Origin of the sequence: Streptomyces sp. NPDC057702 (assembly GCF_042799315.1) — a bacterium.
In the GTDB taxonomy this organism is placed as follows: Bacteria; Actinomycetota; Actinomycetes; order Streptomycetales; family Streptomycetaceae; genus Streptomyces.
On the sequence record NZ_JBHVJC010000029.1, the window covers coordinates 1 to 57505 of the forward strand.

46 protein-coding genes and 1 pseudogene (1 of these 47 cut by a window edge) are annotated in these 57505 nt (G+C 74.9%); 17 read left to right on the top strand and 30 right to left on the bottom strand.

Annotated features, from left to right (window positions below; all coding sequences use genetic code 11):
- Positions 1-58 precede the first annotated feature (58 nt).
- Together ACFVFR_RS22020 and ACFVFR_RS22025 are read left to right on the top strand one after the other, a co-directional pair.
- Complete coding sequence (locus ACFVFR_RS22020; protein ID WP_383704484.1) at positions 59-1546, top strand: alpha/beta hydrolase; 1488 nt, start codon at positions 59-61, stop codon at positions 1544-1546.
- A 59-nt stretch (positions 1547-1605) separates the two neighbouring features.
- Positions 1606-3216, top strand: a complete 1611-nt coding sequence (locus ACFVFR_RS22025; protein WP_383704286.1) for an alpha/beta hydrolase — start codon at positions 1606-1608, stop codon at positions 3214-3216.
- On the opposite strand, the gene ACFVFR_RS22030 is transcribed toward ACFVFR_RS22025, so the two are convergent.
- The 14 genes from ACFVFR_RS22030 to ACFVFR_RS22095 all read right to left on the bottom strand — a co-directional run bounded on the left by ACFVFR_RS22030 (position 3213) and on the right by ACFVFR_RS22095 (position 24965).
- Complete coding sequence (locus tag ACFVFR_RS22030) at positions 3213-5438, bottom strand: HelD family protein (protein WP_383704486.1); 2226 nt, start codon at positions 5436-5438, stop codon at positions 3213-3215. The genes ACFVFR_RS22025 and ACFVFR_RS22030 overlap by 4 nt on opposite strands.
- Before the next feature lie 333 nt (positions 5439-5771).
- Positions 5772-6950 carry an adenylyltransferase/sulfurtransferase MoeZ gene (moeZ, locus tag ACFVFR_RS22035; RefSeq protein WP_383704288.1) on the bottom strand — a complete coding sequence of 393 codons (1179 nt, stop codon included), beginning with the start codon at positions 6948-6950 and terminating at the stop codon, positions 5772-5774.
- 61 nt (positions 6951-7011) lie between these two features.
- On the bottom strand, positions 7012-7761 hold the full coding sequence (locus ACFVFR_RS22040) for a spherulation-specific family 4 protein (RefSeq protein ID WP_383704290.1): 750 nt from the start codon (positions 7759-7761) through the stop codon (positions 7012-7014).
- Positions 7749-8783, bottom strand: a complete 1035-nt coding sequence (locus tag ACFVFR_RS22045) for an NAD-dependent epimerase/dehydratase family protein (RefSeq protein ID WP_383704292.1) — start codon at positions 8781-8783, stop codon at positions 7749-7751. The genes ACFVFR_RS22040 and ACFVFR_RS22045 overlap by 13 nt, the downstream gene beginning before the upstream one ends.
- Positions 8783-8920, bottom strand: a complete 138-nt coding sequence (locus ACFVFR_RS22050) for a hypothetical protein (RefSeq protein ID WP_383704294.1) — start codon at positions 8918-8920, stop codon at positions 8783-8785. The genes ACFVFR_RS22045 and ACFVFR_RS22050 overlap by 1 nt, the downstream gene beginning before the upstream one ends.
- Before the next feature lie 117 nt (positions 8921-9037).
- On the bottom strand, positions 9038-10942 hold the full coding sequence (locus ACFVFR_RS22055; RefSeq protein ID WP_383704296.1) for a hypothetical protein: 1905 nt from the start codon (positions 10940-10942) through the stop codon (positions 9038-9040).
- A gap of 1373 nt (positions 10943-12315) precedes the next feature.
- The gene (locus ACFVFR_RS22060; protein WP_383704298.1) at positions 12316-14787 is read right to left on the bottom strand and encodes a DUF3492 domain-containing protein; all 2472 of its coding nucleotides are present in this window, start codon (positions 14785-14787) and stop codon (positions 12316-12318) included.
- 151 nt (positions 14788-14938) lie between these two features.
- A complete protein-coding gene (locus ACFVFR_RS22065) occupies positions 14939-16993 on the bottom strand; it encodes a dipeptide ABC transporter ATP-binding protein (RefSeq protein WP_383704300.1) in 2055 nt (684 codons plus the stop codon).
- The gene (locus ACFVFR_RS22070; RefSeq protein ID WP_383704302.1) at positions 16990-17979 is read right to left on the bottom strand and encodes an ABC transporter permease; all 990 of its coding nucleotides are present in this window, start codon (positions 17977-17979) and stop codon (positions 16990-16992) included. The genes ACFVFR_RS22065 and ACFVFR_RS22070 overlap by 4 nt, the downstream gene beginning before the upstream one ends.
- Positions 17976-19109: an ABC transporter permease gene (locus ACFVFR_RS22075; protein ID WP_383704304.1), complete on the bottom strand. Its 1134-nt coding sequence runs from the start codon at positions 19107-19109 to the stop codon at positions 17976-17978. The genes ACFVFR_RS22070 and ACFVFR_RS22075 overlap by 4 nt, the downstream gene beginning before the upstream one ends.
- A gap of 58 nt (positions 19110-19167) precedes the next feature.
- Entirely contained in the window at positions 19168-20892 is a 1725-nt protein-coding gene (locus tag ACFVFR_RS22080; RefSeq protein WP_383704306.1) for an ABC transporter substrate-binding protein, read from the bottom strand.
- Between the two features lie 204 nt (positions 20893-21096).
- Complete coding sequence (locus tag ACFVFR_RS22085) at positions 21097-21189, bottom strand: Ms4533A family Cys-rich leader peptide (protein WP_383704308.1); 93 nt, start codon at positions 21187-21189, stop codon at positions 21097-21099.
- 958 nt (positions 21190-22147) lie between these two features.
- A complete protein-coding gene (locus ACFVFR_RS22090) occupies positions 22148-23338 on the bottom strand; it encodes a DUF3152 domain-containing protein (RefSeq protein WP_383704310.1) in 1191 nt (396 codons plus the stop codon).
- 568 nt (positions 23339-23906) lie between these two features.
- Positions 23907-24965, bottom strand: coding sequence for an alpha/beta fold hydrolase (locus ACFVFR_RS22095; RefSeq protein WP_383704312.1), 1059 nt, complete (start codon positions 24963-24965; stop codon positions 23907-23909).
- 287 nt (positions 24966-25252) lie between these two features.
- Here ACFVFR_RS22095 and ACFVFR_RS22100 point away from each other — a divergent pair, with 287 nt between their 5' ends.
- From ACFVFR_RS22100 to ACFVFR_RS22115, 4 genes are all read left to right on the top strand, one after another.
- Entirely contained in the window at positions 25253-25492 is a 240-nt protein-coding gene (locus tag ACFVFR_RS22100; RefSeq protein ID WP_383704314.1) for a hypothetical protein, read from the top strand.
- 137 nt (positions 25493-25629) lie between these two features.
- Positions 25630-26283 (top strand): TetR/AcrR family transcriptional regulator, encoded by a 654-nt coding sequence (locus tag ACFVFR_RS22105; protein WP_383704488.1) that lies wholly within the window; start codon positions 25630-25632, stop codon positions 26281-26283.
- A 181-nt stretch (positions 26284-26464) separates the two neighbouring features.
- Entirely contained in the window at positions 26465-26692 is a 228-nt protein-coding gene (locus tag ACFVFR_RS22110; RefSeq protein ID WP_383704316.1) for a DUF3107 domain-containing protein, read from the top strand.
- A 161-nt stretch (positions 26693-26853) separates the two neighbouring features.
- Complete coding sequence (locus tag ACFVFR_RS22115) at positions 26854-27123, top strand: hypothetical protein (protein WP_383704318.1); 270 nt, start codon at positions 26854-26856, stop codon at positions 27121-27123.
- Between the two features lie 105 nt (positions 27124-27228).
- Here ACFVFR_RS22115 and ACFVFR_RS22120 read toward each other — a convergent pair whose 3' ends face one another.
- On the bottom strand, positions 27229-27984 hold the full coding sequence (locus tag ACFVFR_RS22120; protein WP_383704320.1) for a ferritin-like fold-containing protein: 756 nt from the start codon (positions 27982-27984) through the stop codon (positions 27229-27231).
- Positions 27985-28458: 474 nt separating this feature from the next.
- On the opposite strand from ACFVFR_RS22120, the gene ACFVFR_RS22125 reads away from it, so the two are divergent.
- Together ACFVFR_RS22125 and ACFVFR_RS22130 are read left to right on the top strand one after the other, a co-directional pair.
- Entirely contained in the window at positions 28459-30198 is a 1740-nt protein-coding gene (locus tag ACFVFR_RS22125) for a DEAD/DEAH box helicase (RefSeq protein ID WP_383704321.1), read from the top strand.
- A 970-nt stretch (positions 30199-31168) separates the two neighbouring features.
- A complete protein-coding gene (locus ACFVFR_RS22130) occupies positions 31169-32095 on the top strand; it encodes an alpha/beta fold hydrolase (protein WP_383704323.1) in 927 nt (308 codons plus the stop codon).
- A gap of 328 nt (positions 32096-32423) precedes the next feature.
- Here the strand turns inward: ACFVFR_RS22130 and ACFVFR_RS22135 are convergent, their stop codons facing one another.
- Complete coding sequence (locus ACFVFR_RS22135; RefSeq protein ID WP_383704325.1) at positions 32424-33248, bottom strand: class I SAM-dependent methyltransferase; 825 nt, start codon at positions 33246-33248, stop codon at positions 32424-32426.
- Positions 33249-33510: 262 nt separating this feature from the next.
- Here ACFVFR_RS22135 and ACFVFR_RS22140 point away from each other — a divergent pair, with 262 nt between their 5' ends.
- Entirely contained in the window at positions 33511-34548 is a 1038-nt protein-coding gene (locus tag ACFVFR_RS22140) for an alcohol dehydrogenase catalytic domain-containing protein (RefSeq protein WP_383704327.1), read from the top strand.
- 104 nt (positions 34549-34652) lie between these two features.
- On the opposite strand, the gene ACFVFR_RS22145 is transcribed toward ACFVFR_RS22140, so the two are convergent.
- Positions 34653-35579, bottom strand: coding sequence for an NYN domain-containing protein (locus ACFVFR_RS22145; protein ID WP_383704329.1), 927 nt, complete (start codon positions 35577-35579; stop codon positions 34653-34655).
- A gap of 202 nt (positions 35580-35781) precedes the next feature.
- On the opposite strand from ACFVFR_RS22145, the gene ACFVFR_RS22150 reads away from it, so the two are divergent.
- Complete coding sequence (locus ACFVFR_RS22150) at positions 35782-35934, top strand: hypothetical protein (protein WP_176163936.1); 153 nt, start codon at positions 35782-35784, stop codon at positions 35932-35934.
- A gap of 154 nt (positions 35935-36088) precedes the next feature.
- On the opposite strand, the gene ACFVFR_RS22155 is transcribed toward ACFVFR_RS22150, so the two are convergent.
- From ACFVFR_RS22155 to ACFVFR_RS22170, 4 genes are all read right to left on the bottom strand, one after another.
- Positions 36089-36694 (bottom strand): MarC family protein, encoded by a 606-nt coding sequence (locus tag ACFVFR_RS22155; protein ID WP_383704331.1) that lies wholly within the window; start codon positions 36692-36694, stop codon positions 36089-36091.
- Between the two features lie 366 nt (positions 36695-37060).
- Positions 37061-37948, bottom strand: a complete 888-nt coding sequence (locus ACFVFR_RS22160) for a PHP domain-containing protein (protein WP_383704333.1) — start codon at positions 37946-37948, stop codon at positions 37061-37063.
- Between the two features lie 296 nt (positions 37949-38244).
- The gene (locus tag ACFVFR_RS22165; RefSeq protein ID WP_383704335.1) at positions 38245-38883 is read right to left on the bottom strand and encodes a DUF6758 family protein; all 639 of its coding nucleotides are present in this window, start codon (positions 38881-38883) and stop codon (positions 38245-38247) included.
- Between the two features lie 420 nt (positions 38884-39303).
- The gene (locus ACFVFR_RS22170; protein WP_383704337.1) at positions 39304-39906 is read right to left on the bottom strand and encodes a suppressor of fused domain protein; all 603 of its coding nucleotides are present in this window, start codon (positions 39904-39906) and stop codon (positions 39304-39306) included.
- A 488-nt stretch (positions 39907-40394) separates the two neighbouring features.
- Between ACFVFR_RS22170 and ACFVFR_RS22175 the strand changes: the two genes are divergently transcribed.
- Positions 40395-41519, top strand: a complete 1125-nt coding sequence (locus ACFVFR_RS22175) for a magnesium and cobalt transport protein CorA (protein WP_383704339.1) — start codon at positions 40395-40397, stop codon at positions 41517-41519.
- A gap of 61 nt (positions 41520-41580) precedes the next feature.
- Here the strand turns inward: ACFVFR_RS22175 and ACFVFR_RS22180 are convergent, their stop codons facing one another.
- Positions 41581-42540 (bottom strand): DMT family transporter, encoded by a 960-nt coding sequence (locus ACFVFR_RS22180; protein ID WP_383704341.1) that lies wholly within the window; start codon positions 42538-42540, stop codon positions 41581-41583.
- 285 nt (positions 42541-42825) lie between these two features.
- Here ACFVFR_RS22180 and ACFVFR_RS22185 point away from each other — a divergent pair, with 285 nt between their 5' ends.
- Positions 42826-43446, top strand: a complete 621-nt coding sequence (locus ACFVFR_RS22185) for a hypothetical protein (RefSeq protein ID WP_383704343.1) — start codon at positions 42826-42828, stop codon at positions 43444-43446.
- Between the two features lie 112 nt (positions 43447-43558).
- Here ACFVFR_RS22185 and ACFVFR_RS22190 read toward each other — a convergent pair whose 3' ends face one another.
- Both ACFVFR_RS22190 and ACFVFR_RS22195 read right to left on the bottom strand, forming a co-directional pair.
- Positions 43559-44395: an SDR family NAD(P)-dependent oxidoreductase gene (locus ACFVFR_RS22190; protein WP_383704345.1), complete on the bottom strand. Its 837-nt coding sequence runs from the start codon at positions 44393-44395 to the stop codon at positions 43559-43561.
- A gap of 217 nt (positions 44396-44612) precedes the next feature.
- A complete protein-coding gene (locus ACFVFR_RS22195) occupies positions 44613-45395 on the bottom strand; it encodes a hypothetical protein (RefSeq protein ID WP_383704347.1) in 783 nt (260 codons plus the stop codon).
- Positions 45396-45855: 460 nt separating this feature from the next.
- On the opposite strand from ACFVFR_RS22195, the gene ACFVFR_RS22200 reads away from it, so the two are divergent.
- The 3 genes and pseudogenes from ACFVFR_RS22200 (at position 45856) to ACFVFR_RS22210 (ending at position 49271) form a co-directional block, all read left to right on the top strand.
- A complete protein-coding gene (locus ACFVFR_RS22200; protein ID WP_383704349.1) occupies positions 45856-47169 on the top strand; it encodes a magnesium transporter MgtE N-terminal domain-containing protein in 1314 nt (437 codons plus the stop codon).
- Positions 47159-47638: pseudogene (locus tag ACFVFR_RS22205) on the top strand (DUF1003 domain-containing protein); the annotation flags it as partial. The gene ACFVFR_RS22200 and the pseudogene ACFVFR_RS22205, both read left to right, overlap by 11 nt.
- Before the next feature lie 469 nt (positions 47639-48107).
- A complete protein-coding gene (locus ACFVFR_RS22210) occupies positions 48108-49271 on the top strand; it encodes an Mrp/NBP35 family ATP-binding protein (protein ID WP_383704351.1) in 1164 nt (387 codons plus the stop codon).
- Between the two features lie 142 nt (positions 49272-49413).
- Here ACFVFR_RS22210 and ACFVFR_RS22215 read toward each other — a convergent pair whose 3' ends face one another.
- The 5 genes from ACFVFR_RS22215 to sigE form a co-directional block, all read right to left on the bottom strand.
- Positions 49414-50112 (bottom strand): hypothetical protein, encoded by a 699-nt coding sequence (locus tag ACFVFR_RS22215; RefSeq protein WP_383704353.1) that lies wholly within the window; start codon positions 50110-50112, stop codon positions 49414-49416.
- Positions 50113-50217: 105 nt separating this feature from the next.
- Positions 50218-50667 (bottom strand): sec-independent translocase, encoded by a 450-nt coding sequence (locus tag ACFVFR_RS22220; protein WP_383704355.1) that lies wholly within the window; start codon positions 50665-50667, stop codon positions 50218-50220.
- Between the two features lie 439 nt (positions 50668-51106).
- Complete coding sequence (locus ACFVFR_RS22225; protein WP_383704357.1) at positions 51107-53251, bottom strand: S1C family serine protease; 2145 nt, start codon at positions 53249-53251, stop codon at positions 51107-51109.
- Positions 53252-53451: 200 nt separating this feature from the next.
- Positions 53452-54381, bottom strand: a complete 930-nt coding sequence (locus ACFVFR_RS22230) for an anti-sigma factor family protein (RefSeq protein ID WP_383704359.1) — start codon at positions 54379-54381, stop codon at positions 53452-53454.
- On the bottom strand, positions 54378-55154 hold the full coding sequence (gene sigE, locus ACFVFR_RS22235; protein WP_383704490.1) for an RNA polymerase sigma factor SigE: 777 nt from the start codon (positions 55152-55154) through the stop codon (positions 54378-54380). The genes ACFVFR_RS22230 and sigE overlap by 4 nt, the downstream gene beginning before the upstream one ends.
- A gap of 141 nt (positions 55155-55295) precedes the next feature.
- Between sigE and ACFVFR_RS22240 the strand changes: the two genes are divergently transcribed.
- Positions 55296-55970 (top strand): O-methyltransferase, encoded by a 675-nt coding sequence (locus tag ACFVFR_RS22240; RefSeq protein WP_383704361.1) that lies wholly within the window; start codon positions 55296-55298, stop codon positions 55968-55970.
- 751 nt (positions 55971-56721) lie between these two features.
- On the opposite strand, the gene ACFVFR_RS22245 is transcribed toward ACFVFR_RS22240, so the two are convergent.
- Positions 56722-56889, bottom strand: a complete 168-nt coding sequence (locus ACFVFR_RS22245) for a DUF3117 domain-containing protein (protein WP_003966491.1) — start codon at positions 56887-56889, stop codon at positions 56722-56724.
- 492 nt (positions 56890-57381) lie between these two features.
- On the opposite strand from ACFVFR_RS22245, the gene ACFVFR_RS22250 reads away from it, so the two are divergent.
- A protein-coding gene (locus ACFVFR_RS22250; protein WP_383704363.1) for an enoyl-CoA hydratase-related protein crosses the window boundary here: on the top strand, positions 57382-57505 show its beginning. The gene runs 677 nt beyond the window's last position; only the first 124 of its 801 coding nucleotides appear in the window; its start codon is at positions 57382-57384; the stop codon falls past the right edge of the window.

Here is a 57505-nt window from a genome sequence, read left to right on the forward strand (position 1 = left end):
GCCCCGGGGCGCGCGCGGGAGCCGGCCCGCGCGCGGCGGGCGGGCCCGGCTCGGCGCGCTGGTGGCGGTGCTGCTGCTGGTCGGCGTGGCCGGCGCGGGGTGCGGGGACGGCGCGGGCCGGGCGCGGTCGGACGCCCTGGCGCGGCAGCGCCTCCACTGGTCGCGCTGCCCGGCGCCGGGCGAGGGCGAGGAGGGCGCGGGCACGCCGGCGCCGGGCCCGCCCTGGGAGTGCGCGACGCTGCGCGCGCCGCTAGACCACGCCGACCCGGGGGGCGGGACGATCGACCTCGCGCTCATCCGCGCCCGGGCCACCGACCGGACGCGCCGGATCGGCTCGCTGGTCTTCAACTTCGGTGGCCCCGGCGGCTCGGGCGTCGCCGCCCTGCCGGCGTTGGCCACCGACTTCCCACAGCTGCGCACCCGCTACGACCTGGTCAGCCTCGACCCGCGCGGCGTCGGTCGCAGCGGTGGCGTGCGCTGCCTGGACGACCGCGACCTGGACGCCTACCACGCCGCCGACGCCACCCCCGACGACGCGGCCGAGACCCGCGCGCTGGAGGCCCGCGAGCGCGCGTACGCGGCGGGCTGCGCGCGCCGCTCCGGGGCCGTCCTGGCGCACGTCGGCACCCGGGACGCCGCGCGCGACCTGGACCTGGTGCGCCGCGTGCTCGGCGACCGCGCGCTGCACTACTTCGGCGTCTCCTACGGCACCGAACTCGGCGCCACCTACGCCCACCTGTACCCGCGCCGGGTGGGCCGGACGGTGTTCGACGCCGTCGTGGACCCGGGCCAGGACCCGGTGGGCGCCGCCCTGGGCCAGGCGCGCGGCTTCCAACGGGCGCTGGAGAACTACCTGCGCGCCTGCCCCGCCGAGGCGGCCGACTGTCTGACCGAGCGGGAGATCGTCGCGCTCCTGCGCCGGCTGGACCGCCGCGCGCTGCCCGGCTCCGACGGCCGGTCCCTGACCCAGTCGCTGGCCAGCGACGGCATCGCGCAGGCGCTGTACGCGAAGGACTTCTGGGAGTACCTGACGCAGGGGCTGCGTGCCGCCGCCGACGGCGACGGCACGGTGCTGCTCGCGCTGTCCGACCTGATGAACGGCCGTGGCCAGCGCGGCGGCTACAGCACCCTCCAGTCCGCCCTGACCGCCGTCACCTGCGCCGACCACCGGCAGCGCTACACGGCGGCGGACGTGCGGGCCAGGCTGCCCGCGTTCCGCGCGGCCTCCCCGGTCTTCGGCGCGTACCTGGCCTGGGGCCTGCTCCAGTGCCGGCACTGGCCGACGGCGGGCGCCCGGGACACCCCGGAGGTGAGCGCGCCCGGCGCCGCCCCGATCCTGGTCGTGGGCACCACCGGCGACCCGGCGACGCCGTACGAGGGGACGCGGGGCATGGTCCGCGCGCTGGGCGAGGGCGTCGGCGTGGAGTTGACGTACCGGGGCGAGGGGCACGGCGCGTACCACGGTGGCAGCGCGTGTGTGCGGCGGACGGTGGACGCGTACCTGCTGACCGGGGCGGTGCCGCGCGGCGGGACGGTGTGCCGGTGAGCGCGTCGGGCCGGGGCGCCGGGGCCGGTGCGCGGGGTCGAGGCTTAGGATCGCTTGCCATGGCACGCCCTATACGCACCCCGGCCCTGGTCACGGCGGCACTGATGGTCGTGGTCGGCGCCACGGCGGCCGGCTGCGGCGGTGGTGGTGGTGGCCGGGACACCAGCGACGGTTCGCGCGAGAGCCACGCGAGCAGGCCGACGTCCCGCGTCCCGGTCGACCCCCGGCTGCCCACGGCGCTCACCGGCCAGCAGGTGCGCTGGAAGGCGTGCGCGGCGCCGACCGCGCTCCAGGGCGGGGGCGAGGAGCCCGGCGACGCCTGGCGCTGCGGCACCCTGAAGGTCCCGTTGGACTGGGCGAAGCCCGGGGGCGAGAGCATCGACCTCGCGCTCATCCGCAAGGAGGCCACCGGATCCGGGGACCGGATCGGCTCGCTGGTCTTCAACTTCGGCGGCCCCGGCGGCTCCGGCGTGGCCACCCTGCCCGGCTTCGCCAAGGACTACGCGAAGCTCGGCGAGCGCTACGACCTGGTGAGCTTCGACCCGCGCGGGGTCGGCGAGAGCGCCGGCATCACCTGTCAGACCGACGCGCAGCGCGACGCGACGGCCGAGGTGGACGGCACCCCCGACGACGCGGCCGAACTGGCGGCCGGGCTGGCCGACTCCCGTGCGTACGCGGCGGCCTGTCAGCGCACCTCGGGCCGGATGCTGGCGCACGTGGACACCGCCAGCGCCGCCCGCGACCTGGACCTGATGCGCCAGGTGCTCGGCGACCGCAAGCTGCACTACTTCGGCATCTCCTACGGCACCGAACTGGGCGGCACCTACGCCCACCTGTTCCCGAAGAACGTCGGCCGGGCCGTGCTCGACGCGGTGGTGGACCCGACCAGCGACGCGCGGGCGGGCGCGCTCAACCACGCGCGGGGCTTCCAGCGCGCGCTGGACAACTACCTCAGGGACTGTGCCGGCAAGGGCGCCGAGTGCCCGGTGGGCGACGACCCGGACCAGGGTCGCGAGCGGATCATGGAGCTCGTGGCCGCGTTGGACGCCACCCCGTTGCCCACCAGGGACGGCGACCGCAAGCTCACCGACAGCCAGGCGCTGCTCGGCATCGGCACGGCCCTGTACTCCAAGGACACCTGGAAGTACCTCACCCTCGGCCTCCAGGAGGCCATCGAGCTCGACCAGGGCACGATGTTGCTGATGCTCGCCGACTCCATGGCCGGCCGCGACGAGAAGGGCCGCTACGACAACTCGCAGCCCGCCAACTCCGCCATCTCCTGCCGGGACACGCGTCAGCGCGTCACCCCCGAGCAGGTCAAGGCCGAGCTGCCGACCTTCCGTGAGACCTCCCCGGTCTTCGGCGAGATGATGGCCTGGGGCATGCTCGGCTGCACCGACTGGCCGGTGCCCGGACTGCGCGACCACCCCGAGGTCAGCGCCCCCGGCGCGGCCCCGATCCTGGTCATCGGCACCACCGGCGACCCGGCGACGCCGTACGAGGGCGCCCGCACCATGGCCCGCCAGCTCGGCGAGGGCGTCGGCGTCGAGCTGACCTACCGGGGCGAGGGACACGGCGCGTACAACAGCGGCGACGACTGCACGGTGCGCAACGTGGACGACTACCTCCTGGACGGCACCGTGCCGCCCACCGGCACCACCTGCGGCTAGCTCTCCCCCGCCGCCGCCAGCCCGCCCAGCGCCGCCGGCAGCTCGCCGGTATGCAGCACCCCAAGGCGCTGGGTGGCCCGGGTCAACGCCACGTACAGGTCGCTGACCTGGTACGCGGCCGGTTCGGTGACCAGCACGGTGTCGAACTCCAACCCCTTGGCCTGCCGCGCGTCCAGGAGCACCACCTCCCGGGTGAGGTCGGGCGTCGGCCCGTGGCCCGCCTCCGGCAGCGCGGCCAGCAGCGCGGCGTGCAGCGTGGCCGGGGCGATGACCGCGACCCGCCCCCCGCCCCGGGCCGCCTCGGCCTCGCGCGCCACGGCCGGGGCGAGGTCGTCCGGGGCGACGCGCCGCGCCCAGGGGCGCACGCCGGTGGAGCGCACCGAGCCGGGCGGGTCGAAGGACGGGTCGTGCGCGCGCAGGAACGCGGCGGCCACGTCCATGATCTCGGCGGGCGTGCGGTAGTTGACGCCCAACCGCACGTGCTCCCAGCGCTCGCCGACGTACGGGGCCAGGACGCGCTCCCAGGAGCCGAGGCCCGTCTCGCGCGCGGTCTGCGCCGGGTCGCCGACCAGGGTCATGGAGCGGGTGGGGACGCGGCGCATCAGCAGCCGCCAGGCCATGGCCGACAGCTCCTGCGCCTCGTCCACCACGATGTGACCGAACGCCCAGGTCCGGTCGGCCGCCGCGCGCTCGGCCGCGGTGCGGTGGTCGGCCTCCTCGTGCCGGTCGGCCATCCGCTCGGCGTCGATGACGTCGTGCGCGGCCAGCACCTCGGACTCCTCGTCCTCGAACTCGTACGTCTCCGAACCCGCCGACAGCTCCAACACGCCCCGCGCGTAGGCGATCCGCTCCTGTCGCTCGGCCTCGGCGGCGGCCCGGGACGCGCTGTCGTCCTCGCCGAGCAGCTCGGCCGCCTCGTCCAGGAGCGGCACGTCCGCCTCGGTCCACGCGCCGCCCGACCGTCGGATCAGCGCGGCCGACGCCGCGTCCAGGTGGGTCGGCTCGGCCAGGAAGTCGGCGACGAACCGCTGCGGGGTGAGCTGGGGCCACAGCGCGTCGATGGCCGCGTGCACCGGGCCGCTGGTGGCGATCTCCTTGCCGAGCTGGGCGATGTCGTCGGGCCCCAGCAGGTTGGATCCACCGAGCGGGTCGGCGCCGATCCGCTCGGCCAGCCGCGCGGTCAGCGCGTCGATGAGGTGGAAGGCGAAGACGGGGCGGGCCAGGTTGTGCGGCAGGCCGCTCGCGCGGGCGTGCCAGCGCGCGTCCTCGGCCATCGCCCGGTCCAGGCTGAGCGTGCCGTACCCCTCGTGGTCGATCTCGGTGGCCCACTCGGGCACGGTCTGCCGGTCCCGCAGCGCCTTCGCCAGCGCCTCGGCCATCGCGGCGCGGCCCTTGACCTCGGCGACGGCCGGGCGGTCGGTGCCGGTGGCGCGCACGCCCGGGAAGAGCTCGCCGAGCGTGGCCAGCAGCACGCCGGTCTCCCCCAGCGCGGGCAGCACGTCGCCGATGTAGCTCAGGAAGGCCGGGTTGGGGCCGACGATCAGCACCGCGCGACGGGCCAGCAGCTCCCGGTGCGCGTAGAGCAGGTAGGCCGCCCGGTGCAGCGCGACGACGGTCTTGCCGGTCCCCGGGCCGCCCTCGACGACCAGGACGCCCTGGTGCGGCGCGCGGATGACGCGGTCCTGCTCGGCCTGGATGGTGCGCACGATGTCGTGCATGCGCCCGGTGCGGGCCGCGTCCAGCGACGCCAGCAGGACCTCGTCGGCGTCGGTGCCCTCGTGCCCGGTGCGGACGGGGTCCGCGAGGTCCATCAGCTCGTCGTGGAGGGCGGTGACGGTGCGCCCCTCGGTGCTGATGTGTCGCCGGCGTCGCAGGCCCATCGGAACGTGGCCGGTGGCCAGGTAGAAGGGGCGTGCCACATCGGCCCGCCAGTCGATGACCAGGGGCGTACGGGACGCGTCGTCCCGGCGCATTCCGATGCGCCCGATGTGGTGGGTGCGACCGTCCCGGAAATCGAGTCGACCGAAACAGAGTCCGCTTTCTCCCGCGTGGATCGCGCGGAGGAGTCCAGCCTGTTCCTCCACCCGCACATCGCGCTCAAGCCTGGCCTGAAAACCGTTCCCGACCTGCACCAGCGCCGCTCGCATGGCTTCCTCGGCCGTCGCCTTGAGCCGGTCGAGCCGGGCGTAGAGATCGGTGATGAATTGTTGTTCCTGCCGCATTTCCTCGGTTGACAATTCCACTCCCGACGCGTTATGCTTCCCGCAGATGCTTTTCCTTCACGTCTTTTTTCGCGAAGACATGAAGAATTAAATATACGCAGCAGCGAGCCCCGGATGTCAATTCATCCGGGGCTTTCTTTGTGCGCGTGGACGCGCACGCGGCAGGGCGCGGGCGACGTCGGTCCGGGGCGGCGGCGCGGATGTGCGGGCCAGGGGCGCGCGGGTGGCGGGCACGCGCGGGGGCCGGGCCCCACCTCGGTGGTGGACCCGGCCCCGCGCGTGCGCTCCCGTTTGGCGCGCCCCCGCCGCACAGGGCGGGCGCGCCGACCGAGGCTAGTAGACCGGCTTCTCCGGCTCGATCTGGTTCACCCAGCCGATGACGCCGCCGCCCACGTGCACGGCGTCCGCGAAGCCCGCGGACTTGAGCACGGCGAGCACCTCGGCCGACCGGACACCCGTCTTGCAGTGCAAGACGATCTTCTTGTCCTGCGGAAGTCCCTCCAGGGCGTTGCCCATCAAGAACTCGTTCTTCGGGACCAGTCGGGCACCGGGGATGGAGACGATGTCGAACTCGTTGGGCTCGCGGACGTCGATGATCTCGATGCCCTCGCCGTCGTCGATCCACTGCTTGAGCTGCTTGGGGGTGATGGTCGACCCCTGCACGGCCTCCTGGGCCTCGTCCGAGACCACACCGCAGAACGCCTCGTAGTCGATCAGCTCGGTGACCGTGGCGTTGGGGCCGCAGACCGCGCAGTCGGGGTCCTTGCGGACCTTGACCTGGCGGTAGGTCATCTCCAGGGCGTCGTAGATCATCAGCCGGCCGACCAGCGGCTCGCCGATGCCGGCCAGCAGCTTGATGGCCTCGTTGACCTGGATGGACCCGATGGAGGCGCACAGCACACCCAGGACGCCGCCCTCGGCGCAGGAGGGGACCATGCCCGGCGGCGGCGGCTCGGGGTACAGGCAGCGGTAGCACGGGCCGTGCTCGCTCCAGAACACGGACGCCTGACCGTCGAAGCGGTAGATCGAACCCCAGATGTACGGCTTGTTCAACAGCACACAGGCGTCGTTGACCAGGTAACGCGTGGCGAAGTTGTCCGTGCCGTCCACGATCAGGTCGTACTCGGAGAAGATCCCCATCACGTTGTCCGCCTCAAGGCGTTCCTCGTGGAGTACGACGTTCACGTACGGGTTGATGCCCAGCACGGAGTCGCGCGCGGACTCCGCCTTGGACCGGCCGATGTCGGCCTGGCTGTGGATGATCTGGCGCTGCAGGTTCGACTCGTCGACCTCGTCGAACTCCACGATGCCGAGCGTGCCGACACCGGCGGCGGCCAGATACATCAGGGTGGGCGAGCCGAGCCCGCCCGCGCCCACACAGAGCACCTTGGCGTTCTTCAGCCGCTTCTGCCCGGCCATTCCCACGTCGGGAATGATCAGGTGACGCGAGTACCTGCGGACCTCGTCCACGGTGAGCTCGGCAGCCGGCTCGACCAGGGGTGGCAGCGACACGGGGAACTCCGTAGTTGATGGGAGCAGTGTTGTTCTTCCAGTAACACTGCCACGCGGTGTCTCATTCCGTGACACCTGGTCCGATGCGCGAGACGATTTCGTCCCAGTAGCCGGGCAGCGTCTCCCACGCGTCGGCCTGGCCGTGACCCTGCCGGTCGGTGAAGTAGATCGTCCCCGCGCCCTGCCAGCGGGCGATGCGCAGCGCCTCGTCCAGGTGCGTGCGCGGCACGCCGTGCACCAGGTGGCAGAACCGCTCCGGCGGGTAGTCGGCCGTCCACTGCGCCGCCTGCGACCAGCGGTAGTGGGCCCACTGCCCGGAGAAGGTCACCAACTGGTCGGCGCTCTCCACATAGCTCGGATGCGGGTGCGTGCCGTGCGCGAACACCAGGTAGGCGTGCGCGCGCAGGGCGCGCAGGGTGGTGGCCACCCGGCGCACCTCGGCCAGGCCCGGCCGCTCGGTGGGGCAGCGGTCCAGGTAGAACCCGTCCACCTGGTACCACTCCAGGAAACGGTGCGCGTCCGAGAGGAGTTCACCGAAGGGGCGGGTGCCGAACCGCACGTCGAGGTGGCCGAGCACCCGGGCCCGCGCCTCGTGCAGCCGGGCCGCCGCCCCCAGGCAGTGCGGATCGGGGCGGCTGCCGGGCCCGCGCGCCACGTTGAGCACCGCCCAGTGCAAGGGGGTGCACGGGCGGGCCAGTTCGGCCCACTCGGCCGGCGCCACCAGCGGATGCGCACAGCCGGGCACCCCGAAGCCGAGCCGGCCGGCCACCGCGCCCGTGCGCCGCGGACCGGTGAAGGTCACATACGACATGCCGCCTCCATCCAGATGTCGGCCAGGGACTCCTCCAGTCCGATCCGCGTCCGCCAGCCCAGCCGGTCGCGCGCGGTGCGCACGTCCGCCTGCTGCCAACTGCCGCAGCCGTCCGGATAGACGTACCCGACGGGCCCCGCCGGATGGTCGGCCCCGTGCTCGCCCCGGCCGTGCCCGCCGCCGGGGCCGTGGCCCGCCGCGTGGCCGCCGGCGTGCGCCGCGCCCGGCGGCTGGCTCGGGTGCGGCACGGTGCGCAGCGGGTGCGGCCCGCCCTCCATGTCGTGCAGCGCGCCGCCGAAGCCGGCGACCCTGGCCAGCACGGCGGCGGCGTCGCGCATCCGCACGGCGCGGCCGGTGCCGATGTTCACCACGCCCTGAGCGGCGGACAACGATGCCGCGTGGACGGCCCGCGCCACGTCGCGTACGTCGACGAAGTCGCGCTGGGCGCCCAGGCCGGGGAACCTGAGCTCGTTGTCGCCCGCCTGCATCGCCCGCCGCATGGTGTCGGCCAGGCGGCCCAGCGGCGAACCGGGCGGGGTGCCGGGGCCGACCGGCGAGAAGACGCGCAACACGATGGCGTCGAGGCCGGAGCCGAGCACCAGTTCCGTGGCGGCCAGCTTGCTCACGCCGTACGGGCCGCCCGGGCGCGGGATGGCGTCCTCGGCGGTGGACGAACCCGGCTGCGAGGGCCCGTACTCGGAGGAGCAGCCGACCTGCACCAGGCGCGCCCCGCAGCCGCTGCGCCGCAGCGACTCGCAGACGGTGGCGACGGCCACCGTGTTGTGGCGGGTCAGCTCCCGGGCGCCACCCCGCGTGGTGCCCGCGCAGTTGATCACCACACCGGGGTGCACGGCGTCCAGGAACCGGGTCAGCGCCCCGGGGCTGCCGGTGGACAGGTCGAACCGGACGTCGGCGGCGTCGCCCCGCCCGAGCTCGGTGAGTTGCACGGCGGGGTCGGCGAGCAGGTGGTCGGCGACGTAGCGCCCGATGTAGCCGCTGGAGCCGAGCAGGAGAACGCGCATCAGTGACGCCCCCGTTCCACGGTGCGGGGGGCGGACGCGGGGCCGGCGGTGCGGCGGGGGGCCGCCCCGACGAACCGGGCTGCCCCGGACGCCTCGGCCGGCTGGCCGAGGGGGTGGCCGACGGGGTGGTGGGTCATCTGGCTCGCTCCTTGTGAAGGTTGCGCCGCCTGGGCCGGGGGGCCGGTGTCGCGGCGGCAGAGGTCGTGGGTCGTGCGCCGGCGGGTGTGGCGCTCGGGGTGGGGGCGGCGTACGTCCTACGGGGAGACGGCCGGGCCGCGGGATCGCCGCGCCCGGCCCTCGCACGGCGCGGGACCGCCCGCGCCGGGCCCCCGTGGCGTCGTCGGTGGCCGGCGGGTCCCGTCGGCCGGGGGACGGGGGGACACGGCGCCTGGCACCGGGGTGCGGTGGGCGCCGACGTCGGGGGTGGCGGTGTGCGGGGCGGCGGGGTGCTCGCCGCCCGTGGTCGGTCCGGGGTCACCGGTGTCGTGGTCGCGCGGGTACGCGCTGGAGGGGGCCGGGGCGCCGGCGGCGTGCGCCCAGGCGCGGGAGAGCGCGCCCAGCCCGTACACGCCGAGCACCAGCGCGCCGGTGGCGCAGGCGAACGCGGGCACGGCCGCCACTCCGGTGGCCGCCACGAGGCGCTGCACCGGGCGGGCCAGGCCCGCGCAGCGGGGCAGTTCGGCGGCCAGCACGGCGCCCACCGCCGCCGCTTCGATCGCACAGGCCAGGGCGAGCCCACGGCGGGCGGCGCGGCGCAGGCCGTGCGCGGTCAGCAGTCGGGCGACGAAGAGCAGCATGCCGAGCGCGCCGGCGGCCAGCGCCGTGCCGAGCCCGAACCCGTGTCCCGGCAGCACGCGGCAGGCCACCGCGAGCAGCACGGCCAGGGCGCACCCGAACAACGCCAGCGCACACCCGTACGCCACCCGCGCGCCAGCCGCGAACGCGGACAGCTCCCGGCTGGCCACCAATCCGCGCCGGGCGCGCGCCGTGAACCACCGCGCGCACCAGAGCGCGGGCGGCACCGCGCCGGCCAGGGCCGCGCCGGCGATCGCGCCGGGCACCAGCGGCCGCCACCGGGCCGCGCCCGGGCCCGGCCACTGGCGGGGGTCCCACCAGCCGTCGAGCCAGGACACCGGTGGCCAGGGCGACGGCCCGGCGAGCCACCCGGCCCCGGGCCCGCCGGCCAGCGCCTCGGTGAGCAGCCACCCGCCGACCAGCGAGTACGCCAGCAGCCAGCACCACCACACCGGCCCCAGTACCCACCGCCACCCGCCCGCGCGCGCCCGGCCCCCCGCGCCCGCCCGCCCACGCGCGCCGCGCGGGCGCGAGGCACCGAGGTGCGGGGAGTTGGTGTACGGCGCGCTCGCGCGTGAGGTGCCCGCGCGCGACGTGCCGCCGCACGGGGAGTTGGCGTGCGGGGAGCAGGCGGGGAAGGGGAGGCCGAAGCGGTGCGGCGCGCCCGGGTACGCGGGGCTCCCGGGTGCCGGGACGCCACCGTGGAGATGCGCGTCGGTGTACGCGCCGGCGGGCACGCCCGCGCCCGCGTACGACCGGGCGGCTCGCGGGGCGCCGTACGGGTCGCCGTGGCCGAGGGTGAACGCGGTGCCGTGGCCGGCGGTGTACGGGGCGTACGGGGCGCCGTGATCGGCGGCGTACGGGAGGCTCTCGCCGGGCTCGCCGCAAGGCCCGGGATGGTCGTAGCTGACGGGACGGCCGTAGCTGACGGGGTGGCCGAGCGGGCCGGGATAGCCGGCGGGGCCGACGTACGCGAGCGGGGCGGGGGCGTCGAACGGCGCGGGGTGCGCGAACGGCGTCGGGTGGCCGCACCAGGTGGTGTCGCCGAGGGCCGTGGGGCGGGCGCACGGGACCGGGTGGCCGAGCGGCGTGGGACCGCCGGGGTGCTCCCACGCGAACGGGGCGCCGGGGGCGAGCTGGGCGCCGGGGGTGGACCAGTCCTCGCCGAGGTGGGGCCCGTGGCCGGCGCGGGGGTCTCGGCCAGCAGGGTGCGCGGACCACCGCGAACGCCTCGGCCCGCGCCACGGGGCGCACCACGCGAGCACGAGCACCAGGGTCGCGCCGCCCGCGCCGATGATCCCGCGCGTGACGTCCGACGCGTGGGCCGTCCGATCGAGGACGGCGAGCACCAGCAGCCCCAGCAACCCGGGCGACAGGCACCCCCACCACGCGGCCCCGCCCCGCCACCGGGCCCGCCACCGGGCCCGCCCCTGCCCCGTGGCACGGTCGTCGAGGCCGCCCCACTCCCCCGGCGTGCCCGAGCGGGCCCTCAGGTCGGCGTCGGAGTGAGCCCACAGGCGCGCCGGCTGGCCGCGCCCGCCGACCTCACGGGTCCGTCCCCGCGCGCGGGGGGCAGCGGGCTCCGTCGCTGATCCCGGCGTCGCCGGGGGGGCCACCCCCGCGCGCGGGGTGAGCAGACCTCGTCGCAGTCGCGACAGAGCGGCCCCACGGGTCCACCCCCGCACGCGCGGGGAGCAGACCTCGTCGCAGTCGCGACAGAGCAGCCCCACGGGTCCACCCCCGCACGCGCGGGGAGCGGGCGTGGCGTGCGAGCCTGCTCGGTCAGCGCCAGGGCCCATCCCCGCGCGCGCGGGGACCGCACCAGCGCCCGTGCGAGCGTCATCGCCCGAACCGACCAGTCCCGCCGCGCCGACCGAACCGGCCGGTTCGTACGTTCCCGGCGCGCCGTCCGCGTCCACTCCCGACGCCCCGCACGCCGCGTGGTCGCCGCGCCCCGTGCGCCCGTCGTACGCGCCCGCCGCGTGAGGCTCCGCTCCGAGCGGGCCGTACGGATCGCCGGTGGCGGGCCAGACCGGCCCGCCGTCGGTGAGCGCGCCGGCGCGTGGCGTCCTGGCGTACAACTCCTCGGCCAGCGCGAACACATCGCGGTGTCGGTAGCGCGCGGCGGCCCGATCGCCGACACCCCGCGCCTCCAGCCCCGCCGCGATCTCCAGCGGGTCGACGGCCCGCGCGCACAGGTCACGATGCTGGTGCAGCAGCAGCCGTACCGGATCGACGTACCTCCCGCGCCGCGACTCCCCACCCCACTTCCGCGACCCCGTCGCCCCCACCCCACCGGCCGCGCGCACCCCACCGGCCGCGCCGGCCGCGTCCGACGCCGCGGACCCACCCGAGGTGCCGGCGGAGACCGCAGCGTCTGGCCCGCCCGAGGCGCCGGCACGGGCCGCCGCACCAGACCCACCAGACGACCCGGTTCCAGCCGAGACCGCACCGGCCTCCCGGACGCCGCGACCACCTGCCACCCTGCCGATTCCGCCCGTGTCCGCCCCACCAGTCGAGTCGGCCCCATCGGCCGCGCCGGGTGCTGGCCGTGCGGGGGACTCCCGGCCGGGGGCCTCGGGGTGGGCGTCCGTCGGTGCGCCCTTCCGGGAGCCGCCGGGCGTCTGCGGGCCGGCCGTCGTCTCGCCGGCCGGCGCGCGCGGGCAGCCGCCGGGGGCGTCGCGGTCGGTGGCGGGGCGGGCGGGAGGTAGGGCGTCGGGGGTCGTACCGGACGTGGTCATGCCTCGTCGCCCCCCTCTCGCTTTCTCATCCGGCCCCGGGGCGCCTCGACCACCTCGGCGGGTGTCGCGCTCGCGCACGCTCCCGGCTCCGGGTCCGCACCGCCCGCTCGCGCCGCCGCCCATCGGGGGGTGGCCCGCCCGGTCGCGGTACGCGCCGTCGTGCGCGCCGCGCGGCCGGACGCCGTCCAGTGGCCCGGCACCCGCGCCTCGGCGGGGTACGCGAACGGCAACGGGTCGCCCGCCGCGCCCACTTCCGCCTCGGCGCGGCGGACCGGGGCGCGCGAGAGCAACTCCAGGTAGATGCCACGGTAGGCGCCGGTGTTGCGCTGGGCGTCGAAGAGTTCCAGCGCCCGGGAGCGGGCCGCGCCGCCGAGCCGCTCGCGGCGCGCGGGGTCACGCAGCAGGGTCAGGCAGGCCGCCGCGAGCGCGCGCGGGTTGCGCGGCGGCACCAGCAGGCCCGTGCCGCCCACCACTTCGCTGACCGCTCCGACATCCGTGGACACCGTGGCCCGCTCGCAGAGCATCGCCTCGACCAGCCCGGTCGGGAACCCCTCGGCCACGCTCGACCGCACGACGACGCTGCCCGCCGCGTACGCCTCCGGCACGGTGGGCGCCTCCCAGCCGCCCAGCGCTTCGAAGGAGACGGGGCTCGCGCCGATCGCGTGGGCGTGCGGCGCCTCGTCCGGGAAGAGCTGCGCGGCGAGCGCGGCACACTGCGCTCGATAGGTCAGCGCACCGACCACCGGACGGCTCGCCCGGAGCCCGTCACCGCCCGTCGCGCCGGCGAACCACGGCGCGCCGCCCCCGATCGCACCGGCCCGCCGTTCGCGGCGGGTGACCGATCGACGCGCGCCGGCACGCACCGCCCGTCGCCAGACCCGGCGCGGGGCCCGCGCCCGTCGCCCGTGCGGAGGCCCCCCACGCGCCACGGCCGCGCTTCCCGGGCCCCCGCGCGCCGTGCCACAGGGGGCGCCGTACGGCGCGGCCCACGCCGTCGCCGCGTGCGCCGGCGTACCGCCGCCCGTCGCCACGGCCGCGTACGCCATGGCCAGGGCCGGTGCGGCGGCGTCGACGTCGGCCGTGTCGGGCGGGCAGTCGGCGATGGCGCCCTCCTCGCCGGGGGCGACCGGCCCGGTGTCCACGATGCGCAGCCGCGCCCCGGGCTCCTCGCGGCGCACCTCGGCGAACGCGTGCAGCAGACAGACCAGGTCCCGGGTGGGCTCGACGCGGCCGACCCACACCAGCGTGCGGCCGTCGTCGGCCCCGACCACGGCGTGTTCCCGTGCCACGTCGAACCGGCGCGCGTCCAGGCCCGGGTAGAGCGTGCGCACGCGCGTCGGGTCGGCCCCGCAGCGCTCCTGCCAGCGCCGGGTGTGCGTACTGCCGGCGGTGACGAGCGCGGCCTGGGCGTACGCCTCGGCGGCCAACTGTCGGTGGAAGGAGGCGATCAGGGTGCGTACGGGAGCGGAGGCGGGGGCGTGCGCCGGGGCGGCCGGGTCCGGGGCGAGGGGGTCGAGGTAGTGCTCGCGCAGCCGGGTGCCGTGCTCGGTGACCAGCAGCGGCGTGCCGAAGAAGCGCTTGGCCAGCAGCCCGGGGAGCACGGCGGGGCCGGCCGAGGTGGCGTGGCACAGGTCCACGCCGGACAGGCCGCGTCCCGCGTCCGCCCCCTCCCGGCCGGCGTCGGCGCGCGGGCCGTCCTCGCCGTACCAGGGGAGCGAGAGCGGCCGTAGCGCGCGCTCCAGGTAGCGCTGGACGGTGAGCAGGTCGGCGACGCCGGCGCGGTGCGCCGCGCCGGTCGCGCCCGGCGCGCGGCACGCGACCTCCAGCAGGCGGGCCGCGATGTCGGAGCGGATCATCGCGGACAACCCGCCGTGTTCCCGGGCGAGTTCGGCCAGTCCGTAGAGCCCGTCGGCGAAGGCGCGGGCGGGGACGGCGTAGTCCTCGGACCGCCGCGCGGGTGCGGCGGTCGCGCGCGGACCAGACAGCGGTGGAGCAACCTGTCCCACAGTGGCGAAACGGTCCGCCTGGCTCTCGGAGCGCCGCGCCGCCGACTGCCCCGACATCGCGTCCGGCGCGGTCGCCGCGCGGGCGGGCACCGGAGCGACGTCGGCGGAGGGAGCGGCGGCGAAGGGGGGGTCGGGGAGCTCCGGGCTGAGGGTCGCGGCGCTGATGGCCCGGGCGAGCCGCCCGAAGTGCTCGGCGAACAGGGCGCGCTCCCGGCGCCGGTGGGCGCGCGCGGTGGTGGCCGGCGCCTCGGGCGCGGGCTCGCCCCACAGCGGCGCCGTGCGCACGCGGCGCACGTGGGTCGGTAGCGGCAGCCACCCGCCGGCCTCCTGCGCGGCCCCGCGACTGAGCGCGCAGACCTCGAACTCGTGCTGCGCCAGTTCGCGTACGAGCCGGTCGCACCACTGTCCCGCCGCACCGTTCGGGTACGGATAACCACCCTCGGTCAGCAGTCCCACGCGCACGTTCGCACCCCGATCTCCCTGATGGGCAGCCGCCGTAAGGCTGCGGCAGCACGCTATGCGCGGGGCGGGGCGGCGCCCCGCCGGTTGTCCGTCGCGCCACCAGAAGGGGTGAACAGCAGTAACTTTTTCGGCCAGTTGGCGTTGCGGCGCGCTATACGGCGGTGTCGGCCCGCTCGGTCGGCCCGACCCGCTCCAGCGGGGGCACCGCCGAGAGCAGGGACCGGGTGTACGGGTGGCGCGGGTGGTCGTAGACCGTGTCCGTGGCGCCCTCCTCGACGATCCGGCCGCCGCGCATCACGGCGACCCGGTCGCTGACCTGCCGTACGACGGCCAGGTCGTGGGCGATGAACACCAGCGCCAGATCGCGCTCGCGCTGGAGGTCGCCGAGCAGCCGCACGATCTGCGCCTGCGTGGTGACGTCGAGCGCGGAGACCGGCTCGTCGCAGACGATGAGGCGGGGCTCGGGCGCGAGCGCCCGCGCGATGCCCACCCGTTGCCGCTGCCCGCCGCTGAACTCGTGCGGGTAGCGGTGGTACCAGTCCGGGTCGAGGCCGACCCGTTCCAGCAGCCCGCGGACCCGCTCGACGATCTCCGGCGAGGAGAGGGCCCCCGCGGCGCGCAGCGGGTCGGCGATGGACTCGCCGATGCTGCGACGCGGGTTGAGGGAGGAGACGGGGTCCTGGAAGACCATCTGCAACTCGCTGCGGAAGGGGCGCAGTTCGCGCTCGCGCAGCCGGCCGATGTCCCGGCCCTGGTAGCGCAGCTCGCCGCCGGTCGGCTCCAGGAGGCGGACGAGCATGCGGCCCAGTGTCGTCTTGCCGCTGCCGGACTCGCCGACGACGCCCAGCGTCTGGCCGGCGCGCAGCGTCAGGGAGACGTCGTCGACCGCGACGGTACGCGCGCGCCGCTTGCCGAACTCCCGGCGCAGCGCGGTCGCCACCAGCAGCGGCTCCCCGTCCTGCGGGACGCCCCCGTCCTGCGCGACGCCCTCGGCCCGCGTGACCTCCCCCGGGTCCGGCGCGGCCGAACCGTCGCCGGTCACGTCCTCGGCCGCGCTCGTCGGCTCCGCGGCGTGCCCCGTGTCCCGCCCCGCGGCGCGCTCGGGACTCGCCTCGCCCGCCGGCGGGGTGGTCGGGGCGGCGCCACGGGGCTGGCCCAGGCGCGGGACCGCCGCCAGCAGGGCGCGGGTGTAGGGCTCGCGCGCGGCGTTGAGCACCGTGCCGACCGGGCCGTGTTCGATCGCCCGGCCCTCGCGCATGACCAGCAGTTCGTCCACGCTGGCGGCGGCGACCCCCAGGTCGTGGGTGACCAGGACCATCCCCATGCCCGTCTCGGCCCGCAGTTCGGCGAGCAGGTCCAGGATCTGTGCCTGGACGGTGACGTCGAGCGCCGTGGTGGGCTCGTCGGCGATCAGCAGGCGCGGCTCCAGGGACAGGGCCATGGCGATCAGCGCCCGCTGGCGCATGCCGCCGCTGAACTCGTGCGGTCGGGAGCGGGCGCGCCGGGGCGCGTCCGCGATGCCGACCCGGTCGAGCACCTCGACGGCGCGGGCGCGGGCCGCGCGCCGGGAGGCGCCACGGTGGTGCACCCGGTACACCTCGGCGATCTGGTCGCCGATCGCCAGGTAGGGGTCGAGCGAGGACAGCGGGTCCTGGAAGACCATGGCCGCCACCCCGCCACGGATGCGGCGCAGGTCGGCGTCGGAGGCCGCGAGCACGTCCTGCCCGGCGATCCGTACCGTGCCCGTCACCTGGGCTCCGGTGCCCCGGTGCAGGTCGAGCAGGGTGAAGGCGGCGGTGCTCTTGCCCGATCCGGACTCGCCGACGATGCCGAGCGCGGCGCCCGGCTCCAGCGTGAAGGACAGCCCGTCGACGGCGCGTACCGCCCGCTCGGGCGCCTCGGACCCGCCCGGGTGGGCGCCGCCGTCGACCGCCGGGAAGACGACGCCGAGGTCCGCGACCCGCACCAGCGGCCCCGCCGACGGCGCGCCGTCGCCCGTGGTCCGCGCCCCGGGCACCCGCCCGGCGACGGCCCCGGACACTCCAGGTCTGGACGTCCCGGGACCTGACGTGTCCGGCTCGGCCGGCGCGGGCTCCGGCGCCGTGCGGCGCTCGCTGACGGATACGGCTGGTGTCGCCGTCGTGGCCTGCCCGGCTTCGATCGGCTCCCGCTCGGCTGTGGCCCCTTCTGACCGTTGTTCGCTCATGTCAGGGTCACCCTCCGATCGGTTGCGGCGTAGAGAAGGTCGGCGACGATATTGGCGATGACCACGGCCGTGCCGGTGACCAGCGTGATGGCCACCACCACCGGCAGGTCGACGACCTGGACCGAGTGCACCAGGAGCTGGCCAAGGCCCGGCAGTCCGAAGAGCGTCTCGGTCAGCATCGCGCTGCCGAACAGGGAGCCCAGGTCCAGCGCGGTCATCGCGATGACCGGTGGCAACGCCCCGCGCAGCGCGTGCCGCCCCACGATGGCCCGCTCGGTGACGCCGTAGGCGCGGAAGGTGCGGATGTGGTCCTCGGCCAGCGTCTCCAACAGGGAGCTGCGGGTCAGCCGCGCGTACTTGGCCGACTCGATGAGCGCCAGCGCGATCCACGGCAGCAGCATGTTCCACGCCCACTGCTCGGGGTTGTCGGTCAGCGCCACGTAGGAGGGGAAGGGCAGCCAGCGCAGTTGCGCGCAGAAGACCATCAGGAGCAGCAGGCCGATGATGAACACCGGCGTCGCCGTGCCGGCCAGCGTGAACCAGGTCAGCAGCCGCTCGGTGATCCCGCCCCGGCGCAGCGCCGAGAGCAGGCCGGTGCCGACGCCCAGGATCAGCCACAGCACCATGGCGCCCAGGGCCAGCGAGGCGGTGGCGGGCAGCCGCTGCCAGATCAGCTCGGTGACCTGCTGGTCGTTCTGGTACGAGAGGCCGAAGCAGGGGGCGTCGCAGTGCAGGACGCTGGTGCCGGTGGAGTAGTCGTGCCCGGTGAACAGGCCCTGGAGGAAGTCCAGGTAGCGCACGTACAGCGGGTCGTCCAGGCGGAGCTGTTCGCGTACCTGGGCGAGCTGTTCCGGGTTGCAGCGCGAGCCGCAGATCAGCTTGGCGGGGTCGCCGGGTACGGCGTAGAACATCGCGTACACGACGACGGACAGCACGAACAGCACGAGGACGGCGCCGGCCACCCGGCGCAGCAGGTAGAGCGTCATGCCGGGTCCCCCTTCTCGGTCGTCTGGAGCGGTGCGCTCGCGGTCTCGTCGGGGCCGGCCGCGCCCGCGGGCGTCCCGGCGGCTGCGGCATCAGCGGTCCCGGCGGGCCCGGCCTGCGTGGGGCCGGGGGTCCGCGCCGGGCCCGTGCCGGCGGCCCTGCGCGGACGACGGCGGCCGACGCCCAGGCGCGAGGCCTCGCGTGGATCGAGCGCGACCCGCAGCGCGTCGCCGACGATGGTGAAGGCGAGCACGGTGAGGAAGAGCAGGCCGGCGGGGAGCAGGACGTAGGCCGGGTCGGCCCGGAACCAGGTGGTGGCCGTCGAGAGCATCTGCCCCCAGGACGGGGTGGGCGGCCGGATGCCGACGCCGAGGAAGGACAGGCCCGCCTCGGCCACGATGTTGGTCGGCAGCAGGATCGCCGCGTAGGTGATCACGGGCGCGGCCAGCGAGGGCAGCAGTTCCCGCCGGGCGATCCGGAAGGGGCCCGAGCCGCCGAGCCGGGCCGCCGCGACGAAGTCGAGCTTCTTGAGCGAGAGCGTCTGGGCGCGCACGATACGGGCCGTGCCGGCCCAGCCGAACAGCGCGATGACCAGGACCAGCAGCAGCGGGCGCGGGAAGTCGGTGGGCACCACGGCGGTCAGCGCGATGACGAACGCGAGCATGGGCAGCGCGATGAACACGTCGCTGAGGTGGCTGATCACGCCGTCGACCAGGCGGTTGCCGAACCCGGCCGCGATGCCGACGACCACGCCGACGAAGACCTGGAGCACGGTGGCGCCGACGGCCACGACCAGCGAGACGCGGGCCCCGTAGACGAGGCGGATGAACAGGTCGCGCCCGGTACCCGGTTCGACGCCCAGCCAGTGGTCGGCGCTGATGCCGCCCCAGGAGCCGAGGGGGACGCCGCCGCGCGCGGAGTCCACCAGGTCGTCGTGGTACGCGTTGGGGTCCTGGCCGGTGAGCGCGGACAGCAGGGGCGCGGCGAGGGCGAGGAGGACCAGCAGGGCCAACCCGGCGCCCGCCACGACGGCGGCCTTGCGCGCGCGCAGCCGCCGCCAGACCTGGCGGGCGCCCGAGGCGGGGGCCGGGGCCCCCGCCTGGGTCGCCGTGGCCAACACGTCGGTGGTCACGAGGTTTCCTCGCCGATCACGCGGTGCGTGGTCGCGGCGAAGGGGGTACGCACGTGGATCACCGGACCGCGACCTGCGAGACGTCCAGCACACCGGTCCAGTCGCTGATCACGATGTTCTTGACGTCCTTGCCGTACAGGCGCTTGTAGACCGGGTGGAACAGCGGCACCGACAGCGCCTGCTCGCCGATCTTCTTGTCCAGCGCGCCCCACCGCTTGGCCGCGGCCTTCAGGTCGGTCAGCTTGTTGATGGCGTCGATCTCGGCGTTGACGGCCTTGTCGTCGAGCTGCGCGTGGTTGTAGTTGGAGCCGTCCTTGACGATCTGCCGGCCGTCGAAGATCGGCGCCAGGAAGGGGCCGCCGGCGGGCCAGTCGGCGCCCCAGGCGGAGAGGAAGAGCCCGGGCGCGTCCTTCACGCTCTTGGTCTTCTCGCTGTAGTCGTTGTCCTCCAGGCCCTTGAGCTCCAGGGTGATACCGGCCTTCTTCAGCCCCTCCTGGACGGCGGTGGCGACCTCGGGGCTGGTGGCGAAGTCCTTGGCGGTGGAGTGGGCGAGCGTGATCTTCAGCCCGTCCTCGTAACCCGCCTCCTTGAGCAGCTTCCTGGCCTGCTCCGGGTTGCCCGTCTTACCGGCCGGGAAGTGGTCGTAGGGCGTGTAGCCGAAGAACTCGCGCTCGGGCAGGAAGGTGGTGGCGGGCTCCGCGAGGGAGGAGCCGCCCGCGGCGTTGACCACGCTGGTGCGGTTGATGGCGTAGCTGATGGCCTGCCGCACCTTGGGGTTGTCGAACGGCTTGACCTTCGGGTTGAACGCCAGGTAGTTCGTGTAGCCGAAGTGCCCGGTGCCGACCCGCTCGGCGAGCTTCTTGTCGCCGCTGACCTGCGCGAGCTCGGCCGGGCCCAGGTTGGTGTCGGTGGTCACGGCCGCGGCGTCGGGCCCCGAGCCGGTGGACAGCCGCTGGTTGATGACGGCCGAGTCGAGCCCCGCCCTGACGTCCACCCGGTCCGGGTAGGCGTGCCGCTCCTCGTCGGTCTTCTCCGACCAGTGCGGGTTGCGCTCCAGGACCATCTGCTCGCCGTCACCGACGTTCTTGACGACCTTGTACGGACCGGAGGAGATCGGGTGCTTCTCGTACGCCGTGCCCTTGTCCTTGTCCCTGGGCACCGGCGCGAACTGCGTCTGGGTGGCCACGAAGGGGAAGTCGCCCTCGGGCTTGCGCAGGTGGAAGACGATGGTCTTCTCGTCGGGCGTCTCGATCGAGTCGAGGCCCTTCTTGTCCTTGTACGCGCCCTGGTAGGTATCGCCACCGATCAGCCAGTCGCGCAGGTAGGGCGCGCCGCCGGACAGTTCGGCCGCGAACGAGCGCTCGATGCCGTACTTGATGTCCGCCGTGGTGATCTTGGTGCCGTCCTCGTACTTGAGGTCGTCCTTGAGCGTGTACGTCCACACCGTGGCGTTCTTGCTCGGCTTGCCGGTGTCGGTGGCCAGGTCGGGGACGACCTTGGCGCCCTCCGCGCCGTCCTCGCGGTTACGCGTGGTCAGGGTGCGGAAGACGAGGCCGGGGATGTTGCCACCGCCCGAGGTGTACAGCCGGGCCGGGTCGAAGTCCGACTGGGGCTGGGAGTTGAGGATGGTGAGCGTGCCGCCCTTCTGGGGCGCGCTGCCGCTCTCGCTCTTGGAGCCACTGCTGTCACTGTCCTCGGGCCCGCAGGCGGCCACGCCGCCGAGCACTACGAGGCTGACGGCCGCCGCGGCCACGCGGCGGGATATGAGGGGCAGTTGACGCATGACGAGGAAGGCCTTTCGCAGCAGGAGGCATCCGGGGCGCGGGGCGGCGCGGGCGTCGCCGGGCGACGGCCGCACCGCGGTCGGGCGGATGCGGGAGGAGGGGAGGAACGAGGGAGCGGCGCCGAGTTGGCGAGACGCGCGTCTCAGTGCCTGAGCGGGGCGGGCCGGCCAGACGCCCGGGACGGGCGGGCCGACGCGAAGGCCCTATCGACAGTGGATGTCGGCGACGGCGTGTCCGGTCACGCCAATCAGCGCCAGCTCGAAGCTGGCGATCTCGATGGCAGGACGACGCGACATGCGCAGAAGACTGAACGATTTTTCGCCAGGTAGCAAAGATGTCTCACATAAGGAGACGGTGAGTACCGCTATGCGGGCAGCGCCCATCTCAGGCCAACGCCCCCCAACACCCCCGACAACACCACATGTCCACCCTCGAAACCGCCGGCGACCCATACAAAAGCGACATGCGGCTGGTCACGCATCCCCGCGAACGCTCACCCGCACCCCACCCCGACGAGCCCGCACGCTGCCAAGAACAGCCGGTGACGGCGGTCTCACCGCGTGATCGCGGTGCGGCTGCGCCGAGATCGCACCTCTGGTACGCGTATCCCGCCGTCGCATATGGCTGATACTCGCCCTCATGGCGCGCGGGCACCCTAGGGTGCGCGCCCTCGGCTCCGCTGTACCGCCCGGGCCGGCCCGTTCGCCGTGGCACGGGAGCGGCCCGGCCGTGACGGGTGGCGGCGGCTGTGGCGGGTGGCGGCCGTGGCGGGTAGCGGCTGTCGTGGTCGGAGACCGTGACCGGGGCGCGCGACGGGTACGCCCGTGATGCGCGGGGCGCGGGGCGCGCGGCGGCCGTGGCGCGGAACGGTCACGGTCGCGGGGGCCACACGGCTCGCGGTGGCGCCGGCGCGTAGCGACGTGACGCGTGGCGCCCAAGGCTGGTGGCGCGCCAGCAGCGCCACGCGCCACGGCGCGAGACCGCCCACCGTGGCGCGTGGCGGCCGTAGCACGCGGCGGCCGTGACACGCGGAGTGCGGCCGGCGCGGCGTCGCCACCAGCCCGCCGCCCGTGACCGCCGCCCTCGCCGCCCACGTCAGCGCCGTCCCCTCAGCGGCGTCGCCCGCGACCGCGCCCGGGTACGGCGTCGCCACACGGAGCGGACCAGAGCCGACGGGGACCGCCCCGGTCGACCGCGCGCCGACGCCGTACGGCACCGCGCGGGCGCGGGGCGCGTGCCGGGCGCGTGCGGGGGCTACCGGCGCGCCTCGTCCTCCTCGTCCGGGTACGGCCAGGCGTTGACGCGGCAGGTGGCGTTCCCCGTGTGCAGCAGCTTGGTCTGCTGCATCATCACCGGCGCCAGCGCACCGTCCCGGGGGCAGCCCTCGTGGTCGCGCCCGAGGCGGTGGCCCACCTCGTGGTTGATGAGCATCTGCCGGTAGAGCACCGTCTGGTCGTCGCGGAAGGTCTTCGCGCCCTGGGCCCACCGATAGGCGTTGATCATGATGCGTTCGGTGGCCGCCGAGTCGCACGAGACGTTGTCCTGCGTGGTGTCCAGCCCCGACTTGGCGCACCAGGTGGCCGTGGTCCCGGGGCTGGCCAGGCTGATGACGAAGCGCGCGTCGCCGGAGGAGACCCGCTCGAAGGTGCGCTTGCCGCCCCGGCCCCAACTGCGCTCGTCGTTGAGCGTCTTGTGCACCGCCCGCGCGAACAGCTGCGCCTCCAGCGGCAGCCCCCGCTCCACGTCCACCCGGTAGCGCACCACCTCGCCCCGGCCCGGCGCCTTGTCGCGCCCCGGCACAGTGGTGAAGCCGCCCGGCCCCTTCAGCGTGGGACTCAGCGGGTACTTCAGCGCCAGCTTCTCCTCGTACGAGGGCGGGGGCGGCGGCGGGGCCGGTGTGGGCCGGCCGTCCGAACGGGACGCCTCGCCGCCCTCGGCCCGCTCCGTCGCGCCGCTCGACGGCCGCGCCTCGGCGTCCTTCGACTCGGCGGTCACCTGACCGGCCACCACGACCGCGAGCACCGTGGTCACCGCGGCGGCGGCGATCCCGGTGAACGTCCGCCCCCTGCCGCCTGCCGGCCCCGCGCCCCGGCCGCCGCGCACGCGCGCGACCCGGCCCGCGCCCGGCGACACGTCGTCGTCGGCGCGCCCCGCGCCACCGCCCGGGGCCGGCTCCGGCTCCGCGCGCTCGCCGTCGTCCTCGCCCGGCCCCACCGTCCCCGGCGGATCGTCGCCCTCGGAGCTGTCGAACGCCTCCAGGTACTCGCGGCGCGGTCCGGGCAGACCGCCGCGTACCGGCGCGCGCCCCGCACCCGCCCCGCCGGCCTCGGCCTCGCCGTCGGCCGCCCGCCCCTGGGCCGGCCCGCCCAGCGCGCCCCAACCGCCCCCGGCCTCCCGGTGCTCGGGGTGCCCGCCGCGCGCCCGGCCGCCCGGGGCCGTGGGCACCCCGTGCGGCGGCGTGCCGTCCGGGAGGGGAGTGCCGTGCGGCGGGGTGGCGCCGGGGTGGGCCGGGCCCGTCGGACGCGCCCCGCCGACACGCGGTAGGCCACCCGCCGGGGTGCCGTCGGCGTACGGTGCGCCCCGCCCCGGAGCCTCCCGCGCCGGAGGCCGGGAGGTGCCCCGTGTCGGGGCGCCCGGCGCCGTGTCGCGCGGGGCGCCTGACGCGGCGCCGGTATCACGCGGCCGGCCGCCACGGGACGGGCTGCCGCCCGAGGGGCCGCCGGGTAGCGGGGTGCCGTGCGCGGGTGTGGGCGGGCCGGCGGGGTTGTCGCCAAGCGGGCCGTGCCCCCCGAAAGAGGGCACCCCGCGCGCCGGCGTGTCCCCGGGGTGGGGCATCGCGCGCGAGGCCGCGCCACCACCGGTCTGGCCGGGTGGCGCGGGCGCCTGGTCGGAGGCCGGAAACGTCTCGGCGCTCTCCGCCGGCGCCCGCTGGGCGGGGGGTGCGGGGCGCGGGGCGGGGGTGCCGGAGCCGCCGGAGCGTCCGTCGCGCGATCGCGGGCCGCGCGCGCTGTGCCTACCCACGCGCGGCAGCGCCCCGCTCCGCGTCGGGCGCGCCCGATCGCACCGGGCGCCACGCCTCGGCGCCCTCGGCTTCGACAGACTCCACGGGCTCCACCTTTGCGCGCAGTTCCAGGTCGTTGAGCAGTTCACGGAAGGCCCGCGCCACCACTTCGGGGTACTCCATCATCGCCACGTGACCCGCGTCGAGAAGCGTCAGCAGGCGGGCGTCCCGGAAGGCGGCCTTGCTCCGCCGGGCCGTCCGGAGCGAGACGAGCTGGTCCCGCAGTCCGTAGACCAGCAGCGTCGGCGCCAGCACCCGCTCGGCCTGCCGCCACAGCGAGTGCTGGCCGCCCAGGGTGTAGGAGTCGACGACGCCGCGCGCCGAGTGCGTGAGCACGTCCCAGAAGTACGGCAGCGCCAGCCGCCGCTCGAACTCGGCCACGGCGGTGGCCAGGTGTCGCGGATCGACCCGCAGCGGATCGCCGTAACACAGCGCCAGCAGCTCCAGGGTGCGCCGCTCGGCCGTCCAGTCCCTGGTCAGCCGGCGAAAGAGCCGGGTGACGCCCGGGACGGCCAGCAGGGCGGTGGGCAGCGCGGTCCGCTGGGGCGGCACCTCGGGCAGCGCGGGCGAGACGAGGGTGACCGTACGCACCAGGTCGGGCCGTACGGCGGCGACGCGGGTGACGACGGCGCCACCCATCGAGTTGCCGAACAGGTGGACCGGGCCACGGCCGCCGGCCTCGAGGAGACGGGTCACGGCCCGGGTGTGGCTCGCCAGCGAGTAGTCGCCGCCGCCCGGCGGCGGCGAGAAGCCGAACCCGGGCAGGTCGACGGCCTCGCCGTCCACCACGTCGGCCAACTCGGCCATCAGCAACGACCAGTTGTCGGACGCGCCGCCCAGGCCGTGGACGTACAACGCGGGGGGCAGTCCCGCACGGGTCGGCGGTCGGGACCGCACCGCCAGCGCGTACCCCTCAAGCCGCACCTCGCGCAGCCGCTCCCCCGCCCCGACCGGCTCGCCGGGCACCGAGGAGGGCACGCCGCGCGGATCGGGCAGGTCGGTGGATGACATAGGCCAATGTTACGAGACGATCACGTGCCACGTTCGTGTGTTCGCCATCACGGGTACGGCTCACCGCGTCCACGGCCGTTTCCCCGTGTCTTCCGCTTGGCTCCCGCGCGCCCGACCCGCCCCACGCGCCCCGCGAACCGGCGAGGTCAGCGGCGTCCGCGCGCGTCGGCCACCTCCCGCGCGCCCCGCCCCGGCGCCGGCGGTCCGCGCGCTCTCAGCGCATAGCGCGCGAAGACGACCCCTCGTAGGCTCGTATAGAGGGCGCTCGCCCTGGAAAGGGGAGCCGTATGCCCACTGAACCCATCGGTCCGACCGATCCCCCCACCTTCCCCGACGACGAGCCCACCGAGGACGCCGGCGACGACCGGAGCGTCGAGACCCCCGAGGCCGACAGCGTCGAGCAGCGCGCCGACCTCGCGCCCGCCGAGGACGAGCGACCCATCGACCTCGACCCGACGGCGGCCAACCCCGCCGACGTCGCCGAGCAGCATCGGATCGTGGCGACCGACGAGGAGGACTATCGATGAACCACCCCTTTTGTCGGCTTCCCCCCGTGTCCGGTCCGTGAAATTCTCCGCACGGGCCGCGCGCGCCTCGGTTACCCAAAAGTACGATGGCGGGCGCGGTGAACACCGTGCACGGAACGACCCACCTGGGAGGCGGCGTGACAGCCATCGAGCAGACCGAGGCGCGCCCGCGAGGCACGCGCCTGCCGCGCCGGGCTCGACGTAACCAGCTCCTGGGCGCCGCCCAGGAGGTCTTCGTCGCGCAGGGCTACCACGCGGCGGCGATGGACGACATCGCCGAGCGCGCCGGGGTCAGCAAGCCGGTGCTCTACCAGCACTTCCCCGGCAAACTCGACCTCTACCTGGCGCTGCTGGACCAGCACTGCGAGGCCCTGCTCCAGTCGGTGCGTACGGCGCTCGCCTCGACGACCGACAACAAGCTGCGCGTCACGGCGACGATGGACGCCTACTTCGCCTACGTCGAAGCCGAGGGCGGCGCCTTCCGGCTGGTCTTCGAGTCCGACCTGACCAACGAGCCCGCCGTGCGCGAGCGCGTGGACCGGGTCTCGCTCCAGTGCGCCGAGGCGATCTCCGAGGTGATCTCCGAGGACACCGGGCTGCCGGCCGAGGAGTCCATGCTGCTGGCCGTCGCGCTCGGCGGCGTCTCGCAGGTCGTCGCGCGGTACTGGCTCTCCAGCCAGAGTGACATCCCGCGCGATCGCGCGGTGCGACTCGTCACGTCCCTGGCGTGGCGGGGCATCGCGGGCTTTCCGCTGCACGGCACGGACGGCGCGATCCCCGAGGCGGACTGACCCGCGCCGGCGGGCGGGCGCCCACCGGCCGACGCCGGCGCACCCCCCACACGGCGATGATCGCCCCCGACCCCCCGAACGCGCCGCGCGATGGGGCTAATGTGTCCGTACGGCGCGGGAACCGCGCACCTTCCCTGGCCCGGTGGCCAGGGGAAACCCGGACCGTCGGAGGGACATGGCCGTGGAGGTCAAGATCGGCGTGCAGCACGCGCCTCGCGAGATCGTCGTCGAGAGCGCGCAGTCTGCCGAGGAGGTGGAGCGCGCCGTTGCGGACGCGCTCGGCGGCAAGGCGCAGTTGCTGAGCCTGGTGGACGAGCACGGTCGCAAGGTCCTGATTCCGGCCGACCGGCTCGCCTACGTCGAGATCGGTGAGCCGTCGGCCCGCAAGGTCGGTTTCAGCGCGCTCTGAGCCGTACGACGGCACTCGCAGCACCACGACGGCGGGGTCGGTGGATTCAGTCCACCGACCCCGCCGTCGATGTGTCGACAAAGATTGCCTTCACCGCGTGCGGGGTAGTACCGGCTACGACCGATTTGCGACTGCTCACGACTCGCGCGGGAGGAAAGCTCATGATCCTGGAAGCGCTCGGTTCGGTACTGATCGGCCTCGCCGTCGCCGTCGCGGCGCTCCGCTGGTTGCCGCGGCAACTGCCGGCGACCCCCCTCGTGCTCGCCACCGGCCCCGGCGCCGCGCTTTTCGGCGCCCTGCTCGGCCACTCGGTGCTCGGCGGCGGTCACTCCACGGCGACCCTGGCCGCCGCTCTGATCATGGCCGTCGCCCTGCTGTCCCTGCTCGTCCGCCGCCCCGGCGGACGGCTGACCCGCTCCGCGGCGATCTGAGACCGTTCTCCCCATCGCGACGCCCCGGCCGTCCCGGCCGGGGCGCGCTGCTGTCGCGTGCCGGTGACCCGGGCCGGTGGCTGGCGCCGCCCGGCCCGGCCGCCGCTAGGCCGCCAGGCCCAGGGCCGCCATCCGCTTGGTGTGCGCCTCGGTGATCCGCGAGAACATCCGGCCGACCTCGGCCAGGTCGAAGCCGTCGGCCACGCCGCCCACCAGCATCGTGGAGAGCGCGTCACGGTCGGCGACCACGCGCTGGGCCTGCGAGAGCGCCTCACCCATGAGCCGGCGCGCCCACAGCGCGAGCCGCCCGCCCACCCGTGGGTCGGCCTCGATCGCGGCACGCACCTTCTCCACCGCGAAGGAGGCGTGCCCGGTGTCGTCGAGCACCTGGAGCACCAGGGCCCGGGTGTCGGTGTCGAGCCGGGCGGCCACCTCGCGGTAGAAGTCGCTGGCGATCGAGTCGCCGACGTACGCCTTGACCAGGCCCTCCAGCCAGTCCGACGGTGCCGTCTGGCGGTGGAACTCGTCCAGCGCGGCGGCGAAGGGCTCCATGGCCTCGTTCGGCTCGGCCTCGATGGCCGCGATCCGGTCCCGCAGCCGCTCGAAGTGGTGGAACTCGGCCGACGCCATCTTCGCCAGCTCCGCCTTGTCGTCGATGGTCGGCGCGAGCTTGGCGTCCTCCGCGAGCCGCTCGAAGGCCGCGAGCTCGCCGTAGGCCAGGGCGCCGAGCAGGTCGATGACCGCGGCCCGGTACTGCGGTTCCGTGGATGCCCGGGTCCAGTCCTGGGCGGCGATCCCGGTGCTCTCGCGCGGGGCGTCGGGCGTGCTGTCAGCGGCGTTGGGCGTCTCCATGACGCGCACAATAGTCCGCCCGGGCGCGCGCGGAAGTCCCCGGCCGGCCCTGGCGGCCCGGGTGCGGTGGAGTGTGTTCATCGTCGCACTCAAACAAGCCTCCGGATGGAGCGCCGTATCCGGGGTACAGTGGTAAGGAGCCCGCCCCTTATCGGCGGGTCGTTCCACGCATGCGGATGCCCGGTCGGTGGCCCGATCGGCTCCAAATCGACCGCCCTCCACGCGGTGCGTATGAGACATACGCGCGGCGAGAGGGAACCGCTCGCGGTGTGCGCGCCTGAGCGGAGGCAGTGGTCCCGCGCCATCCGGCCCGTCCCCGGTCGGCACAAGTACCCGGTGCGGTACGACCCCCTTCGCCGCCTCGCGCCGCGTCTCACAGAAGAGGCAAGCATCCTGTCTACGTTTCGAGAGCTCGGGATTTTCCCCGAGACCGCCGAGGCCCTGGAGGCCGTCGGCATCACGTCCCCCTTCCCCATCCAGGAGATGACGCTCCCGGTGGCCCTCTCGGGCACCGACGTCATCGGTCAGGCCAAGACCGGCACCGGCAAGACGCTCGGGTTCGGCCTGCCCCTGTTGGAGCGGGTCACCGTCCCCGCTGACGTCGAGGCCGGTCGGGCCACGCCCGAGCAGCTTTCCGACGCCCCGCAGGCACTCGTGGTCGTCCCCACCCGCGAGCTGTGCCAACAGGTCACCAACGACCTGCTGACCGCCGGCAAGGTGCGCAACGTGCGCGTCCTGTCGATCTACGGCGGCCGGGCCTACGAGCCCCAGGTCGAGGCCCTCAGGAAGGGCGTCGACGTGATCGTCGGCACCCCGGGCCGTCTGCTGGACCTCGCCGGCCAGAAGAAGCTGAACCTCTCCAAGATCCGTGGACTCGTCCTCGACGAGGCCGACGAGATGCTGGACCTCGGCTTCCTGCCCGACGTCGAGAAGATCATCCAGCTCCTGCCGGCGCGTCGGCAGACCATGCTGTTCTCGGCGACCATGCCGGGCGCGGTCATCTCCCTCGCGCGCCGCTACATGTCGCAGCCCACGCACATCCGCGCCACCGCGCCGGACGACGAGGGCCAGACGGTCGCCAACATCACCCAGCACATCTTCCGCGCCCACTCCATGGACAAGCCGGAACTGGTCTCGCGCATCCTGCAGGCCGACGGCCGTGGGCTCGCGATGATCTTCTGCCGTACCAAGCGCACCGCCGCCGACATCGCCGAGCAGCTCGCGCGCCGGGGCTTCGCCTCCGGCGCGGTCCACGGCGACCTCGGCCAGGGCGCGCGCGAGCAGGCGCTGCGCGCCTTCCGCAACGGCAAGGTCGACGTCCTGGTCTGCACCGACGTCGCGGCCCGGGGCATCGATGTCGAGGGCGTGACCCACGTCATCAACTACCAGTCCCCCGAGGACGAGAAGACCTACCTGCACCGCATCGGCCGCACCGGCCGCGCGGGCAACTCCGGCACCGCGATCACCCTGGTGGACTGGGACGACATCCCTCGCTGGAAGCTGATCAACAAGGCGCTCGACCTGCCGTTCGACGAGCCGGAGGAGACGTACTCCACCTCCGCCCACCTCTACGAGCTGCTGTCCATCCCGGCCGGCACCAAGGGCATACTGCCGCGAGCCGAGCGCACCCGGGCCGGGCTCGCCGCCGAGGAGATCGAGGACCTCGGCGAGACCGGCGGCCGGGGTGGTCGGAGCCGCAAGGCCGCCGCCGCCCCGCCGCAGGAGCGCGAGCGCCCGGCGCGCACCCGCACGCCGCGCCAACGTCGCCGCACCCGTGGCGGTCTCACCCTGGAGGGCGGGGGCGACGCGGAGGCCACCGCGAGCCAGCACGTCGAGGGCAAGGCCACCGACGCGCTGGACACCGCCGACGGCACCGCCGCCAGCACCGAACCGACCGCGGCCCGCCAGCCGCGCCGCCGCCGGCGTACCCGTGGCTCGGCCACCGAGGTCAAGGGCGCCGCTCCGGTGACGGACGGCGCGGTCGAGGCCACGGCGACCGTGGTGGCCGGCGCGGACGCCGAGGCGCCCGCGCCCGTCAAGCGGTCGCGCCCGGCGCGCAAGTCCACCAAGCCCGCCACGGCACAGGCCACCGAGACGCCCGTCGCCGCCGAGAGTGCCACGGAGAGTGGTGGTACCGAGGCCGGCGAGGCCACGGCCAAGCCGCGCCGCCGCCGCACCCGCAGCCGCGCCACCGCCAGCTCCGAGGCCACTCAGGAGAGCTGATCCGGGCGGCATCCCCGCACGGCACCAAGGCCGAGGGCCCGACGACGCACCCAGCGTCCCGGGCCCTCGGCCTTTCCCCGCGCCAGCGCCGGGCGCGCCGACGCCAGCCGCGCCAGCACCCGCGCGTACGCCGCCGGAACCCGCCCGTACGCCTGCCGGGCCGGCCCCCGGCACGTCGCTCGTGCCGGGGGCACGCATGGGGCGGTCGGGGGCGCCGCCGCGAAATCCGGTGACCCGCCCCACGCCGGGCCTGCGCACGGGGCGTGTCACCTCGCCCGCGCCGGCGCCGGTGCACCCGCCGAGCGGAGCCCGGGCCGGCCTCGGCGATCATGCCGACCACGTCCGCCACCCGCCTCGGGGCGACCGTCTCGCCCATCCGGCGGCTCCGGCCGCCGGTAGCCCCCCGCGCCGGCCCCGCCCCACCCGCGCCGCCGGCCACCACCTCGCCCACGCCGCCCGCGTCACCCGCAGCCCCCTGGTCACCCACCCCTCGCCCACGCCGACCGCAGCCTCCCCAGTCACCCGCCTCGCCCGCGCCCACCGCGTCGCCCGCACTACCCGCTGCCCGTACGCGGCCGCGCCGGGCACATCGGAGCCGGCTCGGAACGTTCGCGCGCGCTCGGTGCCGGTCGCGGGGCGGGCCGTGCGCTGCCCACGCGTCGGGCGCGCGCCGCGCGGCGGCCCCGGCGTGCGCCGGAACGCGGCCGGCGCCGGTCCGCGGCGCGCTTCGCGCTGGGCCCGAGCGGCCCTGGGCGCTGCCGGGCGTACGCGGGCGCGGTCCTGGACCGGTCGCGCCCCGTCGGCGTGCCCGCCACCCCGGCCGCTCGCCCTCTCCGACGTGCTCGCCAGCGTGCTCGCCGGGCGGCGGCGGGGAACGTCGGGGGCCCGGTCGCCTGCCGGGGGCGGAACGTCTGGCGACGAACCGGCCGCCCGCCACCGCGCGCCTGGCCGCCGGGTTAGCCTCGGTCGCATGAGCAGGCCGCCCCATCTCACGCTCCCGCCGCACGCCCGCGCGTACGCCCTGCGTACCGAGCGTGGCGCCTTCGCCGTGCACGACGCGTCGCCCGCCGGGCCGCCGACCGGGACCGCGCTGCTCGTGCCGGGCTTCACCGGCAGCAAGGAGGACTTCATCACGCTGCTCGAACCGCTGGCGACGGCCGGGTTCCGGGTGGTGGCCGTGGACGGGCGGGGACAGTACGAGAGCGACGGCCCGGCCGACGTCTCGGCGTACGCGCGGGCGGAGTTGGCCCGGGACGTGCTGGCGCAGGCCGTGGCGGTCGGCGCGGGCGGCCCCGTGCACCTGCTCGGCCACTCGCTGGGCGGTCTGGTCGCCCGCTCCGCCGTGCTGCGCGACGCCGCGCCGTTCGCCTCGCTCACGCTGATGAGCGCGGGCCCGGGCCCGGTCGCCGAGGCGCAGCGGGCCCGGCTCACCCTGCTGACCGAGGCGCTCGCGACGCTCGACATGGAGCAGGTGTGGCAGGCGATGCGCCAGCTCGACCCCCCGGAGGCCGCCGGCGAGGCCGAGCCCGTGGCCGTACGGGAGTTCCTCCACCGGCGCTGGATGGACACGCGGCCCGAGCAACTGGTGGCTACCGCACGGCAGTTGATGGACGAGGAGGATCGCGTGGCGGAGCTGGCGGAGTTGGCGCTGCCGGTACACGTGATCTCCGGCGCCGTCGACTACGCGTGGCCGGTGCCGCGGCTGGACGCGATGGCGACGCGGCTCGGGGCGCACCGCTCCGTCATCGCGGGCGCGGAGCACTCCCCCGCGGTGGACCGGCCGGTCGAGACCGCACGCGCCCTGGCGGCCTTCTGGCACACGGCGACCCCGGCGCCGCCCACGCGCGCCCGGGGCGGCGCCCACCCCGCGAGCGAGGGCGTGCGCGGGCGCGGCTGACCCGGGCGAGCGGGGCCGCTCACCTCGGCTCCGCCGCCCCGAGCCCGCCCGGACCCGCCCGCGCCCGGCCGAAGGGCCACGGCCAGGTCGAAGGCCGCGCCAGGCCCCACGCCTCGACCGCAGGACGAGGTCGACCGCCCGAGGCCGACCCCCGGCTCCCCGGCCCGGACGCGCGCGCCCGCGCGCGAAGCGCCGCGCGGCCCCGCCCACGGCCACGACCTGGGCGGACGGCGCGCACCTCGACGGAGCAGCGCCCTCAGCCGTACTCCCCGAGCGGGAGCGGCGCCCTCGGCCCGAGCGGCCGGGGCGCGACGCCCGGGCCCGGCGGCTACGGCCGTGGGAGCGTGCGCGAGACCCGCAGCTCCGTCAGGTACCGCTTGGTGATCCGGCCCGCGTGTCGCTCGTCGATGAGCCCGGCGACGCACTCCAGCAGGCCCTTCCTGGGCTTTGGCGGCAGCGCCCGATGGCCGGAGTACGTCAGGAGCAGTGCCACGTACTCCGCCGTCGTGTACGTCGCCTCCCACTCGTACCGCCGGAAGGTCACGGCGCCGAACCGTCCGTCGCGCGCGACCTCGGCCGCGTGGTCCGAGGTGTCGACGTCCCGCGCGGCCGGCGGTCGCAGCCCGACCGGGGTGGCCGGATCGAATCGCTCGTAGCAGTCCTGGACCCGGGTGAAGAACTCCTGGCTGCCACCGGCCACGTGCTGGGTGGCGACCACCGCGAGGGCCCCGCCGGGGCGGAGCGCGTCCGCGACGCGGGCCATCCGCACGGCCGGGTCGAGCCAGTGGAAGGCCGTCGCGCAGACGACGGCGTCGAACGGTTCGGCCGGCAGCGGCCAGGTCTCGAAATCGGCCACCAGGACCTCCGCCGCCGCGTACCCGGCCAGGTTGCGCCGGGCGACGGCGGCCATGCTCGCACCCTGTTCGACGGCGGTGATCCGACAGCCGCGCTCGGCGAGCGGCACGGTGGCCTGACCGGTGCCCGGCCCCACCTCGAGGACCCGGCACCCAGGGCCGGTTCCGGCCAACTCGGCCAGGTCGTCGAAGAGTTGTGGCGGGTACCCGGGGCGAGCCCTGTCGTAGAGTTCCGCGTCCTCGTCGAAGGTGCGGCCAAGGCGCACGCGCCGTTGGTCGTCGGGGGTGTCATCGCGCATGGCGGCACACTAGGGGTCCGCCGCGCGCCGGCGCCCGGCAGCGCGGCGGCGGCCCCGGCGGGCAGGGGCCGCAACGAACGGGTCCGATCCGATATTCCCGCTCTGACCAGCGGAAATCCGTCGCGCCCGGCGTCTGACCGCAGCGGTTGCGGTCTGCGGTCCCGTCGGGTCACGCTTCATGACGTTCCGTGTCCACGGGGCCACTGGACGGCAGGCGGGCCTCGTCGTTCCTGGTCACCCGGCAGAAAGCGAGATGTCACCCATGCGGGCAGCGTTCATGTACGAGGCCGGCGACGTGCGCGTCCAGGACGCGCCGGACCCGGTCATCGAGGAGCCGACCGACGCGGTGGTACGCATCCTGCGCTCCTGCGTGTGCGGCACGGACCTGCACCCCTTCCACACGATGTCCGCCGCCGAGGGGCCGCGCCCGATGGGGCACGAGCTCATCGGCGTCGTCGAGGAGCTCGGCTCCGAGGTCTCCGGGTTCAGCCGGGGCGACCTGGTGGTCTCGCCGTTCTACTTCGCGGACAACACCTGCGAGTACTGCCGGGCGGGCCTGCACACAGCCTGTCCCCGGGGCGGCTGGTACAGCGCGGACGGCATCGGCGGCGCGCAGGCCGAGGCCGCGCGCGTGCCGCAGGCCCAGGGCACCCTGGTGAAGCTGCCGGCCGACGTGGACGACGCGCTGCTGCCCTCGCTGCTGACCCTCGCCGACGTCTACGGCACCGGCCACCACGCCGCCCAGCTGGCCGGCGTACGCCCCGGCGACTCGGTCACCGTGATCGGTGACGGCGCGGTCGGCCTGCTCGCCGTCCTGTCGGCCCGGCAACTCGGCGCGGAGCAGATCATCCTGATGGGCCGCCACCGGGACCGCACCGACCTGGGCCGCTTCTTCGGCGCCACCGACGTCGTCCCCGAGCGCGGCGACGAGGGCATCTCCCGGGTCCGCGAGCTGACCGGCGGCCACGGCACCCGCGCCGTGCTGGAGGCCGTGGGCCAGCTGTCGGCGTACGAGATGGCCGTGGGCTCCGTACGCGCCGGTGGCGTGATCAGTCGGGTCGGCGTGCCGCAGTACGAGGAGGCGCCGATCGGCTTCGGGAGCGTGTTCGGGTCGAGCATCACGCTGACCGGCGGGCCGGCGCCGGTGCGCGCCTATGTCGACGCGCTGCTGCCCGGTGTGCTGGACGGCTCGGTCGATCCCGGCCGCGTCTTCGATCGCACCCTCTCGCTGGAGGAGACGCCCGAGGGGTACCGGGCGATGGACCAGCGCGAGTCGCTCAAGGTGATGATCGCGCTCTGAGCCGCCCGCCGTGGGACCCGGTCCGCGAGGGGCCCGACCGCCCGGGGCGCGCGGGCGGTCGGGCGCCTGGCCACCCGGTGCGGCCCGGCGCCCCCGCGCGAGGCTCAGTACTGCGCCTGAAGGTGGTCCCAGAACCCGTCCCGTACGGCCCGCCGCAGGTCGGAGTGGGCCCGCAGGGAGAGCTGGAGCAGCGACTCGGCCTCGATGAGCAGCTCCTGGTCCACCGAGCCCGGCAGATAGGGGTGGCCCGGCAGCAGGTCGGCGAGCGCCCCCCGGCCACGGCTGGCCAGCCACTGGGCGGCGACCTGGGCTCCGACGAAGCGCACGTCGTCGCGGCTGGGCAGGTGCCCGGGGCCGGCCTCGCCGGTCAGTTCCGCGACCACGGTCCGGCGTGTGACGTACGGCTTGCAGAAGTCGAGGTCGAACGTGCGCTGGCTGTCGACCTCCCACAGCAGCGGTTCGGCCTGGTTACGCCCGCTGGCCGCCTCGATGCCCCACAGGTGCACGCGCGCCCCGTACCCCTGGGCGGCCTCGACCGCCGAGACCAGGTCCTCGTCGCCACCGACGAGGACCGCGTCCCCGATCGCCCGGTGTCGGGCCAGGGACTCCAGGTCGGTGCGGATCAGCGAGTCGACGCCCTTTTGCTGGTTGTTGGCGTTCAGGTTGCCGAGTCTGACCTTGACGTCGGGCAGCTCGGCGATGCGCTGCTGCTCGGTGGTGTGGATGCGCCGGCGCGCGCCGTCGTACCAGTAGACCCGCAGCAGCCTGCTGTCCGGGAAGATCGTGCGGGCCCGGTCGATGTACGCCTCGATGAGCCCCTCGGTGTCCAGCTCGAAGGCGCGGCGGTCCTCGGTGCCGGTGACCAGGCGGCCGGCCGCCGCGTACACGTAGCCCGCGTCGACGAAGATCGCATGGGTGGAGGGCGTCGTCGCGACCTCGGCGAGCACGCGTTGGAGCAGCTCGTTGGTGCGCTCGATGCCGGCGGCGATCACGTTCAGGTCGACCCCGCCGGGGGGTTCGACGTCATGCATGGTGGCCTCGGTTTCCGGGCCGTGACACAGCGAACACAACCATTGCTGTTACCTGCCAGTGATTAGCATGTCGAAAAATTTCTTTAGCGTAGGGAATGTTTGCTTCGGGCAACTCGTTGTCCCCCATGGAACGCGTCGCGAAGTGGCGGCGCGTCCGACTACTCACAGTTCTCCTCAGGAGGATCAGACGAAGGGAGAAGCCTTGCGCTTCGAGATCATGCGCCTTGACGACATCGACGGCACCGCCGTGGAAAGCACTGTCGTAGACGCCGCCTCCGTCAACCGGATCGTGCAGCAGGCCGCCTCGGTGGGCCAGCGCATCTACATCCGTCCAGCCGACTCCGCGGCCCGGTAGCACGACCGGTCGCCCGCACGACGACGCACCTCGCACGCGAGACGCCCCCGTACCAGCACACGGTACGGGGGCGTCTTGGTCGCTCGTGCGCCAGCCGCCACACACCACTCCCCCGGGTAGGCGCGGGAGGCGCTGACGAGGGGCGGGCGGGGCGTCAGGCGGCCTGGATGAACTGGGTGATTCCGTTCGCGATTTGCTGGACCGCGATGGCCGACAGCATCATTCCGGCCAGCCGGGTCACCAGCACCACGCCGCCGTCCTTGATGACCCGGATGATCAGCAGCGAGTAGCGCATCACCAGCCAGAGCACCACGTGCATGGCCACGATCGCCGACCACACCGAGACCTGCCCGCCGAACCCGTCGGCGTGCTGCACCGCCAGGATCACCGAGACGATCGCGCCCGGCCCCGCCAGCAGCGGCATGCCCAGCGGCACCAGCGCCACGTTCACGTCCTTGGTCTGCGTCGGCTCCTCGGACTTGCCGGTCAGCAGGTCCAGCGCGATCAGCAGCAGGAGCAGCCCGCCGGCGACCATCAGCGCGGGTACCGAGACGTGCAGGTAGTCCAGGATCTGCTGGCCACAGATGCCGAAGAGGGTGATGACGCTGAACGCCACGGTCGCCGCCTGCCACGCCATCTTGCGCTGCGTCTTCAGCGGGCGCCCGGAGGTCAGCCCGAGGAAGATCGGCGTGATGCCAGGGGGGTCCATGATGACGAAGAGGGTAAGGAAGAGGGACCCGAAGAGAGCGAAGTCGAACACGATGTGCCTTGCGAGGAGAGAGCCGGGCCTGGGACAGGCCGAGGGGCGGAGCGGATGGGACGACGGGCCGCGCACGGGGGCCGGGCGGCGCGAGGGAACGGGGAAAGGACGGGGACGGTGGCCGGCGCGGGCCGCCGCCCGGACCCGTGGCGCGGACGGGCCGCCACGCGGCGACGCACGGCCGACCCCGGGGGCGTACGCGACCGGCCGCGGGCCCGCCGGGCGCGCGGGCGCACCGGGTCCCGGTCGGAGCCGGAGCGTGGTGCGCGGGCGCGGGTCGGCGGGCGGAGGCGGCGACCGGGCGCGGGCGACCGGCGCAGTGCCGGGGCCCGCTCACGGCGCGGGCGCTACGGGGCGCGGACGGGCTCAGCCACCGGCGCCCGGCACCGGGAAGGCGCCGGTCGCGCGGCGGATGATCTCGCCGTAGACCTCCGGGTCGGTGGTGTACTCGCCGAGGCGACAGGTCTTGCGGCTGCCGTGGTAGTCGCTGGAGCCGGTGGTCAGCAACCCGAGGTCGGCGGCCAGGCCGCGCAGCCGGGCGCGGGTCGGCTCGTCGTGGTCCATGTGGTCGACCTCGACGCCGTCCAGGCCCGCCGCCGCCAGCTCGGCTATCGCGCTCTCGGGCACGCACTGGCCCCGCTTGAGCGCCAGCGGGTGGGCGACGACGGTGACCCCGCCGGCGGCCTTGACCAGGCGGATCGCGTCGAAGGGGTCCAGCTCGTGCTTGTCGACGTACGCGCGCCCGTCGTTGGCCAGCCACTGCGGGGTGAAGGCGTCGGAGACGCTGGCCACGATGCCCAGCTCCACCATGGCCGCGGCCACGTGCGGCCGGCCGACCGCGCCGTCGCCGGCGATCCGGGCGACCTGCTCCCAGGTCACGGGCGCGCCGAGGGCGCGCAGCCGGTCCACCATGGCGCGGGCCCTGGGCTCCCGGTCGTCCCGGACGAGCTCGCGCTCGCGGGCCAGCTCGGGCTCCTCGGGGTCGAAGAGGTAGGCCAGCAGGTGCAGGCCGACGCTGTCGGTGCCCTCGTCGCCGGCCGGGGCCGGCAGGCGCAGCCGACAGGAGAGCTCGGCGCCGGTGACCAGCGTGAGCCCGGCCGGCAGCGCGCGGCGCGCCTCGGCGTATCCGGCCACGGTGTCGTGGTCGGTCAGGGCGACGACGCCAAGACCGTCGGCCGCGGCGTTGCGTACCAGCTCAGCGGGGGTGTCCGTGCCGTCGGACGCCGTGGAGTGGGTGTGCAGGTCGATGCGCACGACGCGGACTCCAAGGCGATCGATGGGGGCTACAGGGACGTCCTCACTGTACCGGGGCACAGCGGTGCCCCCGCTCACACAGGCGTACGAGCCGGACATCCCGCCCCGTGGTCCGCGCGCTCGCGCGTGGGTCCCCCGCCCCGCCGTCGCCGCGCGTCCACCCGGTGCAGAGTGCGCGGGCCCTGGCCCGTTCGCGTGGCGCCGGGCCGGTCCGCCGACGCGCTGTCGGCTCCCGCGCGCCGACCGCGCGGGCGCGGCGCGGGGCCTTCGGAGGCGGGGCCGGGCGGCAGCGCGCGTCAGGAGAGCACGCGGGGCGAGAGCGCGCCGCACGGCACCAGGTCCACCTCGGCCCCGGCGTCCCGCAGGTCGGTGAGCACGAACTCGTCGTAGAGCAGGAGTCCGGCCTGCTCGGGCCAGACGATGGCCCACAGCCACAGGCCGCGGGCCTCGCCGGCGAAGACGGCGCGGTCGTCGGGGGTGTCGCTGACGTGCCACAGCGGCGTGGGGCGGCCGGCGGCGAGCACCTTGGCCTGTGGGGGGCGGTCCACGCACATCGAGGGGCCGGGGTCCAGGCCGTCGATCCCCGCGTACCGGGCACCGAGGCCGACCCCGAGCTCCTCCGCGATCAGCAGCATCTCGCCGGGGCCACCCAGCGGCCCCGGGCCCGAGCAGGCCACGGCGGTGGCCCGGCCGCCGCTGCGGTCGTCGCCGGCGGAGGCGATGCCGGTGAACAGCCAGCCGACCGGCAGCGGCCACGGCATCCAGACCGGCACCTGGGCGCGGCCCACGACGACGGCGAGCGCCTCGACGCTCGGCGGCACGACCGGCTGGAGAGGGTGCACGGCACCGTGCGTGTCGCACTGCCAGGAGTCGGCGAACAGACCGGGCGCACGCACCCGGCCACCGCACTTCGGGCAAGTGGGTTCGCCCCTCATAGTCGTCCACGGTCCTCCCCGCGCGCCGTCGCGTCAAGGACGATCACCCGTCCGGCACGCCCACCGGGCGAAGCCGGGTGCCACCAGCACCGGTGAGCTGCCCTCACGCGACGCGCGGCCCCGATCAGCTCACTCCGGCCGACGCGCGGCCGAGGGAGCGGGGCACGCGCGACACCGGCGACGACGCCGGCGGGGCCCCCTCCGCACCCGACCGCGGTGGCCACCGCGCCCCCGCGCCGCGCCCCCGCGCCGCCCGGACGCCGAGCACGCGGCCACCGCACGCGTCAACTGGCCTACGCACAGCCCACGTTGAACCGCGCCGCACCGAACCCGCGTCGCGGAGTCGACGTGGGCTTGCTCACGCTCCGGGCCCGCGCACGAGGGCGAATCGGGCCTCCCCGTACCGCGTCTGAGGCGGCGTCAGTCCTCCAGCGAGACCGGGCGGCGAAGCGGGTCACGGAGGTCGGTGCCCCGGGCCAGCCAGCGCGCCTCCAGGGCGCCCGCGCCGTGCACCCGCTTCCACGCCGCCTCGTTCGCCGTCATCGGCAGCAGCGGCAGGAAGCGCACCGGATCCATCGGCGCGTCCAGCTCCAGGTCCTCGACCAGACCACCGGACTCGGCCACCAGCACCGAGCTGAACGGCGCCCCGGGCCACAGCGGTTCACCGATGTCCAGCGAACTGCCCGGCGCCACGATCACGCCCTCGACCTGCGGCGACGCGGCCAGTACGGCCAGCGGGCGCAGCGCCTTGTCGGTGTCGGCCCGGCGCGCGCGCACGGTCAGCAGCAGTTCGGCGCGGGGCCCGCGCACCGGGTCGGCCAGCGGGTCGGCGGGGTCCGCCATGGGCTGGCCCGACATGCCGAGCGTGGCGTACCGCACCACTTCCTCGGCGCCGGCGTCGTCTCCCGTGAAGCGCAGCACCTCGATGCGGTCGGTGCCGACGAAGGTGATGGCGGCGCGGGCGTCCGGCTCGCCCAGCGCGCCGCGCAGTCGGGCTTCGACCAGCTCAAGAACATTCGCCATGCGGCGAGCATAGAACCCGTATCGAAGAGGCAAAGCGGCACGCCGGGGTCATACACCCCTGGTAGCCTTGGCGCCTGATCAGGGACTTACGTCGTCCCCTACGGGGGACCGGCCGGAGGAGGTGGGGCTGCGGTGGACCCGAGTCGACCGTGCAGTACCGACTGTTCTCCCGTCCTCCCGCTCGGGACGCGCTCCTTCTCTTCGTGATCTGCAGCCTTCCGTACCCGGCTCTGACAGGGTGAAAACCCGCGCCGGGCAGGAAAGTTGAGGAGTCTTTCGCGCCCGCGCCATCTGTACGGAAGAGCATCTTCATCCGCTTCATTCCGTCTTTTCCGTGTTCCGTCACCCACGGAACACGTCAGCGCCCAGCTCACGGAGTGCCGTCCGCTTTGCGGACGTACGGCCCGATGACGCACCGTACGTCCACCTTCCGGATCGCGCTGCGCCCCGCGCTCTGCCGCTGACGACCGGCCCGCTGAGGAGTCCGTATGTCGATGATTCGTGACCTGCGCGCAGCCGTCCGCCCCGCCCTGCGGCGAGGGCATACCACCAGCGAGTACGACACCACCCGCCATCCGTCCGCCACCAGCGCCGTCGTGGACTGCGGCGTCTACCGGGACGGCCGGCGGGTCAGCGACCACGTCAGCCCGACCGAGGCGATGGCCCGCGTACGCGCCGACGGCGGCTTCGCCTGGATCGGGTTGCACGAGCCGACGGAGCGTGAGTTCTCGGGCATCGCCCAGGAGTTCGGGCTGCACCCGCTGGCCGTCGAGGACGCCGTCCACGCCCACCAGCGGCCCAAGCTGGAGCGCTACGACGACACGCTGTTCACCGTCTTCAAGACCATCCACTACGTCGAGCACACCGAGCTCACCGCCACCAGCGAGATCGTGGAGACCGGCGAGGTGATGTGCTTCACCGGCCGGGACTTCATCGTCACCGTCCGGCACGGGGGCCAGGGCTCGCTGCGCGCGCTGCGACACCGGCTCCAGGACGACCCCGACCTGCTGGGCAAGGGCCCTTCCGCGGTGCTGCACGCCATCGCCGACCAGGTCGTCGACGGCTACATCGCGGTGGCCGACGCCGTCCAGGACGACATCGACGAGGTCGAGATCGATGTCTTCTCGGCGACGAACGGGCCCGCCAAGGGCGGTCGCGCCTCCGCGCGCGGCGGCGACGCGGGCCGGATCTACCAGCTCAAGCGCGAGGTGCTGGAGTTCAAGCGGGCCGTCTCGCCGCTGCTGCGGCCGATGCAGTTGCTGAGCGAGCGCCCGATGCGGCTGGTGGACCCGGACATCCAGAAGTACTTCCGGGACGTGGCCGACCACCTGGCCCGGGTCAACGAGCAGGTGCTCTCCTTCGACGACCTGCTCAACTCGATCCTCCAGGCCAACCTGGCGCAGGCGACCGTCGCGCAGAACGAGGACATGCGCAAGATCACCGCGTGGGCGGCCATCATCGCGGTGCCCACGATGATCTGCGGCGTGTACGGCATGAACTTCGACCACATGCCGGAGTTGCGCTGGAAGTACGGCTATCCGGCGGTGCTCACCCTCATCGCGGGCATCTGTTTCACCATCCACCGCGGCTTCAAGCGCAACGGCTGGCTGTAGCGGCCGACGAGCCGCCCGGCCGGGGTGCGGGCACCCGGGCGCGCGGGGTCCGGCGGCGGGCTCAGTCGGCGCGTCTGGCACGGCCGTCCAGGACGACCAGGGCCAGGCCCAGCAGGATGATGCCGAGCGCCGGGTAGGCGACGGCCGGGGGGTGCTGGCCCAGCCACAGGGCGGCGATGAGCGCGGCCCCCGGTGTCTCCAGCAGGATGGCGGTCGAGGTGACGGCCGGGCCGAGGCCGCCCACCACCCGGTTCAGCAGCGAGTGGCCGAGCAACTGGGCGGTCACCGTCAGCACGGCCAGCTTCAGCCAGGTCGTACCGCTGTAGCCGCCGAGCCGCACGCCGGCGACCAGGCAGGCCGCCAGGAGCAGGGCGGCAGCGGTGGCGTAACAGACGCAGGTGTACGCGGTGGTGCCTACCGTGCGCCGCACCTCGGCGCCGAGCAGCATGTAGCCCGCTCCCGCCATGCCGCCCGCCAGGGCCAGCCCGTCGCCGGCCAGGGCGCGTGGCGAGAGCGAGAGGTCCACGCCGGTGAGCCAGAGCACGCCGAGGAAGGCCACCGTGATGCCCGCCCAGACCAGCCCCGACGAGCGGTGGCCGCCCAGGCGCAGCAGCACCGTGGTCCAGATCGGCGTGGTGGTGACCAGCGCGGTGGAGGAGGAGACCGAGGTCATGTGCAGGCTCGGCAGCCACACCCCGAAGTGCACGGCCAGCAGCGCGCCCGCGGCGGCCGACAGGCCCACCGCCCGCGCGCCCATCGCGCGCAGCTCGGCCCGGTGGCGTAGCAGCGCGAGCGGGGTCAGGGCGCCGACGGCCATCACGTTCCGCCACAGGGCGACGGCCAGGGCCGGGGCCGCGGTCGCCGCGATCAGTGGGGCCGACAGCGAGATGCCGGCGACGGCGACGCCGAGCAGGGTGAGGTCCAGCGGCGCCGGGCCGCCGCCGGTGGTGGTGCCGGGGGCGCCGGCGGTGGGACGCGGGGCGTCGCCACGTGACGTGGTCGATCGAACGCGCACGCGCACAGCGTACGGCGCGCGGCAGCGCGACGGCAGTGGCACCGCGTCGGCCCGAGCCCGTGCCGCGTACCCGTGGCCGTCACGCCCCGGCGCGTACCCCGCGCCGCCGCGCCGTCGCCCGGCCGGCGTTCCCTCGCGCGCCCGTCGTGCCCGCCCCGTGCCCCGGTTCGCTCCGCCCCGGTGTGCTGGGTGGGGCGTCCGCGCGGGCCGTTCACGCCGTCGGGGCGGGGGCGGGTCGGGTCGGTCGCCTGGCCGTCTGGCACGGCCGTGACCACCCCATAAGCTGGGTTCATGACGCACAGCGGGGAGCAGGCCCTCACGGATCGGGCCCTGATCGAAGAGGCGACGAAGAAGTCCGGCCTGATCTGGGTGCTGGGCGCGACCGGCGCCACCCGGAGCGCGCCGCGCGCGCTGTGGCACCTGTGGCACGAGGGGGCCGCGACGATCGTGGGCTCGTACACCTCGGGCGCGGGCTCCCCCGACGCCCGCGAGGACACCCCGGCGCGGGGCATGGGGCTCATGGAGCAGCCGCTGGACGGTCTGGGGCTGACCGACGGCGGTACGGCGACGGTCACCGTGCGCAGCAAGGACAAGGGTGGGCGCCTGGTGGGCTGGACGGCCCGGGTGGTGGAGCTGGCGCCGCGCAGCGAGGCGTGGGAGGCCGCCGTGGCCGAGCTCAAGCCCAAGCGGCTGAACGCCCCGGACTCGGCGCGGGTCGTCGAGCGCTGGGCGCGCGAGTGCCGGGTGCTGCGCCTGGAGCCGGCCCCCGCCCCGCTGGCCCCACAGCCGGACGGTTCGCTGGCCGCCGCCCCGGCCCCCACCCCGGCGACCACCCGCCAGCCGATGCCCGAGGCGCTGCCGAAGCTGCTGCGCCGCCGCGCCCGGGGGAAGACCCGTAGGAACCCGCGCTGAGCCCATCGCCCCGACATCGCGGGGACGGGAGCACCCGGCCGCGTACGCCGCCCGCCGTCGTCGGGAGCGCCGCACACGACCGGGCCCGGGGCACGGGCCGAGGCGCCGGGGATCAGGAGCGCAGGCCGCCGTCCACGCGCAGCACCGTGCCCGTCACGTACGAGGAACGGTCGCTGAGCAGCCAGGCGGCGGCCTCGGCGATCTCGTCGGGGTCGGCCGCGCGGCGCAGCGGGGTCTGCGCGTTGAGCCGTTCGATGGTGCCGGGTGACGCGGTGTCCCAGTCGTACATCATCTCGGTCAGCGTGGTGCCCGGGGCGATGGCGTTGACGCGGATGCCCTCGGGGCCGTAGGTGATGGCGGCGGACTCGGTGAGGCTGTTGACGGCCCGTTTCATCGCGCCGTACGTGGCCAGTTCGGCGTTGCCCATCAGGCTGCCGACGCTGGAGGTGTTGACGATGGCGCCCGCGCCCGCCGTGGCCCGTATCGCGTCGACCTCGGCGGCCATGGCCTGCCACGTGCCCTTGAGGTTGACGGCGTAGACGCGGTCGAAGTCGGCTTCCCGCACGCGTTCCAGGGGGCCGGGCGGGGCTCCGGTGGCCCCGTTGTTGAAGGCGACGTCGAGTCTGCCGTACAGCTCCACGGCGCGCTCGACGGCGGCGCGCACGCTGTCGGCGTCCGCCAGGTCGCACGAGGCGTACTCCGCCGTGCCGCCCGTGGCCCTGATGTCCTCGGTCACCGTCTTGAGTTCGTCCCGGGCCCGGGACGCGAGCAGCACGTGCGCCCCCTCCCGGGCGAACAGCCGGGCCGCGGCGGCGCCGATGCCCCGGCCGGCGCCGATGACTAACGCGACCTTGCCGGCCAGCAGGTCGCCGGAGGTCGGCGCGGCGGCGCCGCGTGGTGCGGTCAGCGGGGCGGAGGAGGGAACGGAAGTGCTGAGAGTGGTGTCCATAAGGGCAAGGCTAGGCAGCTCGATCGGGCACAGCCAGAGCCCGACGACACGTGGGGGACCGCCTTCCGGCTCGCCCCGCGCCGGGCCACTGGACGGCCGGGCGCCGGCCACCTTCCCGTAACCGGCCATCGATCCGACGAACCGAACTCGCCCCTTCTCAACGAGAGTTGACGCGGCGACGGCTTCCGTCGCGCGAGGGGCGGGAGTGCGCGGGGGTTCAGCCCTCGCTCTGCGGCAACTGGTGGCCGTAGTCGACCAGATCGCTCTTGGGGGGCGCGGTGAGGGCGAACTCCTTGTTCCAGTCGGCGAGTCGGATCACGCCGGCGCCGCCCGCGCGCTGGAGGCGCAGCGGGTAGGGCGTGCCGCGCAGCGAGACGTCGAGGGAGCCGCCGTTGCCCTGGTCGCCGGTGACGCGGATGGTCGGCACTCCGGCGACGTCGGCACGCTCGCCGCTGGTGATCTCCCCGTGCAGGCCGAGCAGCCCGTCGAGCAGCACGGTCTTGTCGGTGAAGCCGCTGAGCTGCTTGTACGAGGGGTCGCCGGCCGGGACCTTCACGTACTTGCCGTCCAGCTTCTTCGCCGCCGTGCGGTCCGCCTCGGTGCCCTGCCCGGTGCCCGCGCCGGCGGCGGGCGTGGCGTCACCCTTCTCGTGCGTCCAGAAGTCGGCCCCGGCCTTGAGGTAGAGGTCCTTGTCGATGCGCAGGAGCTGGAAGGTGCCGCCCTGGGTGGAGACCTGGCCCGTGCCGCCGTCGCCCTTGAGCCGCATGTCCAGGGTGTACGTACGGCCCTTGCTGACGACGTTGCCGGTCAGCCGCACCGCGCCGGCGCGCTGGGCGGCCTGGCGCGCCCTGGCCTCGATCGTCTCGGCGGGCAGCTTGCCGACGCCGTTGGTGCCCGCGTCGGGGTCCTTCTTCTCGCCGTCGCCGCCGCATCCGGCGAGCGTGGCGATGGCCAACCCCGCGCAGGTCGCCGCGGTGAGAGCCGTGTTCCAGGTGCGCACGTCCGCTGCCTCCTGATGCCGGTGCAGGGGGCAGCGTACCGGTGTCGCGGGGACGCGGTGGCGGCGCACCGTGGGGGAAGGTGAGGGGTTTCCCCACCTCGGCCGAGCGAAGTACCGCACCCTCTCCCGAAGCCGGCCAACCCCTGTATGCCGGACATCGGCCCCGATGGCCCCACGGCACACGCGGCGGGTGCGGCGGGGTGGGGGTCGGCGAGCGCGGCGCGGCGTGGTCGGCGGATGCGCCGCCCGCGAGGCAGTGCGGCATATCACCTGATATTCGTTGATTCGCGGGGCAGACGAGGTATACAGAGGTACCCGGGGCGTCCGGGTCTACGCGCCACCGTCGGGCGTCGGCCCCCTCCGGGTCCGCCCGCGACCCGGGCGTGTCCGCGAGCCCGGGTCCGCCCGCGCCCCGGGCACGTCCACGGCGCGGGCACGTCCGTGAAAGGAGGCGCGTGACATGGGAGCGGCAGCCCCCCGCGTGTTCGTCTCGCACCTGGCCGGCGTCGCCGTCTTCGACCCGAACGGGGACCCGGTGGGCCGGGTGCGCGACCTGGTGGCGATGCTGGGGCTGAGCGGCCGACCGCCGCGCGTCCTGGGCCTGGTGGTCGAGGTGGTCAGCCGACGCCGGATCTTCCTGCCCATGACCCGGGTCACCGGCGTCGAGTCGGGCCAGGTGATCACCACCGGCGTGGTCAACATGCGCCGCTTCGAGCAGCGTCCCACCGAGACCCTGGTCCTGGGCGAGCTCCTGGACCGCCGGGTGACCCTCGTGGAGACCGGCGAGGAGGTCACCGTCCTGGACGTGGCCGTGGCCCAGCTCCCCGCGCGCCGCGACTGGGAGATCGACAAGGTCTTCGTACGGCGCGGCAAGGCCCCGGCGCTGCGCGGCAGGTGGCCCGGCGGTGGCCGGCGTTCCGGCGAGGCGCTGACCGTCGAGTGGTCGGCGGTGACCGGCTTCTCCCTCGACGAGCAGGGGCAGGGCGCCGAGAACCTGCTGGCCACCTTCGAGCAGTTGCGCCCCGCCGACCTGGCCAGCGTGCTGCACCACCTGACGGCCAAGCGGCGCGCCGAGGTGGCCGCCGCGCTCGACGACGACCGGCTCGCCGACGTCCTGGAGGAGCTGCCCGACGACGACCAGGTGGAGATCCTGGGCAAGCTCCAGGAGGAGCGCGCCGCCGACGTGCTGGAGGCCATGGACCCCGACGACGCCGCCGACCTGCTCTCCGAGCTCCCCGAGGAGGACAAGGAACGGCTGCTGACGCTGATGCGCCCCCGGGACGCGGCGGACATGCGCCGGCTGCTGTCGTACGAGGAGCGCACGGCGGGCGGGCTGATGACCACGGAGCCGATCGTGCTGCTGCCGGACGCCACGGTGGCCGACGCGCTGGCCCGGGTACGCAATCCGGACCTGTCCCCCGCGCTGGCCGCGCAGGTCTACGTGTGCCGGGCCCCCGACGAGACGCCCACCGGCAAGTACCTGGGCACGGTGCACTTCCAGCGGCTGCTGCGGGACCCGCCGTTCACGCTGGTCAGCTCGCTGGTGGACAGCGACCTGAACCCGCTGCCGCCGGACACCGCGCTCTCGGAGGTGACCAGCTACCTGGCCGCGTACAACATGGTCGCCGCGCCCGTGGTGGACGCCAGCGGGTCGCTGCTCGGCGCGGTGACCGTGGACGACGTGCTCGACCACCTGCTGCCCGACGACTGGCGTGAGCGTGAGTTGCACGGCGCGGTCGTGCCCGGCCTGTCGGAGGTGACCGATGGCCGGTGAACGCGTCCGCCTGGACCAGCCGCGCGAACCCCGACGTAGCCTGCTGCCCCGCTGGGACCCGGAGGCGTTCGGCCGCGTCTCCGAGCGCACGGCCCGCTTCCTGGGCACCGGGCGCTTCATCGTGTGGATGTCGGTCGTCATCGTGATGTGGGTGGTGTGGAACACCACCGTCCCCGCCGGCCTGCGCTTCGACCGCTACCCCTTCATCTTCCTGACCCTCGCGCTCTCGCTCCAGGCGTCGTACGCGGCCCCGCTGATCCTGCTCGCGCAGAACCGGCAGGACGACCGGGACCGGGTCAACCTCGAACAGGACCGCAAGCAGAACGAACGCAGCATCGCCGACACCGAGTACCTGACGCGGGAGATCGCCGCGCTGCGGCTGGGCCTTGGCGAGGTGGCGACGCGGGACTGGATCCGCTCGGAGTTCGAGGACCTGGTCCGCGAGCTGGAGCGACAGCGCCCCACGCCACCGGCCCCCCTGCGGCAGCGCCCCCCGACCGAGCGCGAGCACGCGCGCGCCGGGGAGAACGCCGGCGAACGGGACCGACGCGGCCAGGAGCGGGACCGGCCGCCGGACGCCGACGGCGCGGCGGGGCGGGGCCGGGCTCGGGGCGGCGGCGGGAGCGGCGACCGGGGCGGTTCGCGAGGCGCCGGCGGTGGTGGTCACGACGGCCCGGCCGGCGGCGGCCCGGCGGATGGCCCAGGTTCGCCCGGGGACGGCGGCCACGCCGCCGGCCCGGGGCGCGGCCAGGGCGGGCCCGACGGCCGGCGCGGGTAGCCAACGGCGGGCCCACCGCGGGGGATCGGAGGCTCGACGGCGCGGGGCGGACCACCGCGCGGGAGCCCAGCTATTCCCGGCATACGGCGCCGGTCGGCGTGAGGAAAGCGACCGTCCACAGGCTTTCCCGCGCACCGCGCCCGCGCCGTACCATCGGGGCATGGCTACCGAAACGACCGGCCCACCCGCCGCTCCCGCCGAAGAGGCGGTCCGCGACGCTCTCGCGACGGTGAACGACCCGGAGATCCACCGCCCGATCACCGAACTCGGGATGGTCAAATCGGTAGAGATCTCCCCGGACGGGGCGGTCGCGGTCGCGGTCTATCTGACGGTCGCCGGCTGCCCGATGCGGGACACGATCACCTCCAGCGTGCGCGAGGCGGTGGCCGGGGTCCCCGGAGTCACCGACGTCAGCGTCGAGCTGGACGTGATGAGCGACGAGCAGCGCAAGGAGCTGGCCACCTCGCTGCGCGGCGGCCAGGCCGAGCGCGAGGTGCCGTTCGCCAAGCCGGGCTCGCTGACCCGGGTGTACGCGGTGGCGTCCGGCAAGGGCGGTGTCGGCAAGTCGTCCGTGACGGTCAACCTGGCGGCGGCGATGGCGGCCGACGGCCTGAAGGTCGGTGTCGTCGACGCGGACATCTACGGCCACTCGGTGCCGCGCATGCTCGGCGCCACCGGCCGCCCCACCCAGGTCGAGAACATGATCATGCCGCCGTCGGCGAACGGCGTGAAGGTCATCTCCATCGGCATGTTCACCCCGGGCAACGCCCCGGTGGTCTGGCGCGGGCCGATGCTGCACCGCGCGCTCCAGCAGTTCCTGGCGGACGTCTTCTGGGGCGACCTGGACGTCCTGCTGCTCGACCTGCCGCCCGGCACCGGCGACATCGCCATCTCGGTGGCCCAGCTGGTGCCCAACGCGGAGATCCTGGTGGTGACCACGCCGCAGCAGGCCGCCGCCGAGGTCGCCGAGCGCGCCGGGTCCATCGCCGTGCAGACCCACCAGAAGATCGTCGGCGTCGTGGAGAACATGTCCGGGCTGCCGTGTCCGCACTGCGACGAGATGGTGGACGTGTTCGGCACGGGCGGCGGTCAGACCGTCGCCGACGGCCTGACCCGCACGACGGGCGCGACGGTCCCGGTGCTCGGCGCCATCCCCATCGACGTCCGGTTGCGCGAGGGCGGCGACGAGGGCAAGCCGGTCGTGCTGAGCGACCCCGAGTCCCCCGCCGGCAGCGCGCTGCGCTCCATCGCCGGCAAGCTGGGCGGCCGTCAGCGCGGCCTGGCCGGCCTGTCGCTGGGCATCACCCCGCGGAACAAGTTCTAGGCGCCGTGGGCCTCGGGCACACCCGCCCGAGGCCACCCCGCCAGTGGGCCGCCACTTCGGGGGGCGCCACTCACACGGCGCGGGCCCGCGGCATGTCGAGCCCTCGCCTCGCCCGTGTCGTAACGTTTCTGGACCTATGGGGCTAGGCGTACGTCGTGATGTCCCTGACCACCGAGAAGCCGAGCCCGTAGGCGCTCATCCCGCGCCCGTACGCCCCCACGTGCACACCCTCACGGGCCGAGCCGGCCAGCACCCAGCCGTACTCGGACTCGCGGTAGTGGAAGTCGGTGGGCACCCCGTCCACGGGCAGCGTGAGCTGCGACCACGCGGAGCCGTCGAGGTCGTCGGCCAGCTCCCAGGCGATCGCGGTCTGCTGGTCGAGCCAGTCCTGCCGTAGCGCGCGCTCCATCTGGGACGGCCAGGTGCACGAGAGCAACCCCGAGCCCGCCAGCCACGCCGCCGAGGACACCGAGGTGGCCTCCAGCATGCCGGTGCCGTCCGCGCTGCGCCGCACCGGGCGGCTGGCCACCGTCACGACGACGGCGAACCGCTGCTTGTCCCGGCTCTCCGCGCTGGTCTCCACCTTCAGCGAGGGCACCTCGCCGTGCCCGGTGGCGCCGTGCTCCACGGTGCCGTCGGCCGCCGCGCCGACCCGCATCAGCCAGCGGGGCCCGGCGAACGCCTCGTCCAAGCCGTACCAGGGGAACGCGGCCAGCAGATAGTCGTCGACCTTCCTGCGCGCCTCGGCCGGCATGCCCGGGGTGGCCGGCGCGGTGTCCTCACCGGGCGCGCCCGGAGTCGCCGCCACGTCCTGCGTATCTGCCCGACTCGTCGTCTCCATCTGCGCGGAGCCTCCTCGTTGCCCTGCGTCGTGACGGCCCGCCCCCCTTCAGGCGACCTCACCTGGACACAGGGAGGATAGCCATACAGGTCGGCCCGAATGGGATCAGGTGGCGTCCGAGTCGAAGGGCGGCCGGTCGTCGGGCTCCGGCTTGTCCCGCTTGCGCAGCAGGTCAGAGCCGCCGGAGGCGCCTCCAGAGGGCGGTGCGGAGTCGACGCCGCCCGTGGTGTCGCGTGCCTGTGTCACATCGGAGACCTCGGCCATCTCCTTGCTGAAGTCGAACCCGTTGCGGATCTCCTTCAGACCGAGCTCGTCCTTGTCCAGCAGGTGCTTGCGGGCGAACGTCTTGGGGTTCAGGTCCTCGAACTCGAAGTCCTTGAACTCCGGACCCAACTCTGTCCGAATGTCTTCCTTCGCGCTGTCCGAGAACTCCCGGACCTTACGGATGAAACGGGCGGCATCCTGGATCACCTTGGGCAGCTTGTCCGGGCCGAAGATGAGCACCGCAAGGATGATGAGAGCGATTAGCTCTAGGGGTCCTATGTCGAAGAACACCTTGCAGCTCCTTGATGCGTCCGTGGCCGACGGTCCAGGCCATCCAACACGGTACCTGCCTCACGGTGTGGTACGGGAGACGGCCAGACCAACAACAGACCAAGCGCCACGCTCGGGTGCGCCTTGCGACTTCCGCCCCCGGCACGACACGCTCTCCGCCCCACACCGCCGCGCGACCCCGGAAACACCGCCCCGGCGCCCCCGACGCGCGCCGCGCGGCGTCGGGTCGTGCCTCTCCCGCACAGCAAACTCCGGGTGAAGCCGGTCGCACAACCCCGCCTCCGCCACGCCCGTACCGTCCCAGACGCCACACCCGCCCCGAACGAGCCACGCGCGAGCGGGCCCGTACCCGGCGATCCGCCGCACAGGACATCCCGCACGTCCCGGATGTCCGGAGTCACGCGAGCCCGGCGACGCGCGCCGGGCTCGCGCGGGGCCGTCAGCGCGGGACGTCGCTCGCGGCGCCCAACGCCAGTTCGACGACGCGCTCGTCGGCGCCCCGCTCCAGGGTCAGCCGCAGCCGGTCGCCGGGCCGGTGGCTGCGGATCTTCACGATCAGCTCCTGACCGCTGCGCACCGGGACGCCGTCCACCTTGGTGATCACGTCGCCCGAACGGACGCCCGCCTTGTCGCCGGGGCCGCCCTCGGTCACCGCGGGCCCGTCGCCACCGCTGTCGGCGACCCGCGCGCCGTCGCCCCGGTACTTCATGTCGAGCGTCACCCCGATCACCGGGTGCACCGCCTTGCCCGTGTTGATCAGCTCTTCCGCCACCCGCTTGCCCTGGTTGATCGGGATCGCGAAGCCCAGGCCGATGCTGCCGCCCTGACCGGTGCCGAGCCCGCCGTCGTCGGCCGCGCGGATGACGCTGTTGATGCCGATCACCCGACCCTTGGCGTCCACCAGCGGCCCACCCGAGTTGCCCGGGTTGATCGGCGCGTCGGTCTGCAGCGCGTCCACGTACGAGACGTCGCTGCCGTCCACCTTGTCGCCGCCCGCGGTGATCGGGCGTTCCTTGGCGCTGATGATCCCGGAGGTGACCGTGCCCGCCAGGTCGTACGGGGCGCCGATGGCCACCACCGGGTCACCCACCCGCACCGAGTCGGAGTTGCCCAGCGCCAGCGGCTTGAGCCCGGTGACGCCCCGCACCCGGATGACGGCCAGGTCGTACCCGGCGTCCCGCCCGACGATCTTGGCTCGCGCGCTCTGACCGCCGTTGAACGTCACCGATATGGCCGCGTCGGAGCCCCCCTGGTCGGCCGACTCCACGACGTGGTTGTTGGTCAGGATGTTGCCGCTCTCATCCAGCACGAAGCCGGTCCCGGTGCCCTGCGCGCCGGCCCCCTTGACGTGGATGGTCACCACGCTGGGCAGGGCCCGCGCCGCGATGCCGGCGATGCTGTCCGGGTCCCTGGCCTGCTTCGTCTCGGCCGGCGACTGCGGCAGGTGGATCTGCTCGGTGTCGTCGGTCCGCCGCTCCAGGTAAACGCCGATGCCACCGCCGACGCCGCCCGCCAGGAGCGCCAGCAGGAGCGCGCCGACCACGAGCGGCCCGCGCTTCCGACCCGCGCGAGAGGGGCCGGGGCCGGGCTGACCGACGCCGGCGGCGGAGGCCCGCCACGGGTCGTAGTGCTGCCACTGCACACCGGCGGGCGCCTCGGTCGGCGCCCCCGGCCCGGCGGGCGCCGGCGCGGCGAACGTCGGCGTCCCCGGCTGCTGGTGCTGCTGGTGCGCGGGGTAGGGCTGAGGTCCGGGCACGGGCTGGCCGGGCGCGGGGGCCGCCGGCATCGTGGTGCCGTGCGCGGGCGTCGTCCCGGGGTGCGGCGGGTGGCCCTGGTGCGGCGGTACGTGGGTGCCGTGGGCCGGCGTGGGCACCGGGTGCTGCACGGGTGGCGCGGGCGCCCACGGGCCCGGCTCGCCGTAGGGCGGGGTGCTGTAGGGGTCGGGCGCGTGCCGGGGGGTCCGACGCCCGGCCGACGCGGCCTCCCCGTCCTCGACGGCACCGTCCGACCGGGCCTCCGCCGCTTCGACACCGTCCGTGACAGCGCTGTCGGACGAGGGCGCGGAACCAGCCACACCCTTTGCCGACACCGCGCCGGGCACAGCGGCGCCCGGCACAGCGGCGGCGGGCTCCACGCCACCCGACTCCACGCCGCCCGACTCCACGCCATCCGGCCCCGCGTCGGCCGCTCGTACGGCATCACTCGACGCGGCGGCAGCGGGTCCGGCCGCGTTCGGCTCGGCGTCCACTGGCCGCACCGCGTCACCCGACGCCGCGACAGCGGGCTCAGCCGCAGTCGGCGCGGCCTCCGCTGGGCGTTCGGTGTCGCCGTGCCGCGTGTCCGCCGGGCGGGCCGGCGCGACCGGCGCGGCCGCCTTGGCCAGCTCGAAGTCGGCGCTGGGATCGGCGGGCGGCGGTGCCGTGGGCGCGGGGCCGGTCGGCGGCGCGGGGGCCTGCTCGGGCCCGGGCGTGGTCGGCTGGTCCGTCACGGCTGGCGGGTCCTCCACGGGTGGCTGTCCGGCGGGGCCCAGGTGCGGACGGCTCCACCACTTCGGCTTCGGCCTCGGGGTCTTCCCGTCGTTCATGCTCTCCCCACAGTTCGCCCGCGGTCCGGCGCGGGCCGCGCCTCGACGGGCGTGCTTCGGCGCACCCGGTCGGCGCGGCCCACCGGCGATTCAATCAGGTCTGCCCGAGCTCGCGCAGTGGACCGGCCACGCCGTTCCCCGGTCGGCCCGGTCGACGCCCCCGGCCACACACGGTGGTCGGGGGCGGTGTCGGTCGGTGGTCAGCGGGCGTTGCCGCCGCGCGGGTCGACGCCGGCACCGGTCAGTGGCGTCGCCTGGCTGGCCGGATGCGAGGGGACGTCCATATGGGTGGGCGCCGGCGCCGCGTTCCGCTCGCGCCCCCCGGGCTGGCCGGCCGACGACCGGGCCGCCAGCGACAGCACCGGCTGGATCAGCGGCGGCAGCGCGCTGCCCATCGAGTCCGACGGCGTCCCGTCCGCCCAGGACGGCACGCCGGGGTGGGTGGTCGCCGTGGGCGGCGGCGTGATGGGCCGGCCGGTGCGCGGATCGAGCTGCGCGGAGCGCTCTCCGCTGGCCGAGAAGAGCCCCATCGACCGACGCGCGCTCTCGTACAGCCCGGCCGTGGCGCCCTCACCGCCCTCCGTGCGCAGCGGCGTGATCGCGGTGCCGTTGCCCTCCGCCCGACCGCCGGGCGAGTCCACGGCGGCGTCCAGGGGCAGCGCGCCGCCGAGCGCGACGGCGGCCAGCGAGACCGCGCCGGCCGCGGCGAAGGCGAACCTCCGGCTGCGGGGCAGGGTGCGGTCCACCTCGTGTATCCGGAAGCCGCGCTCACGGGGAGCGGCGGCACCCGTGGGAAGGAACGCGAACGCCCCCTCCCGCAGGTCGAAGGGGTTCGGGTCGACGGCGGGGGCACCGAAGGGGGTGCGCTCGTCGTCGTCGCCGGCGAGCGGGCCGGCGGGCAGGTTCTGCAGCCGCGCGAGGAACCCCTCCGAGGGAGGGGGCGGGGCCGCCTGGGCGAACACGTTCTTCAGCCGTCGCTGTTCGTCCGCCTCGGCCTTGCAGCGAGGACACGTCGCCAGGTGCGCGAGCACACGCTCGCGCGCATCATGTCCCAGTTCGCCGTCGACCAGGGCCGCGAGGCGGTCGCCGAGGTGCTGCTCGGCGGGGGACTGACCGCCTGAACCGGTCACGCGATCCCGACCTCCCCGCTGAGCCCCGGCGCGACCGGGGACACGGAGGCGACCGCGCGCTGCTCGGCGCGGGCCGATGGGGAACGGTGCTGGAGGGCCTTGCGCAGGTGCGAGCGACCACGGTGGATACGGCTGCGCACGGTGCCGAGCTTGACGCCCAGCGTCGCGGCGATCTCCTCGTACGACAGGCCCTCGATGTCGCAGAGCACCACGGCGGCGCGGAACTCCGGTGCCAGGGTGTCCAGGGCCTGCTGCACGTCGGCGTCGAAGTGGGTGTCGTTGAAGTGCTGCTGGGGAGAGGGCTCGCGGCTGGGGAGCCGCTCGGCCGCGTCGTCACCGAGCGCGTCGAAGCGGATGCGCTGCCGGCGGCGGACCATGTCCAGGAAGAGGTTGGTCGTGATGCGGTGCAGCCAGCCCTCGAAGGTGCCCGGCGTGTACGTCGACAGGGAGCGGAAGACCCGGACGAACACTTCCTGGGTCAGGTCCTCGGCGTCGTGCTGGTTGCCGGTGAGGCGATAGGCGAGGCGGTAGACCCGTGCGCTGTGGGTGCTGACGATCTCCTCCCAGGTGGGAGGGGTCCACGCCTGCGAGTCCGCATCGGTGGCGAAAGTCGCGGTAGGTGCGGATTCGGTGGTGCGGAAACGGTCAGCGGTGTTCGTCACGGATTTCGGCTCGTCCGACGGCCCGCGAAAGCGCCTGAGCACTCTTCGGCCACCGGTCGTAGCCGCACCTCCCCTGTCGGCTCTGGTGGTCTCCAGTAGAGCCCCTACCATATCCACCTCGCCCGTTAGCTCCGGATAAGTATTTTTGACCTGCATTTGGACTCGATCGTTCACTGCTCGCTCGATCTATCCGTCACCTTTCAACGCCCGGTCCCATCTGCGGGTTCCCGAGCGCAGCGGATACAGTCACCGTTGCGTCAACTACGGGGACAGGAGAGGGCCATTACCGGCAACCGGCAGACGAGCTGGGCGTTCGCCGAGGCGTACGGCGTCGAGCACATCGACGACACGGCGCTGCGCTGGGCTCGCGAGCGGGCCCGGGAGGCGGGGCTGCGTTCGGTGTCCTCGGGCACGGGGGCCGCGCTGCGCCTGCTCGCCGCCACCGCCGACGCCAAGGCCGTGGCCGAGATCGGCACCGGCACCGGCGTCTCCGGCATCCACCTCCTGCACGGCATGCGGCCCGACGGCGTCCTGACCACGGTGGACCTGGAGCCCGAGCGGCAGCAGTTCGCACGCCAGGCGTTCCGCGCGGCGGGCTTCGCCGGAAACCGGGCCCGCTTCATCCCCGGCCGCGCCCTGGACGTCCTGCCCCGCCTGGCCGACGGCGGTTACGACCTCGTCTTCTGTGACGCCGATCGCTCCGAGTGCCTCGACTACCTCGCGGAATCGTTGCGCCTGCTGCGCCCCGGCGGGCTGGTCTGCTTCGAGGGCGTGTTCGCCGACGGCCGGACGGTGGAGTCGGCCGCCCAGCCGATGGAGGTACTGCGGCTGCGTGAGCTGCTGCGAGCCGTGCGCGAGTCCACGGTGCTCCAGCCCTCGCTCCTCCCCGTGGGCGACGGCCTGCTCTGCGCGGTCAAGCGCGGCTGACCCCGCCGCCCACCGCTGCCCCCGCCGCCCGCGCGGCCGACCCTCTCGTACGCGACCGTCTCCTACGCGACCGTCTCGCGGGCGACCGTCTCGTACGCGTCGATCGGATCCGCGCCGTCGCCCCGTACGCCCCTCGGCACCCACGGCCAGTGCCTCGTACACCGCCTCCGCCCGTACGTCACCGCCTGGCGCGCCGGCGGCGGCGCGCACGTCGGCCGCGCGCGGAACATCCGGACAGCACCACGCCACCCGCCACCCGCCCGCGTCGAGCGTGCCGAGGGGGCCGGGCCGCGCACCCCGAGGCGGAGGCGCGGCAGTGCGGCGGTAGAGACGAAGGTCACGCCCATGTGGGGCCGCGCGGGGTCGTCGGGGGCGCGGGGCCGTCGGAAAGAGGGGCGCGCGGGTGCGGCCTGGCCGGTCGACGGGGCTTGGGGCGCGCGGCCGGGCCGAGGCGTGCCGGGGCGCGCGGCGGGTGGGCCGGCGAGGCACGGGCGGGCCGGGCGGCGGGGGCGCGAGGGAGCGGCGCGCGGCGTGGCGGGCGCGGCTCGAAAGAGGAGGGCGGTGCGGCGCGGGCGCCGTCGGAGGTGGGCGGGTGCGCGGCGTGCGGCGCGGCGCGGGTGGGCGCGGCGCGCCGGTGCGGAAGTCGGGGGCGGGGTGACGGCGGGGGCGCGGGGGGCGTGAACGCCACTGCCCCGGTTGCTGGTTCGCACCAGTAACCGGGGCAGTACGCATGATCCTGTGGCCCGCGCTGCTAGCCGACGACCTTCTTCAGTGCGTCGCCCAGCGCGTCGGCCTCGTCCGGTGTCAGCTCGACGACGAGTCGACCGCCGCCTTCGAGCGGAACGCGCATGACGATGCCCCGCCCCTCCTTGGTCACCTCGAGCGGGCCGTCGCCCGTCCGCGGCTTCATGGCCGCCATGCTCGTTCCCCTTCCTGAAACCAGCTCATCGCAGCCGACAACCTAGGCGTCACCGGCATCGAACACATTGCTTCCCCGCCATTATCCCGCATGCAATGACCCGATGACCAACGGCGGCGGTGATCGCCTCCGCGGGCGACTCCCCCAAAACCACTCAATTCGGCGATCACGTCGCGATACTTCGCGGCGGCCCGGCCCGAACGGTAGGTCGGTTCTTTGACGCAGGTCACATGACGGACGTGCGGATCTCCGGCATGCTGAGCGCGGACCGCGGGAGCGTACACCGACCTCGCGACGCCGGCCGGCCGGGGTGATCGCGGCGGATCGGAACGCGAGGATCCGGGCGGCCGGGACACCATACGGTTCCGGCCGACCGCGTGGCCCGCGACCGGTCGCGGGCCGCCGGGCCCGGACGACACCGCCCGCACGCCCACCGGCCCGCGGCCCCGCGGGCGCGGCGGACCCACGGACCCATACGGAGGGACCCCATCCATGGCCGACACCGTGCTCTACGACGTGACCGACGGACTCGCGACGATCACCCTCAACCGTCCCGACGCCATGAACGCGCTCAACACCGAGCTCAAGGAGACGCTGCGGGACGTCCTGCGGCAGG

What these genes read in the sequence shown, in the direction of transcription:
- ACFVFR_RS22125 (WP_383704321.1), top strand. Translation starts at nt 28,459, where the DNA reads ATGACGCTCCCGGTGGCCCTCTCGGGCACCGACGTCATCGGTCAGGCC.
- ACFVFR_RS22040 (WP_383704290.1), bottom strand. Translation starts at nt 7,761, where the DNA reads ATGTCGTATGTGACCTTCACCGGTCCGCGGCGCACGGGCGCGGTGGCC.
- ACFVFR_RS22145 (WP_383704329.1), bottom strand. Translation starts at nt 35,579, where the DNA reads ATGCATGACGTCGAACCCCCCGGCGGGGTCGACCTGAACGTGATCGCC.
- ACFVFR_RS22185 (WP_383704343.1), top strand. Translation starts at nt 42,826, where the DNA reads ATGACGCACAGCGGGGAGCAGGCCCTCACGGATCGGGCCCTGATCGAA.
- ACFVFR_RS22140 (WP_383704327.1), top strand. Translation starts at nt 33,511, where the DNA reads ATGCGGGCAGCGTTCATGTACGAGGCCGGCGACGTGCGCGTCCAGGAC.
- ACFVFR_RS22190 (WP_383704345.1), bottom strand. Translation starts at nt 44,395, where the DNA reads ATGGACACCACTCTCAGCACTTCCGTTCCCTCCTCCGCCCCGCTGACC.
- ACFVFR_RS22225 (WP_383704357.1), bottom strand. Translation starts at nt 53,251, where the DNA reads ATGAACGACGGGAAGACCCCGAGGCCGAAGCCGAAGTGGTGGAGCCGT.
- ACFVFR_RS22095 (WP_383704312.1), bottom strand. Translation starts at nt 24,965, where the DNA reads ATGTCATCCACCGACCTGCCCGATCCGCGCGGCGTGCCCTCCTCGGTG.
- ACFVFR_RS22115 (WP_383704318.1), top strand. Translation starts at nt 26,854, where the DNA reads ATGATCCTGGAAGCGCTCGGTTCGGTACTGATCGGCCTCGCCGTCGCC.
- ACFVFR_RS22210 (WP_383704351.1), top strand. Translation starts at nt 48,108, where the DNA reads ATGGCTACCGAAACGACCGGCCCACCCGCCGCTCCCGCCGAAGAGGCG.
- ACFVFR_RS22045 (WP_383704292.1), bottom strand. Translation starts at nt 8,783, where the DNA reads ATGCGCGTTCTCCTGCTCGGCTCCAGCGGCTACATCGGGCGCTACGTC.
- ACFVFR_RS22130 (WP_383704323.1), top strand. Translation starts at nt 31,169, where the DNA reads ATGAGCAGGCCGCCCCATCTCACGCTCCCGCCGCACGCCCGCGCGTAC.
- ACFVFR_RS22025 (WP_383704286.1), top strand. Translation starts at nt 1,606, where the DNA reads ATGGCACGCCCTATACGCACCCCGGCCCTGGTCACGGCGGCACTGATG.
- sigE (WP_383704490.1), bottom strand. Translation starts at nt 55,154, where the DNA reads ATGGTAGGGGCTCTACTGGAGACCACCAGAGCCGACAGGGGAGGTGCG.
- ACFVFR_RS22245 (WP_003966491.1), bottom strand. Translation starts at nt 56,889, where the DNA reads ATGGCGGCCATGAAGCCGCGGACGGGCGACGGCCCGCTCGAGGTGACC.
- ACFVFR_RS22085 (WP_383704308.1), bottom strand. Translation starts at nt 21,189, where the DNA reads ATGTCGCGTCGTCCTGCCATCGAGATCGCCAGCTTCGAGCTGGCGCTG.
- ACFVFR_RS22215 (WP_383704353.1), bottom strand. Translation starts at nt 50,112, where the DNA reads ATGGAGACGACGAGTCGGGCAGATACGCAGGACGTGGCGGCGACTCCG.
- ACFVFR_RS22050 (WP_383704294.1), bottom strand. Translation starts at nt 8,920, where the DNA reads ATGACCCACCACCCCGTCGGCCACCCCCTCGGCCAGCCGGCCGAGGCG.
- ACFVFR_RS22030 (WP_383704486.1), bottom strand. Translation starts at nt 5,438, where the DNA reads ATGCGGCAGGAACAACAATTCATCACCGATCTCTACGCCCGGCTCGAC.
- ACFVFR_RS22070 (WP_383704302.1), bottom strand. Translation starts at nt 17,979, where the DNA reads ATGACGCTCTACCTGCTGCGCCGGGTGGCCGGCGCCGTCCTCGTGCTG.
- ACFVFR_RS22200 (WP_383704349.1), top strand. Translation starts at nt 45,856, where the DNA reads ATGGGAGCGGCAGCCCCCCGCGTGTTCGTCTCGCACCTGGCCGGCGTC.
- ACFVFR_RS22080 (WP_383704306.1), bottom strand. Translation starts at nt 20,892, where the DNA reads ATGCGTCAACTGCCCCTCATATCCCGCCGCGTGGCCGCGGCGGCCGTC.
- ACFVFR_RS22175 (WP_383704339.1), top strand. Translation starts at nt 40,395, where the DNA reads ATGTCGATGATTCGTGACCTGCGCGCAGCCGTCCGCCCCGCCCTGCGG.
- ACFVFR_RS22065 (WP_383704300.1), bottom strand. Translation starts at nt 16,993, where the DNA reads ATGAGCGAACAACGGTCAGAAGGGGCCACAGCCGAGCGGGAGCCGATC.
- ACFVFR_RS22165 (WP_383704335.1), bottom strand. Translation starts at nt 38,883, where the DNA reads ATGAGGGGCGAACCCACTTGCCCGAAGTGCGGTGGCCGGGTGCGTGCG.
- ACFVFR_RS22100 (WP_383704314.1), top strand. Translation starts at nt 25,253, where the DNA reads ATGCCCACTGAACCCATCGGTCCGACCGATCCCCCCACCTTCCCCGAC.
- ACFVFR_RS22170 (WP_383704337.1), bottom strand. Translation starts at nt 39,906, where the DNA reads ATGGCGAATGTTCTTGAGCTGGTCGAAGCCCGACTGCGCGGCGCGCTG.
- ACFVFR_RS22135 (WP_383704325.1), bottom strand. Translation starts at nt 33,248, where the DNA reads ATGCGCGATGACACCCCCGACGACCAACGGCGCGTGCGCCTTGGCCGC.